53 protein-coding genes (1 of these 53 cut by a window edge) are annotated in these 57305 nt (G+C 68.2%); 29 read left to right on the top strand and 24 right to left on the bottom strand.

The genetic code is table 11. The features are described from left to right. Positions 1–236: 236 nt before the first annotated feature. Genes Q4P07_RS01205 through Q4P07_RS01220 form a run of 4 tightly spaced genes read right to left on the bottom strand, consistent with a single transcriptional unit; the run spans position 237 to position 5401 of the window. Positions 237–935, bottom strand: a complete 699-nt coding sequence (locus tag Q4P07_RS01205) for a thymidine kinase (protein ID WP_303373058.1) — start codon at positions 933–935, stop codon at positions 237–239. 40 nt (positions 936–975) lie between these two features. Next, entirely contained in the window at positions 976–2142 is a 1167-nt protein-coding gene (locus Q4P07_RS01210) for an alkaline phosphatase family protein (protein WP_303373059.1), read from the bottom strand. After that, a complete protein-coding gene (locus Q4P07_RS01215; RefSeq protein WP_303373060.1) occupies positions 2139–2717 on the bottom strand; it encodes a DUF5998 family protein in 579 nt (192 codons plus the stop codon). Before Q4P07_RS01215 ends, Q4P07_RS01210 begins: the two co-directional genes overlap by 4 nt. Before the next feature lie 23 nt (positions 2718–2740). Then, positions 2741–5401: a GNAT family N-acetyltransferase gene (locus Q4P07_RS01220; RefSeq protein WP_303373061.1), complete on the bottom strand. Its 2661-nt coding sequence runs from the start codon at positions 5399–5401 to the stop codon at positions 2741–2743. A gap of 102 nt (positions 5402–5503) precedes the next feature. Between Q4P07_RS01220 and Q4P07_RS01225 the strand changes: the two genes are divergently transcribed. Next, positions 5504–6130: a nitroreductase family protein gene (locus Q4P07_RS01225; protein ID WP_303373062.1), complete on the top strand. Its 627-nt coding sequence runs from the start codon at positions 5504–5506 to the stop codon at positions 6128–6130. Positions 6131–6141: 11 nt separating this feature from the next. Here the strand turns inward: Q4P07_RS01225 and Q4P07_RS01230 are convergent, their stop codons facing one another. Beyond that, a complete protein-coding gene (locus Q4P07_RS01230; RefSeq protein ID WP_303373119.1) occupies positions 6142–7077 on the bottom strand; it encodes a PfkB family carbohydrate kinase in 936 nt (311 codons plus the stop codon). Positions 7078–7094: 17 nt separating this feature from the next. Here Q4P07_RS01230 and Q4P07_RS01235 point away from each other — a divergent pair, with 17 nt between their 5' ends. Then, a complete protein-coding gene (locus Q4P07_RS01235) occupies positions 7095–8372 on the top strand; it encodes an amidohydrolase (protein WP_303373063.1) in 1278 nt (425 codons plus the stop codon). A 45-nt stretch (positions 8373–8417) separates the two neighbouring features. On the opposite strand, the gene Q4P07_RS01240 is transcribed toward Q4P07_RS01235, so the two are convergent. Both Q4P07_RS01240 and Q4P07_RS01245 read right to left on the bottom strand, forming a co-directional pair. Then, positions 8418–8987 carry a heme-binding protein gene (locus tag Q4P07_RS01240; protein WP_303373064.1) on the bottom strand — a complete coding sequence of 190 codons (570 nt, stop codon included), beginning with the start codon at positions 8985–8987 and terminating at the stop codon, positions 8418–8420. A gap of 65 nt (positions 8988–9052) precedes the next feature. After that, positions 9053–9790, bottom strand: coding sequence for a 3-hydroxybutyrate dehydrogenase (locus Q4P07_RS01245; protein ID WP_303373065.1), 738 nt, complete (start codon positions 9788–9790; stop codon positions 9053–9055). A gap of 166 nt (positions 9791–9956) precedes the next feature. Here Q4P07_RS01245 and Q4P07_RS01250 point away from each other — a divergent pair, with 166 nt between their 5' ends. The 5 genes from Q4P07_RS01250 to Q4P07_RS01270 all read left to right on the top strand — a co-directional run bounded on the left by Q4P07_RS01250 (position 9957) and on the right by Q4P07_RS01270 (position 14753). Further along, positions 9957–10742: an ABC transporter ATP-binding protein gene (locus Q4P07_RS01250; protein WP_303373066.1), complete on the top strand. Its 786-nt coding sequence runs from the start codon at positions 9957–9959 to the stop codon at positions 10740–10742. After that, complete coding sequence (locus Q4P07_RS01255; RefSeq protein WP_303373067.1) at positions 10735–11430, top strand: ABC transporter ATP-binding protein; 696 nt, start codon at positions 10735–10737, stop codon at positions 11428–11430. The genes Q4P07_RS01250 and Q4P07_RS01255 overlap by 8 nt, the downstream gene beginning before the upstream one ends. A gap of 92 nt (positions 11431–11522) precedes the next feature. Then, entirely contained in the window at positions 11523–12770 is a 1248-nt protein-coding gene (locus Q4P07_RS01260; protein ID WP_303373068.1) for an ABC transporter substrate-binding protein, read from the top strand. Between the two features lie 124 nt (positions 12771–12894). Further along, positions 12895–13764: a branched-chain amino acid ABC transporter permease gene (locus tag Q4P07_RS01265; RefSeq protein WP_303373069.1), complete on the top strand. Its 870-nt coding sequence runs from the start codon at positions 12895–12897 to the stop codon at positions 13762–13764. Beyond that, the gene (locus Q4P07_RS01270) at positions 13761–14753 is read left to right on the top strand and encodes a branched-chain amino acid ABC transporter permease (RefSeq protein WP_303373070.1); all 993 of its coding nucleotides are present in this window, start codon (positions 13761–13763) and stop codon (positions 14751–14753) included. Before Q4P07_RS01265 ends, Q4P07_RS01270 begins: the two co-directional genes overlap by 4 nt. 67 nt (positions 14754–14820) lie before the next feature. On the opposite strand, the gene Q4P07_RS01275 is transcribed toward Q4P07_RS01270, so the two are convergent. From Q4P07_RS01275 to Q4P07_RS01290, 4 genes are all read right to left on the bottom strand, one after another. Continuing rightward, positions 14821–16704, bottom strand: a complete 1884-nt coding sequence (locus tag Q4P07_RS01275; protein ID WP_303373071.1) for a GAF domain-containing protein — start codon at positions 16702–16704, stop codon at positions 14821–14823. Then, on the bottom strand, positions 16701–17639 hold the full coding sequence (locus tag Q4P07_RS01280) for an ornithine cyclodeaminase family protein (RefSeq protein WP_303373120.1): 939 nt from the start codon (positions 17637–17639) through the stop codon (positions 16701–16703). The genes Q4P07_RS01275 and Q4P07_RS01280 overlap by 4 nt, the downstream gene beginning before the upstream one ends. An 87-nt stretch (positions 17640–17726) precedes the next feature. Next, positions 17727–18380, bottom strand: coding sequence for a hypothetical protein (locus Q4P07_RS01285; protein ID WP_303373072.1), 654 nt, complete (start codon positions 18378–18380; stop codon positions 17727–17729). Then, the gene (locus tag Q4P07_RS01290) at positions 18377–18718 is read right to left on the bottom strand and encodes a PadR family transcriptional regulator (RefSeq protein WP_303373073.1); all 342 of its coding nucleotides are present in this window, start codon (positions 18716–18718) and stop codon (positions 18377–18379) included. The genes Q4P07_RS01285 and Q4P07_RS01290 overlap by 4 nt, the downstream gene beginning before the upstream one ends. A 214-nt stretch (positions 18719–18932) precedes the next feature. On the opposite strand from Q4P07_RS01290, the gene Q4P07_RS01295 reads away from it, so the two are divergent. Continuing rightward, the gene (locus tag Q4P07_RS01295) at positions 18933–21404 is read left to right on the top strand and encodes a DNA topoisomerase (ATP-hydrolyzing) subunit A (RefSeq protein ID WP_303373074.1); all 2472 of its coding nucleotides are present in this window, start codon (positions 18933–18935) and stop codon (positions 21402–21404) included. Positions 21405–21527: 123 nt separating this feature from the next. Here Q4P07_RS01295 and Q4P07_RS01300 read toward each other — a convergent pair whose 3' ends face one another. From Q4P07_RS01300 to Q4P07_RS01325, 6 genes are all read right to left on the bottom strand, one after another. After that, positions 21528–22565, bottom strand: a complete 1038-nt coding sequence (locus Q4P07_RS01300; RefSeq protein WP_303373075.1) for an NAD(P)/FAD-dependent oxidoreductase — start codon at positions 22563–22565, stop codon at positions 21528–21530. Next, positions 22558–23094, bottom strand: a complete 537-nt coding sequence (locus tag Q4P07_RS01305; protein ID WP_303373121.1) for an isoprenylcysteine carboxyl methyltransferase family protein — start codon at positions 23092–23094, stop codon at positions 22558–22560. The genes Q4P07_RS01300 and Q4P07_RS01305 overlap by 8 nt, the downstream gene beginning before the upstream one ends. Positions 23095–23106: 12 nt before the next feature. Continuing rightward, positions 23107–24168 carry a type III polyketide synthase gene (locus Q4P07_RS01310; RefSeq protein WP_303373076.1) on the bottom strand — a complete coding sequence of 354 codons (1062 nt, stop codon included), beginning with the start codon at positions 24166–24168 and terminating at the stop codon, positions 23107–23109. Positions 24169–24193: 25 nt separating this feature from the next. Further along, positions 24194–25000 (bottom strand): UbiA family prenyltransferase, encoded by an 807-nt coding sequence (locus tag Q4P07_RS01315; RefSeq protein ID WP_303373077.1) that lies wholly within the window; start codon positions 24998–25000, stop codon positions 24194–24196. Positions 25001–25203: 203 nt separating this feature from the next. Next, on the bottom strand, positions 25204–25644 hold the full coding sequence (locus tag Q4P07_RS01320; RefSeq protein WP_303373078.1) for an SRPBCC family protein: 441 nt from the start codon (positions 25642–25644) through the stop codon (positions 25204–25206). Positions 25645–25703: 59 nt separating this feature from the next. Then, complete coding sequence (locus Q4P07_RS01325) at positions 25704–27152, bottom strand: phytoene desaturase family protein (RefSeq protein ID WP_368660235.1); 1449 nt, start codon at positions 27150–27152, stop codon at positions 25704–25706. 96 nt (positions 27153–27248) lie between these two features. Between Q4P07_RS01325 and Q4P07_RS01330 the strand changes: the two genes are divergently transcribed. Beyond that, on the top strand, positions 27249–27659 hold the full coding sequence (locus Q4P07_RS01330; RefSeq protein WP_303373079.1) for a MauE/DoxX family redox-associated membrane protein: 411 nt from the start codon (positions 27249–27251) through the stop codon (positions 27657–27659). 5 nt (positions 27660–27664) lie between these two features. Here Q4P07_RS01330 and Q4P07_RS01335 read toward each other — a convergent pair whose 3' ends face one another. Beyond that, positions 27665–28534, bottom strand: a complete 870-nt coding sequence (locus Q4P07_RS01335; RefSeq protein ID WP_303373080.1) for an oxygenase MpaB family protein — start codon at positions 28532–28534, stop codon at positions 27665–27667. Between the two features lie 108 nt (positions 28535–28642). On the opposite strand from Q4P07_RS01335, the gene Q4P07_RS01340 reads away from it, so the two are divergent. Next, positions 28643–29821: an NAD(P)/FAD-dependent oxidoreductase gene (locus tag Q4P07_RS01340; protein ID WP_303373081.1), complete on the top strand. Its 1179-nt coding sequence runs from the start codon at positions 28643–28645 to the stop codon at positions 29819–29821. Between the two features lie 55 nt (positions 29822–29876). Next, entirely contained in the window at positions 29877–30431 is a 555-nt protein-coding gene (locus tag Q4P07_RS01345) for a DUF421 domain-containing protein (RefSeq protein WP_303373082.1), read from the top strand. A 76-nt stretch (positions 30432–30507) separates the two neighbouring features. On the opposite strand, the gene Q4P07_RS01350 is transcribed toward Q4P07_RS01345, so the two are convergent. From Q4P07_RS01350 to Q4P07_RS01360, 3 genes are all read right to left on the bottom strand, one after another. Then, the gene (locus Q4P07_RS01350; RefSeq protein WP_303373083.1) at positions 30508–31200 is read right to left on the bottom strand and encodes a hypothetical protein; all 693 of its coding nucleotides are present in this window, start codon (positions 31198–31200) and stop codon (positions 30508–30510) included. Between the two features lie 118 nt (positions 31201–31318). Next, on the bottom strand, positions 31319–33253 hold the full coding sequence (locus tag Q4P07_RS01355; protein ID WP_303373084.1) for a heavy metal translocating P-type ATPase: 1935 nt from the start codon (positions 33251–33253) through the stop codon (positions 31319–31321). A gap of 115 nt (positions 33254–33368) precedes the next feature. Then, positions 33369–34619 (bottom strand): LssY C-terminal domain-containing protein, encoded by a 1251-nt coding sequence (locus Q4P07_RS01360; protein WP_303373085.1) that lies wholly within the window; start codon positions 34617–34619, stop codon positions 33369–33371. 201 nt (positions 34620–34820) lie between these two features. On the opposite strand from Q4P07_RS01360, the gene Q4P07_RS01365 reads away from it, so the two are divergent. Further along, positions 34821–35252 carry a phosphomannose isomerase type II C-terminal cupin domain gene (locus Q4P07_RS01365; RefSeq protein ID WP_303373086.1) on the top strand — a complete coding sequence of 144 codons (432 nt, stop codon included), beginning with the start codon at positions 34821–34823 and terminating at the stop codon, positions 35250–35252. Positions 35253–35270: 18 nt separating this feature from the next. On the opposite strand, the gene Q4P07_RS01370 is transcribed toward Q4P07_RS01365, so the two are convergent. Next, positions 35271–36356 carry a LacI family DNA-binding transcriptional regulator gene (locus tag Q4P07_RS01370; RefSeq protein WP_303373087.1) on the bottom strand — a complete coding sequence of 362 codons (1086 nt, stop codon included), beginning with the start codon at positions 36354–36356 and terminating at the stop codon, positions 35271–35273. Between the two features lie 125 nt (positions 36357–36481). Here Q4P07_RS01370 and Q4P07_RS01375 point away from each other — a divergent pair, with 125 nt between their 5' ends. From Q4P07_RS01375 to Q4P07_RS01425, 11 genes are all read left to right on the top strand, one after another. Continuing rightward, entirely contained in the window at positions 36482–37477 is a 996-nt protein-coding gene (locus Q4P07_RS01375) for an SIS domain-containing protein (RefSeq protein WP_303373088.1), read from the top strand. A gap of 13 nt (positions 37478–37490) precedes the next feature. After that, the gene (locus Q4P07_RS01380) at positions 37491–38504 is read left to right on the top strand and encodes an SIS domain-containing protein (protein ID WP_303373089.1); all 1014 of its coding nucleotides are present in this window, start codon (positions 37491–37493) and stop codon (positions 38502–38504) included. After that, the gene (locus Q4P07_RS01385) at positions 38504–39349 is read left to right on the top strand and encodes a PfkB family carbohydrate kinase (RefSeq protein WP_303373090.1); all 846 of its coding nucleotides are present in this window, start codon (positions 38504–38506) and stop codon (positions 39347–39349) included. The genes Q4P07_RS01380 and Q4P07_RS01385 overlap by 1 nt, the downstream gene beginning before the upstream one ends. Continuing rightward, complete coding sequence (locus tag Q4P07_RS01390) at positions 39346–40701, top strand: ABC transporter substrate-binding protein (protein ID WP_303373091.1); 1356 nt, start codon at positions 39346–39348, stop codon at positions 40699–40701. The genes Q4P07_RS01385 and Q4P07_RS01390 overlap by 4 nt, the downstream gene beginning before the upstream one ends. A 76-nt stretch (positions 40702–40777) precedes the next feature. Beyond that, a complete protein-coding gene (locus Q4P07_RS01395) occupies positions 40778–41665 on the top strand; it encodes a carbohydrate ABC transporter permease (RefSeq protein WP_303373092.1) in 888 nt (295 codons plus the stop codon). Continuing rightward, positions 41665–42525, top strand: a complete 861-nt coding sequence (locus Q4P07_RS01400) for a carbohydrate ABC transporter permease (RefSeq protein ID WP_303373093.1) — start codon at positions 41665–41667, stop codon at positions 42523–42525. The genes Q4P07_RS01395 and Q4P07_RS01400 overlap by 1 nt, the downstream gene beginning before the upstream one ends. Before the next feature lie 511 nt (positions 42526–43036). Continuing rightward, a complete protein-coding gene (locus tag Q4P07_RS01405) occupies positions 43037–44638 on the top strand; it encodes a sugar ABC transporter ATP-binding protein (RefSeq protein ID WP_368660236.1) in 1602 nt (533 codons plus the stop codon). 98 nt (positions 44639–44736) lie between these two features. Continuing rightward, positions 44737–45693 (top strand): ABC transporter permease, encoded by a 957-nt coding sequence (locus Q4P07_RS01410; protein WP_303373124.1) that lies wholly within the window; start codon positions 44737–44739, stop codon positions 45691–45693. 114 nt (positions 45694–45807) lie between these two features. Continuing rightward, complete coding sequence (locus tag Q4P07_RS01415) at positions 45808–46896, top strand: substrate-binding domain-containing protein (protein WP_303373094.1); 1089 nt, start codon at positions 45808–45810, stop codon at positions 46894–46896. A gap of 5 nt (positions 46897–46901) precedes the next feature. Further along, positions 46902–48110 carry a Gfo/Idh/MocA family protein gene (locus Q4P07_RS01420; protein ID WP_303373095.1) on the top strand — a complete coding sequence of 403 codons (1209 nt, stop codon included), beginning with the start codon at positions 46902–46904 and terminating at the stop codon, positions 48108–48110. 6 nt (positions 48111–48116) lie between these two features. Continuing rightward, complete coding sequence (locus Q4P07_RS01425; protein ID WP_303373096.1) at positions 48117–49124, top strand: sugar phosphate isomerase/epimerase; 1008 nt, start codon at positions 48117–48119, stop codon at positions 49122–49124. A gap of 89 nt (positions 49125–49213) precedes the next feature. Here the strand turns inward: Q4P07_RS01425 and Q4P07_RS01430 are convergent, their stop codons facing one another. Continuing rightward, positions 49214–50422 (bottom strand): ROK family protein, encoded by a 1209-nt coding sequence (locus Q4P07_RS01430; protein WP_303373097.1) that lies wholly within the window; start codon positions 50420–50422, stop codon positions 49214–49216. Positions 50423–50518: 96 nt separating this feature from the next. Between Q4P07_RS01430 and xylA the strand changes: the two genes are divergently transcribed. The 6 genes from xylA (at position 50519) to Q4P07_RS01460 (ending at position 57145) form a co-directional block, all read left to right on the top strand. Next, positions 50519–51703: a xylose isomerase gene (xylA, locus tag Q4P07_RS01435; protein WP_303373098.1), complete on the top strand. Its 1185-nt coding sequence runs from the start codon at positions 50519–50521 to the stop codon at positions 51701–51703. 1 nt (position 51704) lies between these two features. Then, positions 51705–53171 carry a xylulokinase gene (gene xylB, locus Q4P07_RS01440; protein ID WP_303373099.1) on the top strand — a complete coding sequence of 489 codons (1467 nt, stop codon included), beginning with the start codon at positions 51705–51707 and terminating at the stop codon, positions 53169–53171. A gap of 10 nt (positions 53172–53181) precedes the next feature. Continuing rightward, positions 53182–53745 carry a DUF488 family protein gene (locus Q4P07_RS01445; protein WP_303373100.1) on the top strand — a complete coding sequence of 188 codons (564 nt, stop codon included), beginning with the start codon at positions 53182–53184 and terminating at the stop codon, positions 53743–53745. After that, on the top strand, positions 53742–55022 hold the full coding sequence (locus Q4P07_RS01450; RefSeq protein ID WP_303373101.1) for a CaiB/BaiF CoA-transferase family protein: 1281 nt from the start codon (positions 53742–53744) through the stop codon (positions 55020–55022). The genes Q4P07_RS01445 and Q4P07_RS01450 overlap by 4 nt, the downstream gene beginning before the upstream one ends. Positions 55023–55069: 47 nt before the next feature. Further along, positions 55070–56374 carry a VOC family protein gene (locus Q4P07_RS01455; RefSeq protein ID WP_303373102.1) on the top strand — a complete coding sequence of 435 codons (1305 nt, stop codon included), beginning with the start codon at positions 55070–55072 and terminating at the stop codon, positions 56372–56374. Between the two features lie 63 nt (positions 56375–56437). Continuing rightward, positions 56438–57145, top strand: coding sequence for a phosphatase PAP2 family protein (locus Q4P07_RS01460; protein ID WP_303373103.1), 708 nt, complete (start codon positions 56438–56440; stop codon positions 57143–57145). Here Q4P07_RS01460 and Q4P07_RS01465 read toward each other — a convergent pair. After that, positions 57142–57305 carry the end of a sulfite exporter TauE/SafE family protein gene (locus Q4P07_RS01465; RefSeq protein ID WP_303373104.1) on the bottom strand. 598 nt of this gene lie beyond the right edge of the window, so the window shows 164 of its 762 coding nt (coding positions 599–762); the start codon falls outside the window, past its right edge; its stop codon occupies positions 57142–57144. The genes Q4P07_RS01460 and Q4P07_RS01465 overlap by 4 nt on opposite strands.

Below are 57305 nucleotides of genomic sequence, written 5' to 3' on the forward strand. Positions count from 1 at the left end.
GGGACTCAGACGACGGGGACTCAGACGAACCGGCGGACGAGGCTGAGGTCACCGACACGTCTGAGGCGGAAGAGTCAGGCAAGCGCAAGGGCGGGCGCACGAGCGTGCCGAGCTGGGACGACATCATGTTTGGCGCCGGCGACCGTCGCCGGCGCTGACGGTAGGACTGAGCGAGCAAGAACGCCCGTCCGGTCCGGCAAGAACGACCGCCCGGACCGGCAACCGCGACCGCCCGGTCAGGGGGTGGGGGGACGGGGGTGGGGCAGTGCGCAGAGGTCGAGGTCGAATGGGAGGACGTCCGGCGACATCGCTTGGGCACGGGCCGCGGAGGCGTTCATCCGGCGCATGTAGTGACGGCGGCAGAGCATCTCGTACTCGACCGTCGGCACCGCTTGCTCGTCGACGCCAGTGACGTCACCGACCACCACCTGCTCGCCCTCCACGACCATCACCCCATCGACCACGCGGGCGTTGACGGTCGCTGCCTTCCCGCACCAGCACAACGCCTGCACCTGCAGCTGCTGGGTCCGGTCAGCGAGCTCGATCAACCGGCGCGACCCCGGGAAGAGCTCGGTGCGGAAGTCAGCGGTGATGCCGAAGGCGAAGACGTCGATCCCCATCTCGTCCACCAGGCGCGCGAGTTGCTCGATCTGCACCGGGGTGTAGAACTGGGCCTCGTCGCAGATGAGGTAGTCGACGATCCGGCCGTTGGTGACTTGGTCGACGACCAGGTCCCAGAAGTCGAGGTCGTCCAGGACCTCCAGCGCCGGCTTGGTCAGCCCGAGCCGCGAGGAGAGGACGGCCTGCCCCGACCGGTCGTGCTTGCTGAAGAGCAGCCCGGAGCGTCCCCGCGAGGAGTGGGTGTGATCCATCTGGAGCGCAAGGGTCGACTTGCCACAGTCCATCGTCCCGGTAAAGAAGGCAAGTTCGGCCACGCCGGCAGTCTAGGCGACGAGGGTGCCGTGTCGGTCCGCCTCAGGACTGGTGCACCAGCAACGGGACTGCCGTCTCGGCGTCGGTGATCGAGCCGTGGTGCCCCACGAGCCGGACGACCTCGGGCCGCAGCAGCGAAGAGTCCATGACGGTGGCATTGCCGAGCATCGCGACGACCAGGTCGCCGACGCGCTCGGCCACCCCTTCACGCACAGGGCCCAGCCAGCCGGACTCCAGCAGCTCTTCGCGGGTGAGCACGATGGCGTCATCGGCCAACTCCGCACGCCAGAGTGCGGCCACGTCGTCGACCGCGCCCGGCTCGCACCATACCTGCGGGGCCCGTGGCTCCCCCGCCAGCAGCCGCACCCCCTGGCCCAGGGGGTCACCGGCGGCCAGATCACGACGCTGCGCGACCGGCGCATCGACCATGCCGTGGTCGGCGGTGACCACGAAGACGGTCCCCTTCGGGGCAGCCTGCGCCAGGGTGGCGATATAGCTGTCGACCGCCTCGACGGCCTCGCCCCACTCCAGGGTGCCCGGCCCGCGGACATGGCCGACCTTGTCGACCTCGTCCCAGTAGGTATAGACGAGTGCTCGTCCCTTGCGCCCCGCCTCCGCGAGCGCGCCGAGCACGCCCCTGACGCGCTCGGCCGTGGTGTCCGCCGCGCGATAGCCACCGCCGCGCAGGGCTGCGCGGGTGAAGCCCGACCCGTCAAACATCTTTCGCGAGACCGAGGTCATGGTGATGTCGAGTCGCCCGGCCTCCTGAAACAGGGTGCGGTGTGGCTGGTAGAGCTCCGGCGTCGGACCGTCCCGCCAGGCCAGATGATTGAACAAGCGCTCGCCGCCCTGCAGCCCGGTCTGCCAGCCGACGACGCCGTGGTCACCCGCCAGGCGTCCGGTGCCCAGGCTGGTCAGGCTGGTCGCGGTCGTCGACGGGAAGCCGCAGTGGGCATCGGGCACCGGCGAGGTGAGGGTTCGCAGGAAGGGGGCATGCCCGCTTCGTCGTGCCAGCTGCCTGGCCCCGAGCCCGTCGACGAGGACGACGACGACCTGGCGGGTCGGCGGCAGCGACCAGGTCGGTGCGGGGATACCCTCCGGCAGCCGTCCGCCGAGCGCCAGGAGCGCCGCCGGCACGACCGAGGCCAAACCCTCGCCAGGCGCGGGTGGCTGATAGGCCGCCCGGGCCGTCTCGACATACGCGCTCATCGCCCGAGGCGGGCCGAGAGCTCCTGGGCGAAGGCCAGGGCACGCTCGAGCCGTTCCACGCCTTCCGCGTCCGCCGCAACCCGCAAGGAGATGTCGTCGCTGGCGACGGTGCCCTCATAGCCGTGGTCACCCTCGCACTCGGGGTCGTCGCAGATGGCCGGGATCAGGTCGACCCGCGCCACCGCACCCCAGCCGAGGGTGAGGGTGGCGGCGCGTCCTTCGAGCCCACCGTCGAAGTTCTCCGGGTCGGGAATGACGTGGGTGAGCATCACTCCGCGGACCTGTCGCAGCGGCACGGTCTCACTCGTCGCGGTCGCCAGACGCTGGTGCTCGGGGCCCTCGTGGTCGTCGGCGTGCGCGATGACGAGTCGGCGATCGGTCAGGACGAGGACGGTCAGATGGTTGCGGACGGCGAGCTCGTCGAAGGTCGTCTCGGCGTGGACCAGGTGGCTGACCACCTGGTCGCGACCGACCGCGGTGAGCACGACGTCATGGACCACTGCCGGCAGATAGCCGGCGTCCTCGATGTCAGCGACCAGGGACTCGGGCAACGGGGACCTCAGGCGACGCACCATGGACCCATGGTGCCACCTGGTGTTCAGGAGGGCATCGTCCGTCGCTCGGCGTCGGTCCGCGTCGGGACGGGTGCGACGTGGCCCTGTGCTCCGAGCACCTCAATGCCGAGCGGGTGCGCCATGACCGGGTTGAGTCGCACATAGGCCAACTCGGGATGGTCGTCCGCCAGCACCGACAGGCGGGCGATGAGATCGTAGAGCGCCTCCAGGTCCACGGGCGGCGCGCCGCGGTAGCCATTGAGCAGCGGCGCGGCCTTGATCGAGGACACCATGTCGATGATGTCCATGTCGGTCAGCGGTGGGAAGCGGTGCGTGACGTCACCGAGCAGGTCCACCGGCACGCCAGCCACGCCAAAGCTGATGACCGGCCCGAAGAGCGGGTCCTCAGAGCTGAGGATCTCCACCGCCACGCCCGGCGGCGCCATCCGCTGCAGCGCGATACCTTCGGCCCCCAGGGGCGAGATGAGCGCTTCCAGGTCACGATAGGCCGCGCCGACGGCCTTCGGGTGCCGCAGGCCGGTCCGCACCCAGCCCTGCCCGGGTTGGTGCCGCAGGAGCGGAGAGGTCGCCTTGAGCACGATGGTGCCCTCCTGCTCCTTGTAGGCGGCGACCGCCTCCACGTCCGAGGTCACGGGGATCATCGGCCAGACCGGTATGCCGTAGGCCTGCAGCAGCGCGGTGGCCTCCTCCTCGGCCAGGTCGGTGCCGGCCGGGTCACGGCGCAGGGCCGTCTCGATGACGTCGTTAGCGGTGCGGCGGTTGATGCCCTCGGGACGGACCCGTTCGCCGTGGTCAGTCCGCAGCCACGCGGCGTAGTTGGTCGCTGCGGCGAGCGCGAGGACAGCGTCCTCGGGGGTGGGGTAGGCCGGCACGCCGCTGCCGGGAGTGACCCCCCGCATGCCGAGGAAGGTGGCGACGCACGGTTTTCCGGCGGCGGCCACCGCCTCGCCCAAGGCTTGGACCACCTCGGGGTCGATGCGGGCGACCGGCGGGCTGAAGCAGGCGATGACCGAATCGACGTCCGGGTCAGCCAGCGCCGCCTCGACAGTGGCGCGGATCTGCTCGGTCACCGCCTCCGCGTGGAGGGTGACCGGGCCGTGGACGACCTCCAGGTCCCAGGACTGGGCGGCACCGGCCGCCAAGGAACCGAGGGCGTGGCTGTTGGTCACCACGGCGACGCGCCGACCGGCGGGGAGCGGCTGGTTGATGACGAGCTGGGCGACGTCGAAGAGCTGGTGGACGTTCTCCGCACGGATCACGCCCGCCTGCTTGAGCATCTGCGCGAACGCTTCAGGGCGCTCCCGCGTGGAACGCACGTGGTGACCGGCCGGCGCCTTCTGGCCACCTGCCCCCGACTTCACCACGATGACCGGCTTGATCGAGGCGAGTTTGCGGGCGATGCGGGAGAACTTTCGTGGGTTGCCCATCGACTCCAGGTAGAGGCCGACGGCACGGGTGTCCTCGTCGTCCAGCCAGTACTGCATCAGGTCGTTGCCGGAGATGTCGACCCGATTGCCGGCGGAGGCGAAGGTGGAGATGCCTAGACCTCGACGCTGGGCCGAGGAGAGGACGGTCACCCCCAGCGCGCCCGACTGCGCGAACAGTCCCAGACCACCATGGCCAGGGACATGCCCCGTGTCCGCGATGGAGGCATTGAGCCGCACGGTCGGGTCGGTGTTGATCAGCCCGAAACTATTGGGTCCGAGGACGCGCATCCCGGACCGGCGGGCCTGGCGCAGCAGGCGACGCTGCAGCGCCTCCCCCTCGGGGCCGGACTCGGCGAAGCCCTCGGAGGCGACCAGCAGCGCCTTCACGCCTGCGGTGGCGCACTCGGCGACAGCGTCGAGCACGTCCTTGGCCGGGACTGCGATCACGGCCAGGTCCACGGCGGCATCGATGTCGCCGACCGAGGCGTAGGTCGGGTGACCGTTGATCAGCGTCCCCGGCTGAGCCCGATTGTTGACGGCATACACCTGCCCGGTGTAGCCACCGTCGACGATGTCGTCGAAGAAGGCACGCCCCACCGTGCCCGTCGTGCGGCCGGTGCCGATCACCGCAACCGTGGACGGGTAAAGCACTTGACGCACCGACCGTGCCTCCGACCGGTGCTCCCGCGACATGCGGACCGCGCGGGAGGCGTCGGTCGGCTCGATGTCGAAGGAGACCGCGATGACGCCGTCGTCGAACTCGTGGGCGACCTCATACCCTGCGTCCTTGAAGACGCTGATCATCTTGCGGTTCTGGGGCAGGACGTCGGCGAGGAACTGCTTGACGCCGTCCTCGCGGGCGATGTCGGCCAGGTGCTCGAGCAGGACCGAGCCGATGCCTCGCCCGTGGTGGTGGTCAGAGACGTTGAACGCCACTTCGGCCACCGGTCCGCTGGGCTTGAGCCGGTCGTAGCGACCGATGCCCACGAGCTGGTCGTTGATCATCATGACCAAGGCCACCCGGTCGCTGTAGTCGACATGGGTGAAGCGGTGCACGTCGCGGTCCGAGAGCCGCTTGATCGGGGCGAAGAAGCGCAGGTAGATGGACTCCGCGGACTGTGCGGCGTGGAACTCGTGGATGGGCTCGATGTCGTCGGGGCGGATCGGGCGCACATGCCCGACCCTGCCGTCGGAGAGGACGACGTCGGCCTCCCACTCCTGCGGGTAGCCCGGGGGCAACTCTGCCTGCTCCGTCATGGGTCCACTATCCCACTGGGCGTGCACCGCAGGCTCGCTGCTGTCCCCCGGCTCCCGCCGCAGGCGGCGGCCTTGTCCCCGCGGCGTGCCACGATCGTCCGCATGGACTTCAAGGACGTGGTGCGACGGCGGCGGATGGTGCGGGCCTACGACCCGGACCGACCGGTGCCCCGAGAAGTCATCGACCGGGCGCTGGAGCACGCGATCAGGGCGCCGAGCGCCGGTTTCTCCCAGGGCTGGGACTTCCTCGTCCTGACCCAAGCAGCTGACCGCGAGCGCTTCTGGGCATCCACGAGCCCGAGCGAGGGTGGCGCGCCCGACTCCTGGCTGCGCGGGGTGAGGACCGCGCCCTGCCTGATCGTGTGCCTCTCGGACAAGGACACCTACCTGTCCCGCTACGCCGAGGCGGACAAAGGGTGGACGGACCGTGACGAGGCGCGCTGGCCGGTCCCCTTCTGGGACGTCGACACCGGGATGGCGGCGCTGCTGATGTTGCTCACGGCGGTCGATGAGGGCTTGGGCGGGCTCTTCTTCGGGGTGCCACCGGAGCGGCACGAGGGCGTGCGCAACGACTTTTCCATCCCGTCCGGCAGAGGCTTCGTCGGGGTGGTGGCGATGGGGTATGGCGTGCCGGACCGCCGGTCTCCGTCCTTACGTCGTGGTCGCCGACCGGTCGCGGACGTGGCTCACGAGGGACGTTTTGGACACCGATGGGCCACTTCGCCCTGACGTGCTGGCCCTCAGTGCTCCTGCTGGCGCAAGAACTCCCCCACTTCGGCCCGGGTCGGCGCTGTGTCCGGCCCCCTGCGGGTCACCTTGATCGCTCCTGCCGCGTTGGCGCGGCGTGCCGCCTGGAGCCAGTCGGTGCCCAGGACTCGCTCGCCGCAGAGCACCCCGGTGTGCGTGTCCCCGGCACCGTTGGTGTCGAGCGGTGTCTGCGGATAGCCCGGCACAGAGGTCGTCCGACCCTCGACGTGCACGAAGCACCCCGCTGGTCCGTCGCGCACGATCACCGCGGCCGCCCTCGACAGACGCGCGGCGACTGCCCCGCAGGACGCTTCGGCATCGTCGACCCCGGTCAGCTCCTGGGCCTCCTGCGCGTTAGAGGTCCACACGTCCGTCATGCCCAGCAGGCGGGCGGCGATCTCCGCAGGGATGTCGGCGAGGGCGGCCCCAGGGTCGAGGACGACGACGACGCCCTCGGGCAGGTCGGTGAGCCACTGCAGGAGCGGGTCTCGGGTCGGCGGGTAGAGGCTGTAGCCGGTGACGCACACCAGGTCGCCCGGTTGGGGCTCGCTGGTCTGCAGGGAGGTGACGGAGATCTCCCGCTCTGCTCCATACGTAGTCACGAAGGTGCGCTCCGCGCTCGGCTCGACGAGGACGACGCAGATGCCGGTGTCCAGGCCGGGAACCGGAGGGGCGCTCACCTCGACCCCCTCGTCGGTCAACGCCTGGCGCACCAGGTCACCGTTGGCACCGGTGCCGTGGGCGCCGGCGTGGGCAGCCGGTGCGCCAGTGCGCGCGGCGGCGAGCAGGGTGCTGACGGCCCCGCCGGCATAGCGCCGATAGGTGGCCGCGTTGACGTTGCCGCCGCGAACGGGCAGGCCGGGCACCTCGAGCACGACGTCGACCAACGCCTGCCCGGTATGGATCACTCTGGCACTCACGAAGGTCAGCCTGCCACGATGAGGGCATGAGCACCGCCACTTCCCGCGTCCTGTCCCGCCTCGACCAGCACCGCCCCTGGCTCGAGGACCTCTACCGCCACCTGCACGCCCACCCCGAGCTGTCCATGGCTGAGCACGCGACCTCTGCTCGGGTCATCGAGGAGATCAAGGGTATGGAGGGTGCCGAGGAGCTGGAGATCGTGACCGGCCTCGCGACCACCGGGGTGGTGGTCGTGGTCCGCAACGGCGAAGGCCCGACGGTGCTGATGCGGGCCGACATGGACGGGCTGCCCGTGGCGGAGGACAGCGGGCTCGACTATGCGTCCACGGTCCGGGTGCAGAACGAGCTGGGCGAGAGCGTGCCGGTCATGCATGCCTGCGGCCACGACACCCACGTGGCCACGCTGCTCGCGTCGTTGCGTCTGCTGCTGGAGTCACGGGATGCCTGGTCGGGGACCCTGCTCGTGGTCTTCCAGCCCGCAGAGGAAGCCGAGAACGGGGCCGACGCGATGGTGGCCGACGGCCTCGTCGACCGGTTGCCCGCACCGGACGTGGCGCTCAGCCAGCACGTGCTGCCCGGCCCGGCCGGGTCGGTCCTGGTGGCGTCCGGGCCGATCATGGCCAGCTGCGACGACTTCCGGATCACGTTGCGCGGCAAGGGCGGTCACGGATCCGCGCCGCACACCGCGCTGGACCCCGTGGTGATGGCGGCCTCGCTGGTCATGCGGCTGCAGACGATCGTGTCGCGGCAGACCTCTCCGGCTGCCACTGCGGTGGTCACCGTCGGCCGGATGGTGGCGGGCACCAAGACCAACATCATCCCCGAGCAGGCGGTGCTGGAGGGAACGGTGCGGACCTATGACGCAGACGTGGCCGCCGCGTGCCTGGCCGCGATCGAGCGGACCACCCGGGCCGAGGCTGCCGCCTGGGGCGCGCCGGAGCCAAAGTTCGAGACCTTCGACCACCTGCCGGTCACGGACAACGATCCCGAGACCACCGCCGTCGTCCGCTCCGCGCTCGCGGCTGAGCTGGGCGAGGACCAGGTCCGCGTCTTCCACCCCGAGAGTGGCTCGGAGGACTTCTCCTCGCTGCCGAACGCCTGGGGAATCCCCTACTGCTACTGGGGCTTCGGTGCCTTCGAAGCCTCGGACTGGAGGAAGCGGGAAGCGGCCGGGACGCTCGCTGAGCTGCCCGACAACCACTCGCCGCAGTTTGTCCCCGTCCTGCAGCCGATGCTCGACACCGGGGTGCGCGCGATGGTCGCCGCGACGCTGGCCTGGGTCGGCGTCGGGTCGGGCCACTAAGCCTTTGAGCCGCCCGTGACGACTACAGGGGTGAGGGCCCTTCGGCTAGGACGGCGGCCTGACCACGTCCTGGATCACCTCGTTGCGTCGCAGGAACCACGGCTTTAACGGCGGATCGAAGCGGGCCCAGCGAGGACTGCCGACGAGCTCTAGACCGGCAGCCGTGACGGCTGCCTGCAGCTCCGCAAAGTGGCGCCGATAGCTGGACTCCGACCAGCGGCCGCTGTAGTTGACAACCGCAGACAGACACTCGGGGACCGTCCTGATGTTGACTTCCGGGTTGCCCGGAGTCGGAGCGGTCTCCTCGGTCATCGACTCGGGGAGCACGAAAGCGACGACGTAGTCCCCCTCCTGGGTCTGCGTCTGCACCACCGGGGCGGTCATCGCGATCTTCTCTGAGGGGGCGGCCTGCTGGACGACCGGCGCGGTCATCGCGATCGACGTCTGCGACGTGTTGTTGCCGCTGATATAGCCGAACAGGGCTCGGAACGCCCGGTTGCCGGCGTCCTCCATCGACCCTCGGACGCAGACCTCTGCCACCACGTGCGCCGGGTAGCGACGCAACTCAAAGCCGGGGTGCTGCTCGATCAGCTCAAAGGGTTGTTGTTCGGTCACCCCTTGAGTCTACGAGCGGCGGTGGCCGCGAGCGGGCCCACGGCTGAGAGCAAGACCTGAGCCTCCTACTGCGCAGTCCACCCACCATCCATCGTGTAGGACGCACCCGTAGCCATCCCGGCGTCGTCCGACATCAGGAAGGCCGCCAACGCGGCCACCTCGGCTGGCTCGATCAGTCGCTTGACGGGCGAGCGGGTCAACATGATCTTGGCCATGACCTCGGCTTCAGGGATGCCATGGGTGCGAGCCTGATCGGCGATCTGGGCCTCGATGAGGGGGGTCCGCACGTAGCCGGGATTAAGGCAGTTGGAGGTCACCCCATGCGGTGCCCCTTCCAACGCGGCGACCTTGGACAACCCCTCCAGGCCGTGCTTGGCGGCCACATACGCGGATTTGAACTCGGACGCACGCAGTCCGTGAGCCGAGGAGATGTTGACGATGCGGCCCCAGCCCTGTGCATACATGTGCGGCAGGGCGGCACGGATCAGCAGGAAGGGCGATTCCAGCATGAGCCGCTGGATGAGACGGAAGTCCTCCGGCACGAACTCCTGGATCGGCGCGACCCGCTGGATGCCGGCGTTGTTGACCAACACGTCGCACTCCAGCTGAAGGTCATCCAGCGCCTCTGTCTCGGACAGGTCGACGACCCACGCCTCGCCACCGATGTCGGCAGCAACCCGCTCCGCGCCCTCCCCGTCACGGTCCGCGACGATCACGCGGTGACCATCCTGGGCGGCGCGTTGCGCTACCGCCTCCCCGATCCCGCTCGCGGCCCCCGTCACCAGCACTGTCCGTGTCGTCATCGACTTACGCTCCTCTTCCGTGGCTCGGCTCGGCACAATGCCGTCGCCAGCATCTTGGGCCGCGACAGCAGACCATGTCCATGTCTGCGCTACCCATTCAGGGCGGACGATTTATGTGAGGACACCACATAGGCCTGTTCCGCGGGGCAATCTACGGTGAATCCTCATGAGCCCTGCCGATCTTGTCGCCGACGACGCGCACGTCTATGCGCTGTCTGCGCACCACCTCACCAAGGACTTCCGCGGGTTCCTCGCGGTCAACGACGTCACCCTGGACGTCCGTGAAGGCCAGGTGCACGCGCTCGTCGGTCCGAACGGCGCCGGCAAAACGACGTTGTTCAACCTGTTGACCGGGTTCATCAAGCCGACCGCAGGCACCATCACCGTGCACGGCAAGGACATCACGGGTCAGGAGCCGGAGGTGATCGCCCACCAGGGCGTGGCCCGGTCCTTCCAGATCACCAGCCTCTTCGACAACCTGACGCCCCGCGAGCACCTCGAGTTGGCGCTGCAGGGCATGGCCGGTGGAGGTATGCAGTTCTGGCGCTCGGAGTCGGTGCTGCTCCGCTTCCGCGACCGGGCCGACGAGCTGATCGAGCAGGTCGGACTCTCCCACCTGGCTGACCGGCCGGCCGGCGAGCTCGCCTACGGGCAGAAGCGGGCCCTGGAGATGGCGCTCGTCCTGGCGCTCGACCCAAAGGTCATGCTCCTCGACGAGCCGACCGCTGGCATGGGCCGCGAGGACGTGGAGCGCACCATCGAGTTGGTCAAGAAGATCGCCCACGGTCGCACGGTCGTCTTCGTCGACCACAACATGCACGTGGTCGGTGAGCTCGCGCACGAGGTGACGGTCCTCATGCAGGGCCAGGTCCTGGCGCAGGGCACCTACGAGCAGGTGCGCAACGACGAGCGCGTCATTACCGCCTACCTCGGAGAGGACAGCCATGCTTGAGGTCAGCGGACTCGACGCCTACTACGGCGAGGCGCAGGCCCTGCACGGGGTCAGCATCACGGTCAAGGAAGGGGAAGTCGTCACCCTGGTGGGCCGCAACGGCGCCGGTAAGACCACGCTGCTGCGTTCGATCATGGGGCTGCACCCCGGCGTCTCGGGAGCGATCACCCTGCGCGGAGAGGACCTGACCACGCTGCCCCCTCACCAGCGCGCCCGCAGGGGGCTGGGCTGGGTCCAGGATGACCGAGGGATCTACGCCTCGCTCAACGTCGAGGAGAACCTCACCCTGGCCCCCGTGACCAACACCGACAAATCCTGGTCGATGGAGCAGGTTTACCAAGCCTTCCCCGTCCTGGCTGACCGCCGTCGCGCGCCGGGCACCACACTCTCCGGCGGCGAGCAGCAGATGCTCGCGGTCGCCCGCGTCCTGCGCACCGGGGCCGCGATGCTCCTGCTCGACGAGCCCAGCGAAGGTCTGGCCCCCGTGATCGTCCAGCGCATCCGCGACATCCTGCTGGAGGTCAAGGCGCAGGGCACGACCGTGCTGCTCGTGGAGCAGAACGTCAAGTTCGCCTCCACCGTCGCCGACCGCCACTACGTCCTGGCCGAAGGCGTCGTCATGCGCGATCTGGACAACGAGGAGTTCACCTCCCGCCAGGACGAGCTGCTGGAGTACCTCGGCATGTGACCCAGCGACTCCAGCGCCACCTATCTCCATCCACTACCCGTGCCCACCACCACCAGTGCTGCCCGCAGCATCTCAAAGGAGAGAACCACACCATGAGTAAGAAAAACATCCTGATCGCGCTGGCCAGCGCCAGCGCGCTCGTCCTGTCCGCGTGCGGCGGGGGCGGCCCCAGCGCCGACGAGGGCAAGTTCACCGACGGCAAGGTCGTCCTGGCCGTCCTCAACGACGCCAGCGGCGTCTACAAGGACCTGTCCGGCCCCAACTCGGTCAAGGCTGTCGAGATGGCCGTCGCCGACTACCAGGAGAAGTACGGCGACAAGGCCGTCGTCAAGGAGGTCGAGGTCAAGTCCGCCGACCACCAGAACAAGCCGGACATCGCCAACACCAAGGCGCAGGAGCTCTACGACCGCGACGGTGCCGACATCATCCTGGACGTGCCGACCTCCTCGGCCGCGCTCGCCGTCGCCGGCCAGGCGCTGGCCAAGAAGAAGCTGTTCGTGGACATCGGCGCGGGCACCACCGAGCTGACCAACGGCCAGTGCAACAAGTACACCTTCCACTGGGCCTACGACACCTACCAGTTGGCCAATGTGACCGGCACCGCAGTGACCGAGAACGGTGCCAAGAACTGGCAGATCATCTACCCCGACTACGCCTTCGGCCAGGACATGGACAAGTCGTTCACCGCAGCCGTGGACAAGGCTGGCGGCAGCGTCGGCGACCACATCGCCACCCCGTTCCCCAACGACAACTTCTCCACCTTCCTGACCAAGGCTGCCGGTGAGAAGCCCGATGTCATCGGCGCCATGCAGGCCGGCGGTGACCTCATCAACCTGGTCAAGCAGTACAACGAGGCTGGCCTGAAGGACGACGGCATCTCCCTGGCCGTGGGCCTGATGTTCATCACCGACATCCACTCCCTCGGGGTCGAGGCCTTCGAGGGCACGCAGTTCGCCGAGGCGTGGTACTGGAACCACGACGACGAGAACCGCGCGTGGGCCGACAAGTTCCTGGAGAAGACCCAGACCCGTCCCTCGTTCGCGCACGCCGCGAACTACTCGGCGGCAGCGGCATACCTTGAGGCGGTCCAGGAGACCGGCACCGACGACGCCGACACGATCGTCAAGAACCTCGAGGGGAAGAAGATCAACGACGTCTTCCTCAAGAACGGAGAGGTCCGCGCGCAGGACCACCGCGTCATCCACGACGTCTACCTGGCCAAGGTCAAGGCCAAGGCCGACGTCACCGAGGACTGGGACTACGAGGAGATCGTCTCCACCATCCCCGCCGCCGACGCCTTCATGCCGCTGAGCGAGTCCACCTGCAAGATGGACGGCTGACCGTCAGGTCGCTCGCGCATCGTCGGGTCGGCCTGAGCTGACCTGATCGGACCCCGGGTGCCCTGCGTGGCGATATGTCCCCACGCCACGCAGGCGCCCGGCCTCCACCTCCCCAAGGACAGTGATGAATCAGTTCCTGCAGTACACGATCCAAGGCCTGGCGGCCGGCAGCTTCTACGCCCTCGCCGCCCTCGGTCTGGCGATCATCTTCGGTGTGCTCGGTGTCGTGAACTTCGCGCACGGTGCGTGCTACATGCTCGGAGCCGTGATCGCCGCGGTGCTCCTTGACCTGACCGGGCTCAGCTTCTGGTGGGCCCTGATCGTGGTGCCGATCCTGATGTTCATCGTCGGAGTGCTGATCGAGAGGTTGTTCGTCTCTCGCCTGATCAGGCTGGATCCGCTCTACAACTTCCTGCTGACCTTCGGCCTGTCCCTGGTCCTGGTCGACCTCGTCAAGCGCCGGTATGGCGTGTCGGGCCTTCCCTACACCCGCCCTGAGATCCTCACCGGGCAGATCGACATCGGTGCGCTGCGGCTACCGACCTACCAGGTGTTCGTCCTGATTTTCTCGCTGCTGGTGTGCCTGGCCGTCTGGCTGCTGATGACCCGGACGCGGATCGGGATGATCGTGCGCGCCTCGACCGAGAAGGCCGAGCTGACCAAGGCTCTGGGCGTGGATGTCAACAGGTGGGTCACGCCGGTGTTCGGCTTCGGCATCGCGCTGGCCGGCCTGGCCGGCGTTCTCGCTGCACCGTTTCGCGCGATCACCGCCGACATGGGGTCCAACTTCATCATCATCCTGTTTGCCGTAGTCGTCATCGGCGGCCTCGGCTCGATCGTCGGCTCAGTGGTCGCCGGCTTCCTCGTCGGCCTGGTCGAAGCCTTCGGTCAGGCCTACGCCCCCGCCCTTTCCCAGATCGTGATCTTCGTCCTCATGGCCCTGGTCATCCTCTGGCGACCAGCCGGCCTGTTCGGGCGGGAGGAATCAAAGTGAAGCGCTCCCCCCTGCACCTCGTCCTGGTCGTCGTCGGTCTGTTGGCCGCCCTGACCCTGCCCTGGGTCGTCTATCCCCCGATCGCGATGGACATCGCCTGCTGGGCACTCTTCGGCGTCGCGCTCGACGTCCTCCTGGGCTACGCCGGGTTGCTGTCCTTCGGTCACGCTGCCTTCTGGGGCAGCTCGGCCTACGTCACCGGCCTGGTCGCAATCGAGCTCGGTATGCCGTTCCCGGTCGCCGCGCTCGCTGGCGCCGTCTTTGCGATGCTGCTGGCACTGCCCTTCGGGCTCCTGTCCGTCCGCAGCAGCGGCATCTACTTCGCGATGGTCACGCTGGCCTTCGCGCAGATGGTCTTCTTCGTCGTCAACCAGTGGCGTGGGCTGACCGGTGGTGAGAACGGTCTTCAGGGCGTCCCCCGCAACTTCTTCGGGGTAGCGGTGGTGGAGTCCGACGCCTTCTACTTCTACTACGCGGCACTCCCGATGATCCTGCTCGGCATCTGGATCGCCTGGCGAGTCGTCCACTCCCCCTTCGGCCGGGTCCTGGTCGCCACCCGCGACAACCCGGCCCGGGCTCGTGCCCTGGGCTACGACGTGGAGCGCTACCGGGTGATGGCCTTCGTCATCTCGGCGGGTCTGGCGGGCCTCGCTGGCGGCCTCTTCGCCCTGTCCCACGGCTTTGTGTCCCTGCAGGAAGTGGCCTGGCAGACCTCGGGCAAAGTGGTCCTGATCACCGTCCTCGGTGGCATCGCCACGCTCTGGGGCTCGATCATCGGCGCCGCGATCATCGTCCTGATGGAGGACGCGCTGGCCTCCTCCGGTTTCGACGGCATCGGCATCATCACCGGATCGGTCTTCATCATCGTCGTCCTGCTGTTCCGCCGGGGCGTCTGGGGCACGCTCGTCGACTTCGTCGCTCGTCGACGCGGCCACAAGGTCGTCGAGGAGCCGATCGGCGCCGCCGACGGCGAGGAAGTCTCCCTCTAGACCGAACGGTCGCCCCTGCCACACCGAACGGTCGCCCCTGCCACACCGAACGGCGCCTCTGGCCGGTTCAGGGCGAAGGCAGGACTCGGCGCAGGCGGAGGGCTAAGGAGACTTCGAGCAGGCGTTCGGGTGACTGCCAGCCATCGCCGAGCAGGCGACCCACCCGGTCCAGACGCTGGGTCACGGTGTTGGGGTGCAGGTGCAACTCCTCACCAGATCGGCCCAGGTGACGGTCCTGACCGAGCCAGGTCTCCAGCGTCAGGACGAGGTCGGTGCCCCGGTCCCGGTCGTAGTCGAGCACGGGTCCGAGGACGGCATCCACCTGGTCGGCGGGATCCCCCTTGCCGAGCAGCAGACCGACGAAGCCCAGCGACGCGGAGTCCGCCACGTCGCCGCGTCGCCCCAGCGCGAGCAGCGCCTCCAGGCAGCGCGTCGCCTCCTGGTATGCCGACCGCACACCTTCCACCCCCGTCACCGGCCCGGCGACCCCCACCGTGGGTAGCACCCGACCCACGGTCCGACGCGCACTGGGGCGCGTCCGACCGGCCAACTGCACGATGTGACGGCCGGTCTCCAGCGCGTCGCGGTCCGGCAGCATGAGCACCATCCGGTCCCCCACCTCGGCGCTGAGCCCGCTGTGCGTGGCAGCGAGGTCGCCCGTGGCCTGTCGCACTCGGGGGTCGGCGCCGTCGATGACCAGCAGCGAGATCTTCCTGGACAAGTCGGTGCCCAACAGGCTCGCCCGCGCAGTGAGCGAGCCCGCCCCCGCCCGCCCCACGAGCAGGTCGACCAGCAGGTCACCGCGCAGACGCGACTCGGTCTGCGCCACCGACCGCCGCACCACCATGATGAGCGCAGCGGTCATCGCCGCCCTCTCCAGAATCCGCTGGTTGACCTCGTCGACCTCGCTACGCAACAGCACCGCGGCCAGCGGCACGCCGCCAGCCCACACCGGCGCGACGGACCTGCCGTCACCGGTGACCGTGTGATTTTCTTCCAGTGCGCCGTGCAGTTGGTCCAGGTCGACGTCATCGGTGCCCAGATCGGGCGCGCTGCTGGCCAGGACCGCACCCTGCGCATCCAGGATCTGCACCGGCTCCTCGAGGACCTGATGCAGCTCGCTGGCCATGTCCTCCAGGCCGCCGCCCCTCAGCACTACCCCGGCCAGTCGGTCATGGGCCCGCGCAGAACGCTGAACACCCTCGATGTTGCGCTGCAGCAGCTCTCCGGTGGCCTTCAGGTCAGCCAACGCCGCCGCCGTCTGCTCGACGCGACGGGCATTATCGAGAGCGATCGCGGCGTGCGCCGCAAAACTGGTCATCAGGTCGATGTCTTCGCGAGCAAAGGGCCGCACCTCGTGATTTGCGGCGTAGAGGACGCCGATCACCCTCCGGCCGATCAGCAACGGCACGCCCATGATCGAGCGGATCTCCTCCCCGGCGACCGCGTGGTCGATGCCCCGCAGGTGCCGGAAGCGCTCGTCCGTGAAGTAGTCATCGGTGGCATAGGGCCGAGCGGTCTGGGCCACCAGGCCGCCCAGCCCCGCACCGAACGGCAGCCGGACGTTGCGGAACTCCTCGGTGTGGATGCCCTGCGTGATCCGCATATAGGTCTCACCGGCCTCGTCGTCATTCAGGGACAGGTAGGACACGTCGCAGGCCAGCAACGTCCGGGCCCGTCGCACGATGGCCTCCAGCACGTCATCGAGCTCTTTGAGCTCGGCGAGGTCAGCGACGGTGTCGAACAGCGCTGACAACTCCGACTCACGACGCTGCCCGATCTCGCGCAGTGCCCGCGCCCGCACGGCCAGGTCATGGAGCCGCTGCACGTCGTCGGGGTCCCCGCCCTCCTCCTGCAGACTGCTCAGCAGCGCGTTGTAGTCCTGCAACGGACGATCCTCGGCCAGGAGCGCCAGGAACCTCTCCCCCGGCAGCCGCAGGTCCTGACTCACGACGAGCGGGCCGACCAGGCGAGGCGGGCAGCGACCAGGTCCTCCAGGGAGCTCCCGACCGACTTGAAGACCGTGACCTCCTCCGCAGTGCTTCGTCCGGTATGGCGACCTGCCGCCAGGTCCGCGAGCGTCGCCTTCACGTCTTCCTCCGTGAGGGTCCCGCGCTCGAGCGGCCCAACGAGGTCGCCCGGCTCGTGCAGCGCGGCCGGGACATCGATGAACAGACTGGCGCTGGTGATGAGCTCTTCGTCGGCCTCGATCATTGAGGCCGAGAAGGCACCGATGAGGTCGACGTGGGTGCCGGGACGCACATCGGCGCCGAGCACCAACGGGCTGGTCGCGGAGGTGGCTGCGGTGATGACGTCGGCCCGCCGGACCGCCTCCCGCAGGTTGCCGGCTACCTGCGCCTGGAAACCATCGGCGCGCAGCCTCTCGACCAGCGCCATGGCCTGTTCCGGCTTGCGCGCCCAGACCCGCGTCATCGCCACCTGCCGCACTGCTGCATACATCACCGGGATCGCCGCATTGACGTTTCCCGCGCCGATGAGGAGGTGCTCGCCGATCCGTGGCGGCGCGAGATAGTCGGCCGCCAGCGCGCTGGCGGCCGCGGTACGCAGCCGGGTCAGCTCGGTGCCGTCCAGAACCGCGACGGGCACGCCGGTGGTGGCGTCAGCGAGCAGGTAGGAGCCGTTGATCGCTGGCAGCCCACGCTCGCTGTTGCGGGGATAGTGACCGACCACCTTCACGCCGATCAGGTCGCCCTTGGTCCAGGCCGGCATGACCAGCAGCGTGGCCCCCAGGTCCTCGTCGATGCGGTAGTGACCACGCTCGGGCACCGTGGTCGCGTCCGGGTGGGCGAAGGCGTCCCGCAGCGCCTCGACCAGGGCGCAGGGATCGATGAGGTCACGCACGCGCGCGGCGTCAAGCAGCTCCATACGCGTCACCCAACCACACCCCTCGGCCTCGCCCTCACCCCACCGGGCGGGCTCGCCCTCGCACCCGCCCGCGGACGGACTGCGCTCTCAGCGAGAGCGGCGGGCGGCCCGGGCGAGGCGGACCACGGTCCAGACCAGGTAGACCAGGTAGGCCACCAGCAGGAGGATGATCACGATGCCCCAGGCCGGGATCCCGCTCTCCGGGCACTGGACCTGGCCCCCTGAGGACGGCGAGCATGCCTGGGTCCACGCCGAGGCGCCAGCCAGGCCGAGCACCATGACCGTCAGCGGCATCGTCAGCCCTACCACCAGAGCCGCCCGCAGCTTCTCTCCCACGTCCCAGCGCTGCGAGCGAAACACCAGCACGAGGCCAACGGCCCACATCAGGAGCGCCAACGGCCACAGGATAAAGAACACCCCCGCGCCCAGGAGCAAGACCAGCGCTGCCAACTCGACGCCCCCGTTTCCGTCATCGGAGCCGCTCCGGCGATTCGTGTCGGGCGCGCCATCCTGGTGTGACGGTGCGCCGCCAGCGGCGTCGACGAGCTCGGCAGGCATGCCAAGGCGGTCGATGCCCTCGCGAATGCTGGGCTCGGAGGGGTCGTTGCCCAACGCAGCCGCCAGGTGCTCGCGGATGTCGCGCTGCAGCTCCGCGGCCTGGTCGGCCGGCAGCCGAGCGGACTCCGCGGCCAGACGGTGTAGATACTCCACGACCAGGGGATGGTCCAGTGCAGTCATCATCGAAGTTCCTTTCCCAGCAGGATGAGGTCGACGGAGTGTTTGAAATCCGTCCAGGACCGGTTGAAGTCCGCGAGCACCGACCGGCCCTGGTCGGTGAGCGAGTAGTAGCGACGTGGTGGGCCGCTGGTCGATTCACGCCAGGAGGTGGCGACGAGCTCTTCTTTGCGCAGCCGGCTCAGCAGCGGATAGATGGTGCCCTCGCTCGCGACGAGTCCCGCCTCTGACAACTGGGTCACGAGGTCGTAGCCATACCTTTCCTCCTCCTGCAGCAGCGCGAGGACGCAGTGCTCCAGCACCCCCTTACGGAGCTGGGTGAGCGCTGGATACTGGGCTGCCATGCATCACACGTTAGTGCATCAGTACCTTGCGGCGCAAGGCACGGCGGAGCGGCCCCACAGCCGAGCCTGCGCCGGACCGGCGCGGGCACGACATACCCTGAAGCGATGCGGGTCTGCGCCTGCAGCAGCGCACCGCGCCAGCAACGGCGTCCGCACCAGCACGACCGTCCCAGCTGAGGACGGGACCACACCCGAGAGGCACCGCACCACACCCATGGCCCCCCGTAAGCGCCCGCAGGACCCGGACCTGTTCGCCGTCGAGGAGAAGATCGTCGAGATCGACGTCCAGGACGAGATGGAGGGAGCCTTTCTGGAGTATGCCTACTCGGTCATCTACTCCCGCGCCCTCCCGGACGCGCGCGATGGGCTCAAGCCCGTGCAGCGTCGGATCCTGTTTTCGATGAGCGAGATGGGCCTGCGTCCTGACCGCGGCCACGTCAAGTGCTCCCGCGTCGTCGGTGACGTCATGGGTAAGTACCACCCGCACGGCGACACCGCGATCTACGACGCGATGGTCCGGCAGGCGCAGGACTTTACGATGCGACTGCCGCTGGTCGACGGGCACGGCAACTTCGGCTCCCTCGACGACGGACCGGCGGCCAGCCGCTACACCGAGGCCCGGATGGCACCGGCCGCCCTCCTGATGACCACCGGCCTGGACGAGAGCACGGTCGACTTCGTCCCCAACTACGACGAGCAACTCATGCAGCCGGAAGTGCTGCCGGCGGCCTTCCCCAACCTGCTGGTCAACGGCGCCTCGGGGATCGCGGTCGGCATGGCGACCAACATGGCGCCGCACAACCTGGTCGAGGTCATCGGCGCCGCGCGCCACCTCATCGCCAACCCGGATGCCGATCTGGAGGCCCTGATGCGGTTCGTGCCGGGCCCCGACCTCCCGCTCGGTGGCCGGATCGTGGGGCTGGACGGGATCCGCGAGGCTTACGAGACCGGCCGTGGGTCGTTCCGCACCCGCGCGACGGCCCGCATCGAAAACATCACCGCTCGCAAGAAGGGCATCGTCGTCACCGACCTGCCCTACCTGGTCGGCCCGGAGAAGGTTCGCGAGAAGGTCAGGGCACTCGTCCTGGGTAAGAAGCTGCAGGGCATCTCCGACATCGTTGACCTCACCGACCGCAAGTTGGGACTGCACCTGGTCATCGAGATCAAGACCGGCTTCAACCCCGACGCGGTGCTGGAGAGCCTCTACAAGCTGACGCCGCTGGAGGAGTCCTTCTCGATCAACAATGTCGCGCTCGTGGACGGACAGCCGCGCACGCTGGGGCTGCGTGAGCTGCTGCGCGTGTATGTCGATTTCCGCACCGGGGTGGTGCGCCGCCGGACCGAGCACCGCTTGGGCAAGAAGACGGACCGTCTGCACATCGTCGAGGGACTGCTCGTCGCGATCCTCGACATCGACGAGGTCATCCAGCTGATCCGCGCCTCCGACGACGTGGGCACGGCCCGGACCCGGCTGATGCAGGTGTTCGATCTGTCGCAGATCCAGGCCAACCACATCCTGGACATCCCGCTGCGTCGCTTGACCAAGTTCTCCCGTCTGGAGCTGGAGGCCGAGCGCGATGAGCTGGCGCGGGAGATCGAGGCCCTGCAGGCAATCCTGGATGACCCGCAACTGCTGCTGCGCATGGTCTCTGACGAACTCGCCGAGGTCGCCCGGGAGCACGGCACCCCACGGCGGACGGTGCTGCTGGAAAGCGATGGCGCCGCGGGCAGGCAGTCGGCCGTCGACGCGGCCTCCATCAAGGGCGGCGTGACCCCACTGGAGGTCCCCGACGAGCCGTGCCGCGTCCTGTTGTCCTCGACCGGGCTGCTGGCGCGGACCACGACCGTCGAGGAGCTCGGCTCTGGCGGGCGCCGCGCCAAGCACGACGTCATCGTCTCCACCGTGCTCGCGACCGCCCGCGGTGAGGTCGGTGTCGTGACCACGGCCGGCCGGGTGCTGAAGTTGTCCGTGGTCGAACTGCCCACCCTCCCCCCGACCGCAGGCGCGCCGACGCTTTCCGGTGGGGCGCCGCTCTCGGCATACCTGCACCTGCCGCCCGATGAGAAGGCGCTCGCGTTGTGCACTCTCTCCGGCGAGGGCGAGGGCTTGGCGCTCGGGACGGCACAGGGCGTGGTCAAGCGCGTCATCCCCGACTACCCGGCCAACCGGGACGAGTTCGAGATAATCCGCCTCAAGGAGGGCGACCTGGTCGTCGGCGCCGTCGAGCTGACGACCGGTGAGGAAGAGCTGGTCTTCACCTCAGACGACGCGCAGCTGCTGCGCTTCTCTGCCTCACTCGTGCGGCCGCAGGGCCGGACCGGCGGTGGCATTGCCGGGATCAAGCTGGCCGGTGGCGCCAGGGTGGTCGGCTTCAACGCGGTGGACGCCGGCGTGGAGAATGTCGTCGTCACCATCGCCGGCGCCGCGGGCTCGGCTCCGGGCAGCGAGCCCGGCACCGTCAAGGTCACCGACCTGTGGGCCTACCCGCCCAAGGGCCGCGCCACCGGCGGCGTCCGCTGCCACCGTCTGCTCAGGGGCGAGGGTGCGCTCATCCTGGCCTGGGTCGGTGCTGCACCCCCGCGCGCAGCTAGCGGCTCGGGAGCCCCCGTCGACCTGCCCGAGACCAACGACAAGCGCGACGGCTCCGGCGTCCCCGCACAGGCACCGATCGCCGCGGTCGGCTGAACCTGCCTGCCGGTGTGCGGTGGCTCCGGGCCGTCCCAGCGGCCCAGGCCCACCGCGTAGCCGCGATCCTCGCCGGTGCGCCAACCACTCGACACCTCAGCGCCGCGGGTGCTCTCGCTGCGCTCACTGCTGCCCAGACGTTGATGGCCGGGCGAGCTGGTTGACAGCCAGCGCGAACACTTTCGGAAGGTAGTGCGCGGACGAGACGATCCGGCGACGGACGGCCGGGACTCGAGAGGCGCTGAGCAGGCCGAGAGTCAAGAGATCGTGGCGACGGCGCAGCCTGCGCCAGTCGGCTTCATAACGTTCCGGCTCCTGGTCGACGATCGCCGAGACCGCGGCGCGAGCCTGCGCCAGGCCGAGGGCGATCCCTTCACCGGTCAACGCGTCGACGTAGCCTGCGGCATCACCCACCAGGAGGGTCCGTCCGCTCACGCGTCGCTTCGCGCGTTGCCGCAACGGACCCGCGCCTCGGACGTCCAGGAGTGGATGTCCGCCGAGGCGGGCGGCCAGGGCCGGAAAGTCGCCAAGGAGGTCCGTAAACGGGCGGCGCTGTGCGCTGAGGAGCGCGATATCCACGGATCCGTCTCCCACGGGTGTCACGTAGGCCTCGCCCGACGTGGCCCAGTGGACCTCGACGAAACGGGTCCAGGGCCGGAGCTCGGCATGAGCACGGAGTCCGTAGCGACGGTGCGAGGCAGCTGGCCTGCCAAGCCCTAGCTCGCGACGGATGCGGGAGTGCAGGCCATCAGCGGCGATCAGGTAGCGAGTTGTCTCGCCGTCCACGTCGAGGTGATCCCCGTGGTCGACGATGTGGCGCGCGGCCGCGGTGACCTGGGGGATGTCGGCGGCCTCGACGCGCTCCCGCAGGGCCGCGTGCAGGGTCGTGCGTCGCACCCCCATCCCGGTGCCGTTGCGAAAGACTGCTTCGGCTGATCGGGGCCCGTCGACATACCGGATCCCATCGATCGGGTGCCCATCGAGCCGGACCCCCAGCGCGACCAGATCGGCGACGGCACCTGGCATCAGCCCCTCTCCGCAGGCCTTGTCGATGATCCCCGGGCGCGGCTCACGCACGACCACGTCCAACCCTGCCCGCTCGGCGTAGAGGGCCGTCGCGAGGCCGACAGGTCCACCACCGGCGACGATCAGGTCACGCATCGGCCGGCCGGGGTGCCAGGGACGGGAGCTCGCGGAGCGCACGGTTCTCGACGCGCAGACGGACCGTCAGCAGCGCTGCATTCGCGACGGTGAAGGCCAGCGCCGTCATCCAGCAGGCGTGCATCAAGGGCAGCGCCACCCCTTCGAGGACGACTGCGACGTAGTTGGGGTGCGACAGAAAGCGGTAGGGCCCCGAGCGCACCGGCGGCAGGTCGGGAACGACGATTACGCGCGTGTTCCATCGCGGTCCAAGCGTCGCGATGCACCACCAGCGCAGCCCCTGAGCTGCGATCACCACCAGCACCATCGACCAGGCCAGGGTCGGTGATACGTCAGGCCGGCGGACGAATGCCTCGATCAGCATCGCGACGAGGAAGCCGGTATGCAGCACCACCATGACGGGGTAATGACCCTGGCCAGTCTCGCGCCCGCCTCGCGCAAAGCTCCACGCAGCATTGCGGCGCGAGACGATCAGCTCGGCCACGCGCTCGACCGCGACGAGAGCCACGACGATGGCGAAGGCGACCAGACTCGTCACGCGTTACTTCCGATCCTCAACGGCTCGCAGCAGCACGAGCTCGGAGCAGAAACCCGGCCCCATCGCCATCAGCAACCCGTAGGAGCCTGGACGCGGTGGTCGCTCCCGCAAGGTGTCCGCGAGGACGTGCAGAACCGAGGCCGAGGAGAGGTTTCCGATCCGAGACAGGGACTGTCGAGTCAGGGCGAGATCATGGTCGCTCAGATCAAGAGAGTCGCGAAGGGCATCGATCACCTTCGGGCCGCCGGGGTGGCATACCCACCACTCGACGTCGCTGCGGGTGAGGCCGTGCTCCTGGAGGAAACCGTCGACGTCCTCGCAGATGTAGCGCCCCACGATCGCGGGCACCTGCGCGTCCAGGACGATCCGCAGACCGCTGGCGCCGAAGTCGAAGCCCATCGTCCGCTCCGAGTCCGGGTAGAGGCGGCTCCTGGTGCCGAGCACCTCGATCAGCCCACTCGTGGCGTCTCCACCGGCCACGACCGCTGCCGCCCCGTCGGCGAAGAGTCCGCTGGCCACGATATTGGCCAGCGAGACATCGTCGCGCTGGACGGTCAGTGAGCAGAGCTCCACGGCGACGAGCACGGCTACTGAGGTCGGATGACCCACGAGGTAGTCGTGCAGGCGTGCCACGCCGGCTGCTCCGGCGACGCAGCCCAGTCCAAACAGAGGCAGCCGCTTCACGTCGGGTCGAAGTCCGATGGCGGCGGCGATCCTGGCGTCGAGGGAGGGCACGGCGAGCCCGGTCACGGTCGTGGAGATGATCAGGTCGACATCGCCCGGGGTGAGACCAGCGGCCTGGAGCGCTCCCGCCAGAGCTTGGGTGCCCAGCGCGACGGCATGCTCGAGAAACAAGTCGTTGGCCTCGTCGAAACTGTCCAAGTCGGCGTACTTCCCGATCGGCAGCACCAGGTGCCGGTAGGCGACTCCGGCGTTGCCGTGGATGGAGCGCAGCACCCGTTCGTCCAGACCACCTCGCGCGATCACACCGGCGAAAGCGTCGGTCAACTCGCCCTGCGAGTGCCGATGCGGCGCAAGTGCGCCCGTGACCGACAGAATTCTCACGTTGTGGGCTCCCCTGGGCAAAGCGTCATCGTGCCACCACCAACATCACCGCATCGGCCAGGGCGATCCCTACCGCAGCCCGGAACGGCGTCCGTCCGCCGGTGAGCAGCGCCACCACGCCGAGGACGGCGACCACGCTCAGCACGAGGACCAGCAGCGCCGTGGGCATCGAGCCGGATCCTGCGGCGATCACGCCCGAGGCCAGGCACAGCAGGGCGACAGCGAGCACGCGGGTCACCCGCTCGCCGATCCGGTGCGGCAGACCTCGTACTCCGGTCAGCTCGTCCCCGGCGAAGTCGGGCAGGGTGTTGACCAGATGCGCCCCGATCCCCAGCAGCGCGCCAGCGACCGGCATCCAGAGTGCGGGTGGTCCCGCGCCGGGCTCGGCCATCACGACGAAGACCGGGAGGCCGCCGAATGCCAGCGCGAAGGGCAGCCAGGACAGCGGCGTGGACTTCAGCCCCAGGTTGTACGCCCACCCTGCGCAGACGCAGCCAAGGTGGATGAGACCGGCCACGATCCCGCTCAGGAGGGAGAGCACCACCGTGGCCAGCACAGCCGCGACACAGGCCCGTCGCGTCAGCGTGGCCGACAGCTCGCCAGTGGCCAGCGGCTTGTCGATGCGCCCGACCTGACGGTCGCGGACGAGGTCGATCAGGTCGTTGGACCAACCAATCGACAGTTGTCCGGACGCCACTGCCCCCACGACCAGCGCCGTACGTCCGGCGGGAAGCCCTGCAGAGACAGCGAGTGCGCCCGCGAGCACGGTGACGGCGGCCGCCGGGCCCGGGTGCGCCGATCGCGCGAGAACGCCGATACTCGGCACGGTCATCGCAGCCGTTCGGGGGACATATGTCGAGGTTTCGGCTGGGTCATCTCGATCCGTGCGCCGACCACCATGTCGCTACTCTAGGCAGATCTCGATGTATCACGTAGCAAGGACATCGAGCTCTACCCCAGTGCCTCTTCCGACGCCACGCACCGGATGTGGGCAGACCGCGTCCGGAGTGGGCAAAGCCGAGGCGCGAAGCAGATCTACCGCGCCCACCCCTGCGCCAGGTAAGCAAGGCGGTGCAGTGTCTCCACGTTACGGACTTTGATCGGCAGTTCGGCCGCAGGACCGGGCAGCCAGGCCAACGGGCCGCTGGAGGGCTCCTCGGTGATCGTCACCATGGCGCCGCCCCCCTCGTGCGGCTCGACGTCGAGCCGGACCGTGGCCTCTCCGACCGGCCACAGCCTCGCCTGCATCACGGCACGGCGTGGCGGGTCCCACTCCAGCAGCGTCGTCGAGTCGTCGATGAGGGCTGGCCAGATGCCCACCGAGTGGTAGATCTTGGCTCCGCGCGCCGGCCAATGGTCATCGACCGCGCGCATGCGGGAGGCGCCGACCACCCAGACCGGATAGAGCCAACCGTTGGCGAGCACCCCGAAAATGACCTCCGGCGGCGCGGCAATGAGACGGCTGTTGACGGACATGGTGCTCCTTTGGCGTCGCGGTAGGCGGGGTGAGGTCGGCGAACGAAGGTCCTGCCCGCTCACGGGGAAAGGTCCGGGCTGGTGGTGATGCCAAACTCGTGCCGCAGCACGGACAGCGCTGCGCGCCAACCGCAGACGCCATGCACCCCAGGCCCAGGAGGGGTCGCCGAGGAGCACAAGTAGAGCCCCTCGAGCGGCGTGCGCCACGGGTCCGTCGACAGCACCGGGCGGGCGAGGATCTGTCGCGCCCCGACCTTGCCGCACGAGATGTCGCCACCGATGTAGTTCGGGTTGTAGCGCTCCAGGTCGCTCGCGGACCGGGCCGAGGAGGAGATGATCACGTCGCGGAAGTCGGGCGCGAACTCTTCGATGCGCCTGGTCAGCGCCTCAGTCGGGTCGACCGTCGAGCCCGAAGGGACGTGCGTGTAGGCCCACAGGACGTGCCGTCCCTCGGGGGCACGGGAGGGATCAAAAGTGGTGGGCTGGGAAGTGATCACGTAGGGCTTGGCCGGCAGCTCTCCACGCGCGACAGCGGCACTGGCGGCAGCCATCTGGCCACGCGGGCCACCCAGGTGGACGGTGCTGGCGAGCGCCAGGTCGGGGTTGGTCCACGGCACCGGCCCGGACAGGGCGTAGTCGACCTTCGCGGCACCATCGCCGTAGCGGTAGCGACGCAGGCGTCGGGCGTAGCGAGCGGGCACCCGGTCCCCGGCGATGGCCAGGAGGGCCCGTGGGCTGGTGTCGAGCACGACGGCCGCGGCATCGGAGAGTTCGTCCAGGCTGCGCACCTCGTGGGACGTCACGATCTGCGCACCGTGGGCGCGTGCGTCTGCGGCGAGGGCTTCGATGATGGACTGGCTGCCGCCGACCGGGATAGGCCAGCCGCCCAGGTGCGCCATCGCCGCCAGCACGAGCCCGGCAGCGGAGGTCCCCAGGCTCGGCATCGTCTGGATCGGGTGGGCCAGCACTCCGGTGAGCAGCGCCGGGGCCTCTTCGGTCTGCCATCGGCGGTTCCACAGCTCGCTGCCCTGGTCAAGGACGCGCAGGCCGACGCGCGTCAGGCCAACAGGCATCAGCGGCGGACGCAGCGGTGAGTCGGACAACAGTCCGTTCGTGAGCGCCGGGCTGTGCACGAAGGGAGCGAAGAGAGAGTGCCACGCCGCGCCGTCGGCACCGAGCCCGTCGGCGGTCCGCTGCAGGTCCCGCCAGGCCAGCACAGCTCGGTCGACGTCCAGACCGTGGGCGTAGGCCACCTCGGGGTTGACGAACGGGATCCGGTCCCGCAGCCCGAACCGGGTGAAGAACTCGGAGGCAAACGCGCTCGGGTGCACCGCGGAGCACACATCGTGCAGGTAGCCCGGGAGGGTCTCTTCGGACGTCCGCGCTCCCCCGCCGATCGTGTCGGCGCGCTCGAGAACCCGGACCGGAACGCCCGCCCGGGCCAGAGTCACCGCAGCAGCGAGTCCGTTGGGACCGGCTCCCACCACGACCACGCCTGCATTGCCCACACCGTCGAGTATGGCGATCGCAGCGCTAGTCTTCTCGCCGAAGCGCCCCGGTGGCGGCTGCGCTCGCGCCAAGCGGGCCCCGTCTAGACTCGCGGCATGTCAATCCTGCGCACTATCGCGCGCGTCGTGCTCGGGGCGGCGATGGTGGGCGCGGGCACCGCGCATCTGACTGTCCAGCGCGAAGAGTTCCAGGCGCAGGTGCCGCAGTGGTTCCCGCTGCCCGAAGACCTCACTGTGCTCGGGTCAGGAGTCCTGGAGATCACGCTCGGCGCCGCTTTCCTCGCGCTACCTGGCCACCAGAGGACCATCGGCCTCTTGCTCGCGGCGTTCTTCGTGGCGATCTTCCCCGGCAACGTGGGGCAATACGTCGAGGGCGTCGACGCGTTCGGTCTTGACACCGACGGCAAACGGCTGGCACGGCTGTTCTTTCAACCGGTCCTCGTGCTGTGGGCGCTCTACGGCGGAGGGTGGCTGCGCTCCGGCAGGCGTGGGCGCCGGGAGGCCTGAGCCGCTCAGGCGGCGTCCCGCTCCACCCCAGCCATCGCCCACCGCACGGTGCCGGTGCTGGCCCGCCCGATCGGCGCTAGCAGCCGATGGGCAAGGCGATCCGAGCGCGGCAGGTCGAGCATGTCTCGGGTCCATGGCTCCAGCAGAGCGACACCGCCGGCAGCTATCGCCCAGTAGCCGAGCCGCGCGCCGGGGGGCAGCGGCGGCTCCACGAGCAGGAAGCGGCACGCGTCGCGCGCCGGTTCGGTCGACTCGAGCTCGGACCGGTAGTCCGCCAGCGCGTCCTCCAGACCGCGCACGGTCGTGGGTGGGTCCACCACCCCGAGGTGAGCGGCGGGGACACCGGCTTGAGCGACGTACTGATCCGCCTCGTCGGGGACCAGAGGCGTAGCGGCGTAAGCCTGGTAGGCGCGCAGGAATGAGGCGGTTTGCGCGAGGTGCACCCACATCAGGAGGTGAGGGTCATCGGCGCGATACGGGCGGCTGAAGACGTCCTTGCCACGGACGCGGGCGTGAATCCCGCGAACCTGCGCGATGGTGCCGAGGGCATGATCGATGGTGCCGAAGGTGGTGGCAGCGAGGTAGGTGCTGGTGCGCTGCAACCTGCCCCACGGGTCACCGCGGTAGCCGGAGTGGCCGGCGACCCCGGCCATGGCCATCGGGTGCACCATCTGGAGGAGCAAGGCAGCGACCCCACCGGGAAACATGGCTGCGTCAGCATGGACCCTCCACACGGGATCCTGCGGGGTGAACCATCGCTGACCCGGGGTGTCCCAGATGATGCGCGCCTGGTCGGCAGCATCCTCGCCGGCGACTCGGCTGCGCAAGGAGTGACCGAGCACGCGCTGCAGCCGACGGGCAGGTGAACTAAGCATGGACAAAGTTTATACATAAGTGAGACCGGACGACGCTTCCGACAGGCGTGCGGCACCCTGACGACATACAGTCAGCCCAACGCGAAGCCCTCGAGAATGGAGAGCACTATGGCAGTTCATGACGTCGTCATCGTGGGAGGCGGCAACGCCGGGATCTCCCTGGCAGGCCGGCTGCGCCGCCTGGGCGCTCGGGACGTCGCCGTCGTCTCACCGGACCCTGTGCATCGCTACCGCCCGCTGCTCAACTACGTCGCGGGCGGGCAGGCCTCCATGTCCCGCCTGACCCGGCCGACGGCCTCCGTCGTCCCCGGTGGCTGTGAGTGGTTGCCGGACCGGGCTGTGGCCATCCACGCCCACGACTGCGAGGTGGAGCTCGACAGCGGTGAGCACATCGGTTACCGGGACCTCGTCATCGCTTCCGGCCTGGAGCCGGACCTCGATGCCACGCCCGGCCTGGCTGAAGCGATGGAGGCCGGGTGGTCGGCTAACGCGCACCTGAGCTCGCTCGCCGAGGACACCTGGGAGGCCATCCGGGGGATGACGCGCGGCCGGGCGGTCTTCACCATCCCTCCGGAGCCGTCACCCTGCGGCGGCACCGCTCTCAAGCCCCTCTTTCTCGCGTGCGACTACTGGCGCGAGCAGGGTGTGCTGGACAAGATCGAGGTCCACCTCCTCACTCCTTATCGCTCCGTCCTGGACATCCCCTTTGCCGATCGGCGTCTTGAGCCGATCCTGCGTGGGTTCGGGATCACCGTTCATCACGGCGCCACGGTGGCCTCCATGGACCATCGTGAGCGGACCGTGACGCTGCGCACCAATGACGCAGACCAGGTCCTCGCGGACGTGCAACGCGCCTTCGTCGTGCCGCGCTACCGCGCCCCGGCTTGGCTCGCTCCGCTGGCGGGTGAGGGCACCGGCGGGCTCGTCGACATCGATCCCACCACGCTCGCGCACCGGCGCCTGCCGCGGGTCTGGAGTCTGGGCGACGTCGCTGCGGTGGCGACCCGACCCTCCGGCGGTGCGCTGCGACGCCAGGTCGAGGTGTTAGCCGCCAATATCCGGGCGAGCCGCCTGTCCCAACCCCTTCGCTCCTACGACGGATACACCATCATCCCGATCACGGTCGACCGGCGACGCCTGCTACTCGCAGAGTTTGACCGAGATGGGACTCCTGCGCCCTCCGTCAGCTGGATCGACCTCACCGTTCCACGCCGCGCGCTCTGGGCGTTCGACCGCTACGTCGAGCCCGTCATCTACTACCGGGCCCTGCTCAAGGGCCGAGTCTGAGCATTCCGGAGCGAGGTGCCGACGACCGAGGTTCACTTGAGGGACGATGTGCGTTATGCAGGATCTTTGGTACTACCTCGGGATACCACCGCTGGCGGCCCTGGCCGTCGTTATCTCCACCGTTCTGCTCTATGCCTCCTTCATCTTTCTCAGCCGGCTCCTGGGCCAGCGGGTGCTCGCCAGGCTCTCCGGCTTCGATCTGCTGGTGGTTATCGTCTTCGGAGCGGTGATCGGCCGAGCCATCCTCGGGCACATCCCGACCCTGGCCGGGGGCCTCGTCGCTATGGTGACGTTGCTGGCGCTGGAGGCCAGCATCGGTCAGATCACCAAGAACAGCTTGATGGAGCGGATGGTCAACAACCGACCGGTGCTGCTTATGGCCGGCGACCAGTTCGTGGCCGAGGAGATGCACCGGTGCCACGTCACGGTGGCTCAGGTGCGCTCGCAGCTTCGCCGGTCAGGTATCCGCGCGCACGACGAGGTTGCGGCGGTGATCCTCGAGCCCACCGGGGAGCTCAGCGTGCTCAAGCGCGGTGTGCTGATCGAAAAGGAGATGTTGCGACGGGTGCGCTCGGCGGAGCGGATGCCCGCCGACCTGCTCACCGACTGAGCCACCCACCTCTCACCGACTGAGCCTCACGAGCCGGCTGGCCGCTGCTCGCTGGCCGCCGGCGGGTGCGCCCTCGTCAACTCTCGGGGTCAGTCTCTTCTGGTGGCGGAGGTAGGTCGATCCGCCGAGGGGGTGAGCCCTCTAAGTCCTCGAGCGTCAACCGGGCGGCAGCAATCTCACCCGTGTCCGCCCTGATCCGGTCGAGCTCAGCCTGCGCAACCGCACCTCGCCGGTCCCGCTCCGACCGAGCCTGGTCAAGATTGCGCACCGCAGCCTGGCCGGCGACCACCAGTCGGCGTGCCCCCTCGAGGTCGGAGCCGGCGAGCTTGACGACATCTGCCCAGGCCCGATCGGTGACGGTCAGATAGACCTCACGCTGATCGATCTTGGTGATCTGATTGTTCTTCAAGACGGACTCCACCGCACCGACGACCTCGAGGGAAAAGGTCGTGGTGGGGGACAGCGCGTGCTCCTTGCCCTGCACGCAGATGCTCAGCTGCTTGAGCGTGGCCCGCCCCACCTTCGCGATCACAGGGTCCTTGGCGACCTTGGCGACGGCCCGCTCCGCACGACGGACGAGCTGGGCGTGGTCGCGTTGGGCCGCCTTGAGCCGGCGCCGCGCGGCCTTGACCGCGTCGTCATGCCGCGCGGCGGGGGCATCAGCCCTGGACCACCGGCCGGCGAGCTTTTCCTGTGCGCGCAGGGCGCCGAGCACGATCGCCGCGACGAGCACGACCAGCAGGACAAACCCCAGGTAGCGGACCCACACCGCGCAACACCTCCACCGGGAGAGTATCCCCACGGTCCAACGGTCCTCTACCAGTCCTGCACGGCGCGACGCGTCATTCAGCCCGCCTTCAAGCGACCACTTGGGCGCGGCCACCTGCTCACCGCGCGGTGGCACCCACCTGCGGACCCGGCTCGGGCGTCGAAGCACTCACCGTGCCTGCCCGACCGGACGTGGGCAGGGCCAGCTCGGGGTTGCTGGTGCGCCCGCTCAGCGCACGGAGCGCATAGAGGATCGCGGCCAGGTCCACGAGCTCCTGCGTCAGCGCACCGGCGACAGCGGGGATGTAACCGAACGCCGCGACCATCATCAGGCCGAGGCTGAGCAGCACCCCGATCCAGATGGCGGTCAACGCCACCCGGTAAGTGTCCCGACCGATCTCCAGCGCCTGGGCGACCTTGCCGATGTCATCGGTCAAGATCACGACGTCGGCTGACTCGCTGGCCGCCGTTGACCCACGCGCACCCATCGCGATGCCGACATCGGCGGCCGCCAGCACGGGAGCGTCGTTGACACCGTCGCCGACCATGACCACGAGTGGCTCGAGCTCTCTGACCAGGCGCACCTTGTCCTGCGGGAGCAGTCCGGCGTGCACCTCCTCGATTCCAGCCGCACCAGCCAGCGAAACGGCGGTCGCCTCGTTGTCTCCAGTGAGCATCACCACGTGGTGGATCCCCCAGTCACGCAACACGCGCACCGTCGCGGCCGCGTTCTCGCGCAACGTGTCTCGCAGCACGAGCGTGCCGGCGAAGCGCCCGTCGATCGCGACCGCAACGGCCGTGTGACCGGCCTCCAACTCGTGGAACCGGGCCGACCCGTCGACCTCCTGCACAAAGCTGAGTTTGCCCACGCGCACCCGGCGACCCTCGATCTGAGCCTCGACGCCGCTGGTAGCGAACTCGCTGGCCTCGACGCCCGGAGCCAACGCCAGCCCACGCTCCGCAGCGGCCCGCATCACGCCCGCGGCCAGCACGTGCGAGGAGAACTGCTCCGCGGATGCCGCCAAGCGCAGCACCTCATCGGCGCAGAAGCCGTTTGCAGTGCGGACCTGAGTCAACTCAGGACGACCGTGGCTGAGCGTGCCCGTCTTGTCGAACGCGACTGATGTGGCACGCGCCAGTGACTCCAACGTCGCCCCGCCCTTGACGATCACGCCCGAGCGCGCCGAGCGGCTCATGCCACCCATGAACGAGACCGGCGCAGCGATCAACAGCGGGCAAGGTGTCGCCAGGACCAGAACCTCAGCGAAACGCACCGGGTCACCGGAGGCCCACCAGGCGATCCCGGCGATGAGCAGGGAGACGATGGTGAAGGGCACCGCAAACCGGTCCGCCAACCGGACCGTCGGCGCTTTGGCGTCCTCGGCGTCGGCGACGAGCGCGAGGATCTGTTGATACTGCGAGTCTGCGGCACAAGCCGTCGCACGCATCCGCACCGCGCGCTGACCGTTGACCGAGCCACTCATCAGGGGATCGCCACAGACCCGTTCCACCGGCAGGCTCTCGCCGGTCAAGGACGACTCGTCAAAGACTCCCGCGGCGTCGAGCAAGTCGCCATCGACAGGGACCACCTCGGAGGGTCGCACCAGGAGGACGTCCCCGGCCTGGACCTCGGCCACACCGATGTCCTCCATCTGGTCATCGCCGCCCTGCCCGGGACGGATCCGGCGTGCGGTCCGCGGTGCCCGGTCGAGCAGCGAGGTCAGCTCAGCACGAGCCCGGCTCGCTGCATACATCTCCAGCGCCTCGCCACCGGTGAGCATGAGCACGATGATCAGCGCCGCAACATACTCCCCGACCGCGAGCGTGGCGACCATGGCGATCACGGCCAGGATGTCCAGGCCCCAATGTCCTCGCAGGATGTCGCGGGCCATGTCGATCGCCGTCATGACGATGATGGCGCCGACGTAACCAGTCGCGATCCATTGCGCTGGGCCGCCGTGGCCCAGCCAGAGCAGGGTCAGCACCACTGCGCCGACGAACAGCGTCAAGCCGACCAGCGGATACTTTTTCAGGACCCTCACGATCTTGCCCATGCCCTAGCCATATCGCGTCGTGGCCACAATTTCCAGACAGGCGAGGCTATCCTCAACCCCCTTCCGAACGCTCACTTGGGGGCACCGTGCGAGCTCATCACCCCGCGTCCTGGGGTCACGATCCTCGAGTGGTCCAGTCAGTGGCCTTGGGCGAGGACAGCGCCACCAGCACCAAGATCGCGACCATGGCGCCCAGCGCGTGCCCCGACTGCAGGACGGTGGAGTCGTAGACGAGACCACCGAGGTGCGTCAGTCCCACGAACGCGGCCACCGCAAGCAGCACCCGCCGGGCCAGAGCACTGCGCGCATACATCGTGAACGACATCACCGCGATGACGAGGGATCCGACCAGTGTCGTGGCGGCGAGGGTGTGGTCGGCGTCGATCTGCCACCTCGTCCGAAGCGTCGACCACGCGACGAAGGGGACCACGACCAGGTTGATCAGCGCAGGCAGCCAGACCTGGAGCGGCACGCCGCTCGGCGGTCCTGGCCGAAGGTCAGGGGCGGCTGGGTCGGGCACGACCGCGGTGACGTCGAGGATCGGCAGGTCGCCGTCGGTGTGCACGCTGTCACCGCCCCCGTTGCGGGAGTGGTAACTGGTGGTGAAGTCGCGCAGCACATCGACCGTGACGGCCGGTTCGGCGCGCGTGACCGTCTCGATGATGAAGTCCCGCTCCACATCGATGTCGGCGTCGATCTTGTGGGTGATCTGGAGGGTGAACAGCGACAGCCCCACCCGACGGTCGTAGGTGCCGCCAGCAAGCCAGTCCACGTGGGCGCCGCCGGGCAGCGGCCAGCCCTCCGGCGTCCGCCAGAACCGGACATGGTGCCGTTGTGCGGGGTTGCCCTCCACCTCCTGCTGGTAGGCAGCGTCCTGGCTGCGATCAAAAAGCAGCAGTGGACTGACTGGCGCCGTGGGATAGCTACGTCGGGTCAGGGTGGATCGGACGATCGCGATCGAGCTTTGCAACGTCACCGGGTCCGCCAGGATCCAGCCGGCCTGGTGCATCACGGTCGCCAACTGCTCCCCCGTGCCTCGGACGGCCAGGTTGAGAGGGTCTCCAAGCAGTCCGTCACTGGTCCGGGTGCGGCCAATGAAGTAGTCCGGAACATAGATCGCGGCCATCATCCGGTTGAGCCGCGGCAGCGCGAGGTAGGCCAGGACCCCCCACATCAGGACCAAAGCCAGCACGCTGACCCAGCTCAGCCTCGGGGTGAGGACGGCCAGCACGATCGCCAGCCACACCGCGCCGAGCGTGCCGAGGAAGAAGAAGACCCTGTCGTAGATTCGGATTTTCGCCTGCCGGGTCACCGGGGTGTCGAAGACCTTCTCCGGCAATGCCTCTCGATCAGCAGTTCCTGACATGGCCGCAGTCTGTCAGCATCACCCGTCGGACCGGCTGTAGGTGGCTGCAGCACAGGAAGAGGCCGGCTCCGCGCGAGGACAGCCCATGACATGATGGGCAGCCAGTGGCTGGGCCTTCGCCGTGACCGTCCCCAGCCAGCTAGAGATCTGAGCCACGTGCCGAGGGTATCGGCGCGGCGGCGCACAAGGAGCGTGGTCGTCGTGAGTCCTATCCCACCGGTCAACGGGTCTTCGCCGAGGCGCCAGCCGGACGCCAGCCCAGCCACCGATCTGCAACGAGACCGCCGTGACGACGTTTTCGTCGTCGAGCGGCCCTGGGGGCAGTTTCAGCAGTTCGTCACGGACCAGCACGCGACCGTGAAAACCATGCTGGTCAAGCCAGGACACCGGCTTTCTTTGCAGTGGCATCGGGCCCGAAGCGAGATGTGGCAGGTGGTCCACGGACCCGTCCTGGTCACTGTCGGTGAGGAGACGTGGGAGGCACAGGTCGGCGAATTGATCTGGATCCCGCAGGGCACCCTCCACCGGCTTGAGGGTGTGAGCGACAAGGAGGGGCTGGTCCTGGAGGTCGCTTTTGGCCAGTTCGACGAGGAGGACATCGTCCGCATCGAGGACGACTACAGCCGTTCCTAACCCTTGCACGGCCGGGTGTTACGCGCGGGGAACGACCACAGATCCTCGCTCGATGAGCGTGGTCGGTAGGAGGATCACCTCCGGTGACCCGGCCTCGCCCTCGATCCTGTTGATGAGCGATTCTGCTGCGCGGGTGCCGATCTCATAGGCCGGCTGCTCGATGACAGTGATGGGCGGCTGAACGACGGGGGCCCACTCCGAGTCGTCGAACCCCAGGAGCGAGATATCGTCCGGCATGACGTAGCCGGCAGCGCGAATGGCGTGCAAGGCGCCCAGCGTTTGTATAGAGTCCGACGTCAGGATCGCGGTCGGATCGGCGCCGGACTCCAACAGTTTGGTGACGGCCTCGGAAGCAGCGATCCGGTGGAACTCCGCGGGCACCTGCAGGAGCTCGTCAGGCTGCACCCCGGCTTCGAGCAAAGCTCGGTAATGACCGACGACGCGCCCCTCCGCAGGCGTCTCTCCTAACTGGGGCTGGTCGGGGGCGTGCGCAAGCGCACGCCTCATGATCTCCGGCTTGACCCCGGACAGGATCGCGATGCGGGTATGCCCCGCGTCCAGTAAGAACTTCGTTGCGTCGTAACCGGCCTGTCGGTTGTCGATCCCGACGCTCTGCACCGAGAGGCCGGCGACGGTTCGGTCGAGGAGCACGAGCGAGGCCCCCGAGTCAACGGCGGCGAGCAGGTGCGCAGCGTCGTCCACGTCGGCCGGGCAGACCACCAATCCCTCGACACGGCGGCCGCGCATCACCTCGACAGCATCCCGCTCCAGGTCCACGTCCTCATCCGTGTTGGCGAGCAGGACGTCATAGCCACGCTCTCGCGCCACGTGGGAGATGCCGCGCAGCGCGCGGACGAAGAAGTCGTTCTCGATGTCGGAGAGCACGACACCGATGGTGCGGGTCCGGCCGGTGATCATGCTCCGTGCCACCCTGTTGACTCGGTAGCCCAGGGCCTCGGCAGCAGCCCGCACCGCCTCTGCCGAGGCGGCGCTCACGGAGCCATAGCCACCGAGCGCGCGCGCTGCCGTGGCTCGTGAAACCCCCGCGACCCGGGCGACGTCGGTGACCGTGGTCGACCCACCTCGCTTGGCGGTCGAGGTCATCTTTGCCCTCCTGTCGACGAACTCGGCCAAAACTTTTCTCACCGTACCCCTTGACGCAGAAGATCCACTCTGAGATCGTTCTCACCAACATCGTTGAGATCGCTCTCATACCAAGGAGAACCTACATGGCAGCGCAGCCAGTCAAGCCCATCGACCCCGAGGACCTCGAACGCGCACAGGCGACCGTCGCGCTTCGCGAAGAGCTCGATGCATACGTCAAATCACTCGTCGAGGGAGGGCTGCGCAACGTCTACTTCGTCGGGGCCGGTGGCTCCCTCATCTGCAGCTACCCGGGCCACTACGTCCTGACCCAGCGCGGCGACACCCCGGCGTTCCAGGCGCAGTCCGACGAGTTCAACACCGCCCCGCCAGCAGCGATGGGCCCCGGTTCCCTGGTGGTGCTGGCTTCCTACACCGGCACGACGAAAGAGACCGTGGCGGCGGCCAAGACCGCCAAGGACGCAGGCGCCACCGTCGTCACCGCGGCCAAGGCGGGCACCCCACTGGCCGAGGCCTCCACCCGCAACTTCGTCGCCAAGAGCGACTTCTTCGAGCTCATGCTCGCCTACGCGGTGCTCAAGGCCACCGGGAAGGTTGACAACGACGACGCGATCGCCTCCTCGCTGGCGGCCCTCCCCCAGGCGATCCGCAGCGCCGCCGAGCAGTCGGAGGACCACCTCGCCCAGATCGCCGAGAAGTTCAAGGACGACGAGATCACTTACGTGCTCGGCTCCGGCCCGAACGAGGCATGGGCTTACGGCCTGGCCATGTGCTACCTGCAAGAGATGCAGTGGAAGCACGCCGCGGGATTCAACGCTGGCGAGTTCTTTCAGGGGGCGTTCGAGGTCGTCGACGATGAGTCTGCCGTCATCCTTCTCATGGCGGAGGACAACTCACGGCCACTGGCCGAGCGCGCAAAAACGTTCCTCGACACCTATGGCAAACGGTCGGAGTGCATCGATACGGCCGGCTTGGAGCTGGACGGCGTAGACCCCGAGTTGCGCGCGGATCTGACCCCGCTCGTGATCGCTGGCCTGTGCTCACGTCTCGCGCAGCACTACGAGGCGGCGCGCGGCCACGACCTCAAGCAGCGCAAGTACATGTTCAAAGTCGAGTACTGAGAGGCCCTGGACCGTGCTCAACTTCGATCCAGATCGCTACGTCCGCATCCAGCAGGGTGCCGTCGGCACCGCTCCTGCGCTCGCAGAGATCGTCGACCGGGAGCTCGAGCGTGGCCTGGACAGCGTCCTCTTCCTCGGGGCGGGCGGGGCCGGATTCCTCATGGATCCGGCTGCCGAGCTGCTCGCAGCACGCTCGACCCTCCCGACGCGCAGGCTAGTGGGTGGTGAGCTCGTCGCTGCGGGTTCCAGCCTGCTGGGGCCAGGCACCCTGGTCGTCGTCCCGTCATTGTCCGGCACCACGCCGGACGCGTTGGAGCACATCGCCACCGCGAAGGCAGCAGGCGCGCGGGTCCTCGCGCTCGTCGGCGACGCAGACACCCCGGTGGCCCAGGCGAGCGACCACGTGGTCGCCAACAGGGCCGCGGACGACACCAGCAGCGAGTCTTTCTACCTCCAGTCACAGATCCTTGCCGTGACCCTGCTTCAACGTCGCGGCGAGTGGTCGGCGGCAACGGCATACCTAGAAGGCCTGCAGGGCGTTCCTGAGGCACTCCTGTCGATTAAGGAGCACTCCGAAACGCGAGCGGAGGAGATCGCTCGCCACCTGGCCGAACACTCCTGGCACATCTTCACCGGATCTGGTCCCAGCTGGACGGAGGCGCACTATTACGCGATGTGCATCCTGGAGGAGATGCAGTGGATACGGACCCGACCCGTCCACGCGTCCGACTTCTTCCACGGCACCCTCGAGCTCGTCGAACCGGACACCAGCATCGTGCTGCTCATCGGTGAAGGCCCGACCCGAGCGATGGATGAACGGGTGCGGGACTTCGTCAGCCAGATCACCGACCAGCTCGTCGTCCTCGACTCCACTGACCACGCGCTGCCGGGAGTGGACGACCGGCACCGGCACCTGCTCTCTCACGTCGTCCATGCCGCGATGCTGCAGCGCGTGAGTGCCCACCTGGAGGTCATCCGTGATCACCCCTTGAGCACCCGCCGTTACTACCGTCGGGTGTCCTACTGATGGGGAACGGCGCACCCCGCATCGTGGCGATCGGCGACAACGTCGTCGACTGTTACGTCGACCTCGGGTGGATGTATCCCGGGGGCAATGCCGTGAACGTCGCCGTGCACGCCGCCCGACTTGGCATGCACACCGCCTATATCGGGGCGGTCGGCACCGACGAGGCAGGAGCGTGCGTGCGCAACGCGCTGCGAGACGAAGGTGTCGACATCCTTCGGACGCGAGTCATCGAAGGGCCCAACGCCCGAGCGGTGGTCCACGTTGTCGACGGCAACCGGGTCTTCGGCGACGGCTCCGTCGGGGTCTCGCGATTCGTGCCGGCACCGGCGGACCTGGAACTGATCGCGGGCGCCGACCTCGTCCACACCGGCGACTGCTCGATGATGGAGGAGCACCTTGGAACGCTGCGCGAGCACGCGCAGTGGCTCAGCTTCGACTTCTCTGAGCAGCCCTGGGACTACATCGCCGAGCACGCGCCCCTGGTCGACATCGCTCTCTGCTCATTACCGTCCGGCGACTCGGTCGAGCACCGAGCCCGGGCCGTGGCAGGTCTCGGACCCCAGATCGTGGTCGTGACCCAGGGCCCGAGCGGAGCCAGTCTCCTGACTAAGGAGGGACTGCACCACTCCCCCGCAGGTCTAGGCCAGATCGTCGACACCCTCGGTGCGGGTGACGCCGCAGCTGCCCGCTTCCTCACTGGGCTCATCAACGGCGAGTCCGCAGCCAGCGCCCTGGATGCTGCCACGGCGTATGCGACCACCGCCTGCACCGAATACGGCGCCTTCGGGCACCGAACACCTCTCACCTCTGCCATCGAAGTCAGACCCACTAAGGAGACAGTATGAAAACCACCCGAGCCACGGCATACCTGGCCGCCCTCGCCCTCGGGCTGGGCTCGCTGGCCGCCTGTGCACCGAGCACGCCGGGCACCCCCGCCGGCGATAGTTCTTCAGCGGACGCGGCGGACCTTTCCTCACCGGCCGAAAAGAGCGGCACCATCACCATGCTCACGAAGTTTGCCGCGCCTGAATACGCCCCTTACTTCGAGGCCGTGGTCGCTGCCTACGAGAAGGAGAACCCTGACGTCACGATCGACCTCCAGCAGGTCGGGGATCAGCCCTATAAGGACAAGATCCGCGTGCTGTCGGCGTCCAAGGAGCTGCCCGACATCTACTTCTCCTGGGCCGGTGACTTCGCGAACAAGTTCGTGCGTGCCGGGCTGGCCGCGGATCTCTCCGGGGAGCTGGCACCAGACACCGAGTGGGGTGGCACCTTCGCCCCCGCAGCGCTCGAAGCCTTCGCCACCGATGGCAAGTACTACGGCGTCCCGATCAACCTTGACGCCAAGTACCTCGCCTACAGCGAGGCCGCCTTCGACAAGGCAGGCGTCGATGCAGTGCCCGCGACCTTCGCCGAGCTCCTGGATGCCTGCGGCAAGTTGACCGACGCCGGCTACACGCCGATCGCCTTCGGCAACCAGTACGGCTGGCCGGCAATCCACTACATGACCCAGCTCAACGCCTTCAACGTCGCGCCGGACACGCTGGCCAAGGACTATAACCCGGCATCGGGCGAATTCACCGACGCCGGCTACGTGACCGCGCTGGCGCAGATGAAGTCGCTGTCGGACGCGTGCTTCAACGATGGCGTCAACGGCCTGTCGCACGAGGTGGCTCAGGCCAACCTGATGTCGGGTAAGGCCGCGATGCAGTACATCGAGATCGTCGAGTTCCCCACGCTCGTGGGCGAGGATGTCGACCCTGCGTTCAAGGACAACTGGTCCTTCTTCCGCCTGCCCCCGGCTGACGACGCGGCTGGCAGCACGACCACCCTGACTGGTGCGCCAGATGGCTTCATGGTCAACCAGGGCAGTGAGAACCCAGCCCTGGCGCTCGACTTCCTCAAGTTCATGACCAACATGGACAACGCGACCAAGCTGACAACCGACATCGGCTGGCTGTCCCCGGTCGAGGGTGCGGCCGAGAAGGCAGGCTCCTTCCCCCAGCTCCAGGAGGGACTGAAGGACATCGGCACTGCTGACGACTTCGCGATCTGGCTGGACACCGTGGTGAACGCCGACGTGGCGGCCGCCTACCTCGCCGGGGTCCAAGGTCTGCTCGACGAGTCGCAGACGCCCGAAGACGTCATGAAGAGCGTCCAGAAGGCCGCTGCCGACGCCAAGAAGTCCGTGGGCTGACCTCGGACACTCGGCCGGGGCGGCTCGACGCCGCCCCGGCCGGCCACCGAGGGATCCTTCAACAGGAAGGCACGCGATGAGACGATCACTTCGGCGATCGGCCGGTTGGTGGTGGTTGCTGCCTGCGCTCGCCCTTCTCGGGACGTTCGTCTATTACCCGATCTTCTCCAACTTCCAGCTCAGCCTGTACCGCTGGAACGCCTTCTCGACCACACCCGTGTTCGTCGGCCTGGACAACTATCGGGAGGCGTTCGGTGACGCTGTCTTCTGGCGTGCCATCGTCAACAACACCTCGTATGCCGTGGTGTCCTTGGTCTTCCAAGTGGCCTTCGCGCTGGTGCTGGCGGCGATCCTGGAGGAGGCGGTGCACCAGAGGCTGAAAGGCTTCCTGCGCACCCTCTATTTCGTGCCGGCCGTCATCTCCATCACGGTGGCCGGCATCCTGTTCAGCTTTATCTACAACCCCGAGTTCGGCCTGCTCAACGCGCTGTTGCGGGCCGTCGGCCTCGGTGAATTCACACACGCCTGGCTGGGCGAGCAGTCGACGGCGATCTGGTCGATCATCGCCATGAGCCAGTGGCAGAACTTTGGCTATTGCGCGGTCCTCTTCGTGGTCGCCATCCAGCGCATCCCGCGCGAGTACTACGAGGCGGCCAAGGTCGACGGTGCGGGGCCGGTCCGCACCTTCTTCCTGGTGACGATCCCCTTGGTGCGGGAGATGACAACCCTGCTCATCATCCTGACCGTCTCGGGGTCCTTCCTCGTCTTCAACGAGGTCATGGTCATGACGGCCGGTGGCCCCGCGAACTCCACCCACGTGCTGGGCACGTGGCTCTATTTCAACGCGTTCATGGCCGATGACATGGGGTATGCGTCGGCGATCGCCACGGTCATCTTCGCCATTACCTTTGTCCTTGCTGTCGGACAACTTGCCTACGCCAAGAAGAAGCGGGTGGAAGTCTGATGTCCGTCGTTGCGACCCGCACCGCAGGATCGAGGCTCAACTTGGGCCTGGTCCTGGGAAAGATCCTCGTCTACGTGCTGCTCACGGCCCTTGCGCTCGCCGTGCTCTATCCCCTGGCCTGGATGGTGCTGAGCGGCTTCAAGAGCAACTCCGACATCTTCGCCAACCCGTGGGGTCTTCCCACGCAGTGGCACCCCGAGCACTTCGGTGAGGCGCTGCGCGCTGGCGTCGGTCGCTACTTCCTCAACTCGATCTTCGTCACTGCGCTGTCCATCGTCACCACCACCCTGATCAGCGCGTGGGCTGCGTACGGACTGACCCGCACCAACCTCCCGTTCGACCGCTTCGGGACCACCCTCATCCTGGGTGGCCTAATGGTGGCACCCACCGTGGCACTCGTCCCGCTCTTCGGTCTGCTCCAGCGCCTCAACCTCTTCGACACCCTCTGGGGCCTCGTGGTCCTCTACACGGCATACCGGATCCCGTTCACCACCTTCTTGATGCGCGCGTACTTCATCGACATCCCGCCCCAGGTGGACGAAGCGGCACGGGTAGACGGTGCCAACCACTGGCAGATCTTCTGGCGTCTCATCCTGCCGATGAGCCGGCCCATCCTTGTCTCCGCAGCGCTCCTGCAGGCCCTCTTCGCCTGGAACGAGTTCGCCTTCGCCCTGGTCTTCCTCAGCGACGGCGATCTCAAGACACTGCCCGTGGGCCTGATGGACATGCAGTCCCGCCTGCTGACCAACTGGCCGGTGCAGTTCGCTGGGCTGACCCTGGCCGCGCTGCCGATGATCGGGCTTTTCCTCTTCGGCCAGCGGCAGTTCTTCCGCGGTCTGAGCGACGGGATGGGCAAGTAGTCAGCCGGCTCGACCACTCGCTGGCCTTGGCCCGTGCGCGCGCCGGAGGACCTGACGCCCGCTGATTGTCGAAGCTGCGCGGTGGGTGTGGGCCGTCATGGCGGCCCGTACCCACCGCGGTGCCCCTCGATGCGGTCTTCTGCGGGCTGATCTCGTTCTCCGCAGGCCGCGACAATCACCCGCAGAATCTCCTCGCAGTTGAGTTGCAGATGTCCTTGACTTCCGACCGCCCCGCGCCATACTTTATTTGTATATACGAAGAACTAATTCGTAGGTCTGCTGCACCGACCGAGGTGTAGGTGCGAGGTCCTTGGTGTGACGGTGCGATGTCGGTGTGGAGGTGAGATGTCCTCGGATGGGCCCCACGAGTCCAGTCCTGCCTGCGCGGGTCTAGGTGCGCATCGCCAACGAGGCGGCCAGGCTCCAGCATCATTACTGCTCCAGCGCATCGTCTGCGTCCACTCCGGCTTGCGCGCCGCCCACCCAGCACCCCAGCCCTAGGAGTGACCTCATGGCCAGCGACATCGACGCCTCGCGTCACGACATCCCCTTCGGAGAAGGGGCGGACGCGGAAGGCCCCGACGACCCGGGCGCGGTCCGCACCGGCGATGACGTGCCCTTTCTGCAGATGCGGGGCATCGTCAAGGCCTTCCCCGGGGTGCGTGCGCTCGGCGGCGTCGACCTTGATGTGCGGGCCGGCGAGGTCCACTGCCTCCTCGGGCAGAATGGCGCCGGCAAATCCACCCTGATCAAGATCCTCAGCGGCGCACAGCCACCGGACGAGGGCCAGATCCTGCTACGAGGCGAGCCGGTCCGATTTGCTTCGCCGATCGCGGCACTGAAGGCCGGTGTCGCCACCATCTATCAGGAACTCGACCTTGTGCCTGAGCTGAGCGTGGCAGAGAACGTCTTCTTGGGTCACGAGTTCGACACCGCCGGCTTCACCCAACGCCGCGAGACGGTGCGCCGTACCACCGAACTCCTCACCAGTCTTGGCCACCCCGAGATCAGCGCGCACCGTGAGGTCGGTCGGCTCTCGGCGGCCAAGCAACAAACCGTGTCGATGTGCCGGGCCATGTCGCACGACAGCCGGGTCATCATCATGGACGAGCCCTCCGCGGTCTTGGATCAGGACGAGGTGAGCACGTTGTTCCAGATGATCCGCGACCTGACCGCTCAGGGAGTGGGGATCATCTACATCTCGCACCGGCTCGAGGAGATCCGCCTGGTCGGTGACCGCGTCACGGTGCTCAAGGACGGCGTCAGCGTCGCCTCCGGGCTCTCCGCCAAGGACACCCCGACCTCCGAGCTGATCCGCCTGATGACCGGCCGGTCCATCAGCTATGTCTTCCCGGACCGTCCGGGCGTGCCTGAGGGCGCCGAGGTCGCCCTGTCGGTCGAGAACCTCTCCGACGGTGCCCGTTTTCGCGGCGCGACCTTCGACGTGCACGCGGGCGAGGTGCTCGGCATCGCAGGACTCGTCGGCGCTGGCCGCTCGGAGATCCTGGAGACGATCTTCGGTGCGCGGCGTGCCCGCACCGGTTCGGTGAAGGTGCACGGGGAGAAGGTTCGCAGCGGCTCCGTCAAGGCGGCAGTCCGTGCCGGCATGGGGCTGTGTCCCGAGGAGCGCAAGTCTCAGGGGCTACTGCTCGACCAATCGGTCTCCGACAACATCACCATCTCCTCCCTCAAGCGGTTCTCCCGGCTCGGCTTCTTGGACGACCGACGCGAGCGCCGGGAGAGCTCAAAACTGGTCAACTCCCTCGACCTTCGGCCCCGAGACGTCAACCGGGCCGCCCGCACGCTCTCCGGTGGCAACCAGCAGAAGGCGCTCCTGGCCCGCTGGTTGATGCGCGACTGCCGCGTCCTCCTGCTGGACGAACCCACGCGCGGCGTCGACGTCGGGGCCCGCTCCGAGATCTACGCTCTCATCCGAGACCTGGCCGATCGTGGGGTCGCGATCATCGTGGTCTCCAGCGACGTCGAGGAGGTCCTCGGCTTAGCGGACCGGGTCCTCGTCGTCCGCGAAGGCAGCGTGGTCCACGAGGGCGCCGCCGAAACCATCACCGAGCACGATGTCCTGAACCTCGTCATGGAAGGAGGGGCCGCATGAGTTCTGCCCCACTGGAGACCACCGGTGCCGACCCCGCCGCCGGGACTGACCCCCAATTGCCGGGGCGCGCCACTCCTCCGGCCGCCGCCGGCTCAGGTATGGCGATGTCCGGCTTCTGGCGCAACCTCGGTCTGATCATCGCGCTGGTGGTCCTCATCTCCGTTGGCCTGTGGACGGCCGGCGACCGCTTCGGCTCGGTCAACAATGTGCTGACCATCTTGCGGCTCGCTGCGGTGATCGGCGTGGTCAGCATCGGTATGACGTTCGTGATCACCGGTGGCGGAATCGACCTGTCCGTCGGCGCGCTCGTCGCCCTGGCCTCGGTCTGGGCCACCACCTTGGCAACCCAGGCGCTCGCGGAGGACTTCCACTGGAGCGTGATCGTCTTCACTGCGGTCGCGGTGGGCGCGATGTGCGGCCTGATCAATGGAGTGGTGATCGCCTACGGCCGTGTCGTGGCGTTCATCGCCACGCTGGCCAGTCTCGCGGCGGGCCGCGGCCTGGCCGAGCTGATCTCGAACCGGCGCACCCAGATCAACAGGGTCGACGAGTTCACGGCCGCCTTCGACCGGAACATCCTCGGCATCCCGATGCTGGTGTGGATCTTCGGCGTGGTCACCGTCATCGGCTGGGTGGTCCTAAACCGCACCACGTTCGGTCGCCGCACCTTTGCCGTCGGCGGCAACCCCGAGGCCGCGCGCTTGGCGGGCATCAACGTGAAGCTGCACACCATGTGGCTCTACGTCTTGCAGGGTGTCTGCTGCGGGATCGCCGCGGTGATGATGATCGCGCGCACCACGACCGGATCCTCAACCCACGGCACGCTCTACGAGCTCGACTCCATCGCCGCGGTGGTGATCGGCGGCACGTTGCTGACCGGCGGTCGGGGCACGATCGTCGGGACCGTTTTCGGGGTGCTCATCTTCACCACGATGACCAACATCTTCACGCTCAACAACCGCGACATCTCCGAGCAGGCCATCACCAAGGGCGTGGTCATCATCCTGGCCGTGCTCCTGCAGCAGTACCTCGCCCGGAGGGAGCTGAAGAAGTGAGATGACCCACCCACCCCGGCGCCTCGCCATACCTGCCAGGTCTGCCGCGCAGCCCGACGTTTCACCCACAATCCACCGCCAGAGCACCACCACATCCCCCTCCAGGAGAACAGCATGAAAATCCGCACCTCCCTGATCGTCGGCCTCAGCGTCGCCGCGATGACGTTGACGACCGCGTGCACCGGCAACGACCCCGCCACGGACACGCCCGAACCCTCGGCAGCCCAGTCCGACACCGGCAGCTCGGACGCCTCGGGCGGCGCCACCGGGGACGCCCCAGCAGACGCCAGCGGCAATGACGCGTCCGGCGACACGGTCGTCATCGGCTTCTCGGCCCCGGCCGCCGACCACGGCTGGATGAGCGCAATCACCAAGAACGCGCAGGACACCGCCGCGAAGTACCCCGACATCGACCTCAAGGTCGCGGAGGGCACCAACGACGTCAACCTGCAGATCAGCCAGGTCGAGACCTTCATCAACGACAAGGTCGATGCGATCGTCATTCTGCCCTTCGACGGCGCCGCGCTGACCGCCGTCGCGACCAAGGCGATGGAGGCGGGGATCACGGTCATCAACGTCGACCGCGAGTTCGACTCGACATTCGCCGCGCGGGCCACCGTCCTTGGCGACAACTACGGCATGGGCGTCTCCGCCGGGACCTACATCTGCGACCAGCTCGGCGACAACAAGGACGCCATCGTCGCGGAGATTGCCGGCATCGACTCGCTGCCGCTGACCCAGGACCGGTCCAAGGGCTTTGCCGAGGCCCTCGACAAGTGTGGCCTGAAGGTCGCCAACCGCGTCGCCGCCGACTTCACCGTGGAAGGGGGCGAGCGCGCAGCATCCAACCTGCTGCAGGCGCTGCCCAAGATCGACGCCATCTGGAACCACGACGACGACCAGGGCGTCGGCGTCCTGGCCGCGATCAAGAACGCCAACCGTGACGAGTTCTTCATGGTCGGTGGCGCTGGGTCAGCCAACGCGATGCGTGAGATCCAGGCAGGCGACGGGGTCCTCAAGGCGACCGTCATCTACCCCTCCACGCAGGCCGCCGACGGCATCATGCTCGCCCGCCTCATCACACAGGGCAAGCACCTGAGCGACCTGGTCGAGGTCGAGGTCCCCCGCACCATCCAGCTCAACGCCCCGGTCGTCACCAAGGACAACGTCGAAGAGTTCCTGCCGACCGCCTTCGAGAGCTGATCGCGATGACTGCACCAGGAGTGACCAACGGCACGATCGGTGTCGGGATGATCGGCTATGCCTTCATGGGCGCCGCCCATTCCCAGGCCTGGCGCAGCGCTCCCCGCTTCTTCGACCTGCCCGTCCGTCCGCAGATGCGCGTCATCTGCGGGCGCGACGGGGGCAAGGCCGAAGCGGCCAGGGCACAGCTGGGTTGGGATGAGGTCGAGTCCGACTACCGGGTCGTGCTGGCCCGGGACGACATCGGACTCGTGGACATCTGCACGCCTGGCAACACCCATGCCGAGATCGCGATCGCGGCACTGGCAGCGGGCAAACACGTCCTCTGCGAGAAGCCGATGGCCAACACCGTCGAAGAAGCCGAGGCGATGGCGCAGGCGGCGGCCGAGGCCGCCGTCCACGGAATCATCGCGATGGTCGGGTTCACCTATCGTCGCGTCCCCGCCATCGCGCTGGCCCGCGACCTGGTCGCCCAGGGACGGCTCGGCACCCTGCGCCACGTCCGCGCGCAGTATCTGCAGGACTGGATCGTTGACCCGCAGGCACCGCTGTCGTGGCGCCTTCAGAAGGAGTCGGCCGGCTCCGGTGCCCTGGGTGACATCGGCGCGCACATCATCGACCTCACCGAGTTCATCACCGGCGAGCGCCTGGAAAGCGTCTCTGGGCTCCTTGAGACCTTCATCAACCAGCGGCCGATCCCCACCCAGGCCTCCGGTCTGAGCGGGACCGGCGGCGACACGATGGGTGCGGTCACCGTCGACGACGCGGCGCTCTTTTTGGGCCGCTTCAGCGGTGGCGCGGTGGCCACCTATGAGGCGACTCGCTTTGCCACCGGCCGCAAGAACGCCATCCGGATCGAGGTCAACGGTTCCGACGGAAGCCTCGCCTTCGACTTCGAGTCGATGAACGAGCTGCACTTCTTCGACAACACCACGGACGTGCAGACCCAGGGTTTCACCCGGATCCTGGTCACGGAGCCCACCCACCCGTATGTGAGCGCGTGGTGGCCACCCGGTCATCTGCTCGGCTACGAGCACGCGTTCAGCCACCAGGTCGTCGACCTGATGGCCAGCCTGGGTGGGCAAGCCGGTCCACCTACCCCCAACTTCGCCGACGGTCTGCACGTTCAGCGCGTGCTGGCCGCGGTGGAAGCAAGCGCCGCGAGCGGCACCTGGACCCAGGTCGAGCCCGACGGCATACCCGGAAGGAAGTGACGAGACATGCCTCGTCCGATCACGCTGTTCACCGGCCAGTGGGCCGACCTCCCGTTCGAGGAGGTATGTCGTCTGGCCTCAGGTTGGGGATTCGACGGCTTGGAGATCGCCTGCTGGGGCGACCACCTGGACCCCTGGTCCGTCGACGAGCCCGGCTACGTCGAGGGCAAGCTGGAGATGCTCGACCAGCACGGGCTGAAGGTCTTCACCATCTCCAACCACCTCAAGGGCCAGTGCGTCTGCGACGACCCGATCGACCAACGCCATCGCGACATGGTCTCTGCACGCATCTGGGGTGACGGAGAGCCCGAGGGCGTGCGGCAGCGGGCTGGCGAGGAAATGAAGTTGACCGCCAGGTTGGCCGCCAAGCTCGGCGCCACCACGGTGACCGGCTTCACCGGCTCCTCGATCTGGAAGACAGTGGCGATGTTCCCGCCCGCTTCAGAGGAGATGATCCAGGCCGGCTATGACGACTTCGCCACTCGGTGGAACCCCATTCTGGACGTCTTCGACGAGGAGGGCGTGCGTTTCGCCCACGAGGTCCACCCCTCCGAGATCGCCTATGACTACTGGACGACGGTGCGCACCCTGGAGGCGATCGGTCACCGCGAGGCCTTCGGTCTGAATTGGGACCCCAGCCACATGATCTGGCAGCAGCTGGACCCACCGACCTTCCTGCTGGATTTCGCTGACCGGATCTATCACGTGCACTGCAAGGACTCCAAGGTCGCCCTCGCCAACGGGCGCAACGGCCGGTTGGCCTCGCACCTGCCCTGGTCCGACCCCCGCCGCGGCTGGGACTTCATCTCGGTGGGCCGTGGGGATGTGCCGTGGGACAGGTGCTTCCGCACCCTGAACCACATCGGCTATGACGGTCCCCTGTCGGTCGAGTGGGAGGACGCTGGGATGGACCGGTTGGTCGGCGCACCCGAGGCCCTCGCCTTCGTCCGCGCGACTGCGGTCGACCCGTCTGACGCGGCGTTCGACGCGGCGTACAACACCGGAGCGGAGTAATCCGCGGGCGGTGCGGTGGCTCTGGGTCGCGGGGGCGGTCCAGAGCCACCGCAAAGGGTTGACCCGTGCGCTCGAAGGGGACGACCTTCTCAGGAGTCCAGGTAAGCGGCTGGATCGTCGATGACCGCACCGAGCTGCAGCAGCGCCGCGCCGGTGGCACCAGCCACGTCGTCATGGTCGCGGGAAAGGGTCACCTCGACCCAGTCAGCTGCCATCACCCGCTCACGCAGCAGCGCTTCGATCCTGGGGGCCAACCGGTGGAGGAGGTCACCGATCTCACCACCGAGCACGATCGTCGACACGTCGAGGAGATTGACCACGCCAGCGAGCACCACCCCGAGCGCATCGGCAGCCAGCGCGACGGCCTCCCGACTCCCGAGGTGCCCGGCCTCTGCCCGGCGACCCAGCTCGGCCAGCGTCGTCTCTGGCGGCAGACCGGCGCGAGTGGTCATCGCGAGCCGCCCGGCGTAGCGCTCCAGACAACCCGTGGACCCGCAAGGACAGGCGTCGCCGTCCGGCAAGTACGTCATGTGCCCGATCTCGCCGGCGAATCCCCGTGCCCCTGCTTGCACGCGTCCGTCGGTCACGATCGCACCGCCGATGCCGATCTCGCCGGAAAGATACACGAAATCACGGTGTGGGCCACGCCGACCGGGTCGGGGCTGGGCGACCGCGTGCGCCGCAAGGGTCGCTTCATTGCCGAGGCGGAGGGGGATGTGTCGCAGCACGTCATACAACTCGGTGGCCGGTTCCACCTCGCGCCAGCCCAGGTTCGGAGCCTTCAGCAGCCGGTGACCGCTCGCGTCAACGAGCCCGGGCAGCGCGAGTCCTGCGCCCAGCACCCGAAGCCCAGCAGGGGCGGTGGCCAACACCTCCCTCACGTGTGCCGTCAGCTGCCCCAGACCTACGTCGGGGTCGGACCCGACCAGGTTGGGCTCAGATCTCGACTCGACCAGCACGTCCCCGCGCAGGTCAATCAGCAGAGCCACCACATGGGCGGCGTTGACCTGAAGGCCGAGCGCTGCGACGGTCCCCCTCGCCGGGCTCAGCGGCGTCGGCGGCCGCCCCGGACCGGAGAGCGTTGCCTTGCCCTCCTCCACCAGTGCACCCGCCACCAGGTCGTCGACCAACCGGGACACCGTGGATCGCGTCATCCCCGTCGCCGCCGCGACACCGGCTCGAGAGATCGGCTCGACGGCCTCGCAGATGCACCGCATCACCACGCTCAGGTTGGTCTCCCGCAGCGTCGACTGTCGGGCCGAGCTCGGCAGCTCCACGGGCGAGGGGACAGGGGGCATGGGATTCAGAGTACGCAACGGCGACCGCTCTTTCACCCCCGGACACCCGCTCATACCGCGTATAGTTTTGCCACACAACCAACCAGGAGGCACTCCATGACCAACTCCCCTGCTCAGGACAAGTTCACCTTCGGGTTGTGGACCGTGGGCTGGCAAGGGGTCGATCCCTTCGGGTCCGCCGTGCGGCCGGTCCTGGACCCGGTGGAGTCCGTGCACCGGCTCGCTGAGCTCGGCGCGTATGGCGTGACCCTCCACGATGACGACCTCGTGCCCTTCGGCACCTCCGCCGGGGAGCGCGACAAGATCATCGCCCGGTTCCGCGCGGCGCTCGCCGAGACTGGTCTGGCCGTGCCAATGGTCACGACCAACACCTTCAGCCACCCCGTCTTCAAGGACGGCGCCTTCACCTCCAACGACCGAGACGTGCGCCGGCTGGCCCTGCGCAAGGTGCTGCGCCAGGTCGAGTTCGGCGCCGAGGTCGGGGCGCAGACCTTCGTCATGTGGGGTGGTCGCGAGGGCGGGGAATATGAGGGCTCCAAGGACTACGGTGCTGCTCACGAACGCTACCGGGAGGGCATCGACACCGTCGCGGCGTTCATCAAGGACCACGACTATGGGATGCGGATCGCTCTGGAGCCCAAGCCGAACGAGCCCCGTGGCGACATCCTGCTGCCCACGATCGGTCACGCGCTCGGCTTCATCGCCACCCTTGAGCACGGCGACATCGTCGGCGTCAACCCAGAGGTGGGGCACGAGCAAATGGCCGGCCTCAACTTCACCGCCGGCATCGGTCAGGCGCTGTGGGCGGGCAAGCTTTTTCACATTGACCTCAACGGCCAGCACGGCACCCGCTTCGACCAAGACCTCGTCTTCGGACATGGCGACGTGCTCTCGGCATTCTTTACGGTGGACCTGCTGGAGAACGGCTTCGCTGGCGGTGGCCCCACCTATGACGGCCCGCGCCACTTCGACTACAAGCCCTCCCGCACCGAGGGGATGGATGGCGTCTGGGCCTCGGCAGCAGCCAACATGGAGACCTACCGCCTGCTGCGTGAGCGTGCGATCGCCTTCCGCGCGGACCCCGAGGTGCAACAGGCCATGGCCTACTCCGGCCTGACCGAGCTGGCGCAGCCCACTCTCTCCGACGGCGAGACCACCGCAGACCTGCTCGACTGGGACGTGGAGACGATGCAGGCTCAGGCCGACCGCCTCGCCGAGCGCGACTATGGCTTCGTGCGCCTCAACCAGCTCGCCCTCACCCATCTCCTCGGAGCTCGCTGACATGAGCTTGGTCGCCGGGATCGACTCCTCGACCCAGGCCTGCAAGGTCGAGATCCGAGACGCGGCCTCCGGCACTCTCCTCCGCTCGGGTCGGGCCGGGCACCCCGACGGCACGGAAGTCGATCCCGAGGCATGGTGGGTCGCACTGGGAGAGGCGGTCGCCCAGGCTGGTGGCCTGCGCGACGTCTCCGCAGTCAGCGTCGCCGGGCAGCAGCACGGCATGGTCCTCCTCGACGAGGACGGCGCGGTGCTGCGCGAGGCGATCCTGTGGAACGACACCCGTTCTGCCCCGGACGCCGAGCAGCTCCGGACCCAGCTGGGCGAAGAGGCATGGGTGGAGCGGACCGGCTCGGTGCCGCTCGCGTCATACACCGTCACCAAGCTTGCCTGGCTGTCCCGCCATGAGCCGGCCATCGCCGCCCGGGTGCGCGCCGTCGCGCTCCCCCACGACTGGCTGACCTGGCGGCTACGTGGCTGCACCGACCTCTTGGACCTGGTGACGGACCGCTCGGACGCCTCCGGCACGGGGTACTGGTCGCCGAAGGCGGGGACCTATGACCGCGGCCTGCTCGAACTGGCCCTGGGGCACGATGCCGCGCTCCCCCGCGTCGCAGCACCGAGCGAAGCACTGCCCGTGCGCAAAGGCAGCCTATTCAGCCCCGGCACGGTCATCGGTGCCGGAGCCGGTGACAACGCCGCCGCCGCGCTGGGACTTGGCATTGGCCCCGGGCAGGTCGTCATGTCCGTCGGGACCTCCGGGGTGGTCAGCGCGTGCTCACCCGTCCCGGCGAGCGACGCCAGCGGCTTGGTGAGCGGCTTCGCCGACGCAACCGGACGCTATCTCCCACTCGCCTGCACGCTCAACGGCGCAAGGGTGATGGACGGAGTCGCCAGGCTCCTAGGCGTAGACCACCAACAGCTGTCCGAGCTCGCCCTGTCTGTGCCCGCCGGCGCCGACGGATTGGTGCTGGTGCCCTACCTCGAAGGCGAACGCACCCCCAACCTGCCCACGGCGACCGGCGCGCTGCACGGGATCACGCTCGCCACCCTCTCGCCTGCCCACCTCGCGCGAGCCGCCGCGGACGGAATTTCCGGCAGCCTCGCGGTCGCGCTCGGAGCCCTGCAGTCACAAGGCGTGCAGGCCCGACGCATTTTCCTCATCGGGGGCGCGGCGGCCTCCGCTGCACTCCGTGACTCGCTGGCGACGATGCTAGGTCTACCCCTGGAGATCCCACCCGCCGCTGAGTATGTGGCTCGCGGCGCCGCCCGCCAGGCGGCCTGGGCATTGGCCAGCAGCCCTGAGCCCCCGCCCTGGGAATGGGACGGACCCGCTGAGTTCACCGAGGCTGGAACGGGTGGAGAAGCGGTGCTCGAGCGCTATCGCGCCGCCGCGGATCTGCACCTGGATCGCATCGGCCGGGCACCGGACCGGCCACATCGACAGGGAGCGCCCCTCGCGCCCGAGTAGGGTCGCAACCGTGCTAGCTGAACCGGAGGGACCCGCCCTGCTGACCTTCGGGCACGGCACGCTTGACCACGACGGTCTGTGCCAGTTGCTCAGCGAGGCTGGTGTGCGCAGGCTCGTCGATGTCCGCCGCTATCCAGGCAGTCGAACCAACCCCGCCGCCAAGCAACCCGCCCTCGAGGCCCTGACCGCCGAGTTGGACGTCAGCTATCGATGGGACGACCGTCTCGGCGGCCGTCGCCACCTCCCCGCGGCAGAGTTCGCGCAGAGCCCGGACACGTGGTGGCGCGTCAAGCAGTTCCAGTCCTATGCCACCTGGACCCGCTCCCCAGATTTTGGTGCTGGCCTTGCGGACCTGCTCGGCGACATACCGCAGCAGCGCACCGCGATCATGTGCTCCGAGGCGGTCTGGTGGCGATGCCACCGGCGGATCATCGCCGATGTCGTCCTGGGGGCGCACGGCATACCGGTCCTGCACCTGATGCACGACGGACGCCTCATGACCCACGAGCTGAGCGAAGGTGCGCGAATCCTTCCGGAGGGCGGCCTGGTCTGGGACGGCAGCGAGGCGCCGTGACCGATCACCCGACCCCGACCGGCCCGCTGCGCGGCCTGCGCGTCCTCGAGCTCGGCAACTACATCGCCGCGCCGACGACCGGACGGATGCTCGCAGACTTTGGCGCTGAGGTCATCAAAGTCGAGCGACCTGGCCGCGGAGACGAGCTGCGCAACTGGCGACTCTACGAGGGCACCACCTCGATGCTCTTCCGCACCCTCAACCGCAACAAGAGGTCGATAGTCGTCGATCTGCGGTCTGAGGCTGGCCGGGCGCTCATCCTCGATCTCCTACCTCATTGCGACGTCCTCCTGGAGAACTTCCGCCCCGGCACCCTGGAGAAGTGGGGCCTGGGGTCGGCAGCCCTGGACGCCGCCAACCCCGATCTCGTCCTGGCTCGAATCTCGGCGTTCGGGCAGACCGGTCCGATGTCGGCGATGCCAGGGTTCGCCGCGGTCGCGGAGGCCTACGGCGGCTTCCGCGAGCTGGTCGGTGAGCCGGACGGGCCGCCCGTGCGGGTGGGGGTCTCAATCGGCGACACGATCGCCGGCATGCAGGCGGCGTACGGGGTGATGATGTTGCTCTATCGACGCGCCGCGGAGGCAGCTGGCAACCCTGGCGACCACTCCTCCGGCCCGCCGCCCGCTCGTCCGCTGTCCGAGCGGACCGTGGACGTCGCGCTCAACGAGGCCATGCTGTCAGTCACCGAGTCGTTGGTCCCTGACTACGGCGCGTATGGCGTGCTCCGCACCCGGACGGGCGGACGGATGGAAGGCATCGCACCGTCCAACGCTTACGCCTGTGCCGATGGACGGTCGGTGGTCATCGCTGGCAACGGCGACGGGATCTATCAGCGGCTGATGGAGGCGATCGGGCGACGCGACCTGGGTGCCGACACGCACCTGCAGACCAATGCGGGTCGTTGGGCGCGCCGGGAGGAGTTGGATAAAGCCATCGGCACCTGGTGCGGGGGGCGGGAGAGCACCGCAGTCCTCGATGCCCTGTCTGCCGTCGGCGTGCCGGCCGGCCCGATCTATCGCGCCGACGACCTGGTCGCCGACCCTCAGCTTGCGGCTCGGGACATGATCCAACGACTGGACGTCTCCACCGGCGAAAGAATGCTGGAGGGCGTGCCTTTCCCGGGGATCGTGCCGGTGCTCCGCGGTCGGTCCGAGCCGATCCAGAGCCTGGGCCACGACCTGGGTGCGGACACGGGTGCAGTGCTCCAGGAGGTGCTGGGCTGGGGCGACGAGCAGGTCGCAGCCTATGAGGCGCTGCTCATCGAGGACGGAAACTGACCGGATCGTCCTGACGGCGACCTCCCCGCAGTGGCAGGCTGCTGGTGATGGACGCAACGTTGACGGCACGAGAGTTCCAGCTCGCCGGGGGCACCCAGGACTGGAGGGTGCTGGGTCGCGGTGCTTGCGCATGGTTCGAGGCGCCCTCTCACGCGACCGGCGACATGTTGGCGCGCCGGGTTATGGAACTGTGCGAGGGGCAGGGCTGGACGGTCCCCGACCTCGACATCCGGCCGTGCGGCATCCGGGTCTACGTCGACTACCCACCAGCCGGTTTCACCGACGCCGAGGTCGCCCTCGCCGGCGCGATCTCCACCGCGGCAGCAGAGCTCGGCCTGCGCGCCGACCCCGCCGCTGTCCAGGACGTGCAGCTGACCTTCGACACGCTCGACCAGTCGTCGGTCATGGACTTCTGGGGAGGTGTGCTCGGCCACGAGCGGAGGGGTGAGGATGACCTTATCGACCCGGCGCGGCGCCTCCCACCTCTGTGGTTCCAGGACCAAGACGCGCCGCGACCCTTGCGCAACCGTCTTCACCTCGATGTGGTCACCGCCTCGGAGGTCGCCGTCGCGACGCTGGCGTCCGCGAGGGCGGCCGGAGCAGCGGTCCGCGAGCACGGCTACTACGCGACGGTTGCCGACCCGGAGGGCAACGAGGTCGACATACTCCCCCTGCCCGAAGGGTCCGACCGGTGGACGGGCCAGGACACCGAGGATTGGCGCCTCGTCTTCTCCGCGGTCGCCTGCTATGCCACGCCCTCCATGGCAGCATCGATGCAGCTTGCCGAAGCAGTCGCCCGCCTCGCTGATGCCGCGGATCTATCCCTCGGCATCGACGTGCGGCCCGACCTGGTGACGCTCGACAGCGGCAAAGACGCGTGGGAGCTGGACGACGGTTACGAACAGCTGGCCGCACGGATCCAAGAAGCCGCCCGCGCGATGGGCTTGACCGCCGACACCGCGCGACCGCGCTTCGTCCAGGTCGGCATCGACGCCGTGGATATTCCTGCGGTCCGCGGCTTCTGGCGGGCAGTCCTGGGGTATGAGGAGGACGGTCGGGACCACGTCACGGACATCGTCGACCCGCAGCAGCTCAACATGCCGCTGTTTTTCCAGGACCTGGAGCCCGGTGAGGACGCGCGCCGCGCCCAGCGCAACCGCATCCACCTCGACGTCTACCTGCCAGACGACCTCGTGCGTGCGCGGGTCGACGCGGGCCTGGCCGCCGGCGGAAAGGTCCTGTATGAAGCGAAGGCGCCGCTGTGGTGGACGCTCTCCGACCCGGAGGGCAACGAGGTCGACCTCTGCGTGTCGGTCGGTCGCGAGGAGATGTGGGCGCCCGCTCCCTCCTGACCTTCCACGGACAACGGTCCACGAGCGTCTCTTTCTCACGGCTGGGCGTGCCAGAATGCGTCGGTGTCCGCGCTGCAATCCTCAAACGTGACCCGCCGTTGGACGCGCGCCAGCATCCTCTTCGCGATCACCGTCATCGTCCTGCTAGGGATGGTGTTTGGGCTGAGCTACCTGGGGCACGAGGTCTATGAGGCAGTCACGGAGGGCAATGGCGTCGCGGCCATCGATCATCCGGTGCTGGACCGTGCCATCGCCCTGCGCTCCCCTGCGTTGACGGACGCAGCAGTCGGACTGACGCTGCTCGCCGGACGTGTCGGCTCCCCCGTGCTCACGCTGCTTGCGTTGGGGCTGCTGACGTGGCGTCGCAGGGACTGGACCCCGGTGGCCCTGATCGGCGCCACCATGACCGGAGCGCTCCTGCTCACGATCGCAGGGAAGTCTTTTGTGGGCCGCGTCCGCCCGCCCCTCTCCCTCGCCCTTCCGCCTTACGAAGATTCTCCGTCCTTCCCCAGCGGACACACCCTCAACGCCACCGCTCTCGCCGTCATCGTGGGCTACCTCGTCCTCCTGACCGTGGCGAGCCGACTCGGTCGTGCGCTCGCGATCATCCTTGCGCTCGGTCTCGCACTGGGCGTCGGGTTAAGCCGGGTCTACCTCGGCCAACACTGGCTCACCGATGTGTTCGGCGGCTGGTTGATCGGCACCGCATGGGCGCTGTCAGTCATCATCGCGCACCGACTGTGGCTCTACGTGCGCTCCTCAGACCGTTAGAGCAGGGTCGCTAGTCCCCGGATCATCGCGCTGAGTCCTCCGAGGCCAGCGATCACCAGCGCTGCAGTCGCGGCGTGGCTGGCACTGATCCTTTTGGTCGCGTATCCGCCGAGCGCGATACCCACCAGCACCGCGAGGAGTGCCGCTGGCAGCACCCAGA

It is taken from the genome of Ornithinimicrobium sp., from assembly GCF_030537745.1.
GTDB lineage: Bacteria > Actinomycetota > Actinomycetes > Actinomycetales > Dermatophilaceae > Ornithinicoccus.

Coding starts and splice junctions, on each gene's coding strand:
- Q4P07_RS01210 (WP_303373059.1), bottom strand. CDS start 2,142: ATGAGCGCGTATGTCGAGACGGCCCGGGCGGCCTATCAGCCACCCGCG.
- Q4P07_RS01215 (WP_303373060.1), bottom strand. CDS start 2,717: ATGGTGCGTCGCCTGAGGTCCCCGTTGCCCGAGTCCCTGGTCGCTGAC.
- Q4P07_RS01220 (WP_303373061.1), bottom strand. CDS start 5,401: ATGACGGAGCAGGCAGAGTTGCCCCCGGGCTACCCGCAGGAGTGGGAG.
- Q4P07_RS01225 (WP_303373062.1), top strand. CDS start 5,504: ATGGACTTCAAGGACGTGGTGCGACGGCGGCGGATGGTGCGGGCCTAC.
- Q4P07_RS01235 (WP_303373063.1), top strand. CDS start 7,095: ATGAGCACCGCCACTTCCCGCGTCCTGTCCCGCCTCGACCAGCACCGC.
- Q4P07_RS01245 (WP_303373065.1), bottom strand. CDS start 9,790: ATGACGACACGGACAGTGCTGGTGACGGGGGCCGCGAGCGGGATCGGG.
- Q4P07_RS01250 (WP_303373066.1), top strand. CDS start 9,957: ATGAGCCCTGCCGATCTTGTCGCCGACGACGCGCACGTCTATGCGCTG.
- Q4P07_RS01255 (WP_303373067.1), top strand. CDS start 10,735: ATGCTTGAGGTCAGCGGACTCGACGCCTACTACGGCGAGGCGCAGGCC.
- Q4P07_RS01260 (WP_303373068.1), top strand. CDS start 11,523: ATGAGTAAGAAAAACATCCTGATCGCGCTGGCCAGCGCCAGCGCGCTC.
- Q4P07_RS01265 (WP_303373069.1), top strand. CDS start 12,895: ATGAATCAGTTCCTGCAGTACACGATCCAAGGCCTGGCGGCCGGCAGC.
- Q4P07_RS01280 (WP_303373120.1), bottom strand. CDS start 17,639: ATGGAGCTGCTTGACGCCGCGCGCGTGCGTGACCTCATCGATCCCTGC.
- Q4P07_RS01285 (WP_303373072.1), bottom strand. CDS start 18,380: ATGATGACTGCACTGGACCATCCCCTGGTCGTGGAGTATCTACACCGT.
- Q4P07_RS01290 (WP_303373073.1), bottom strand. CDS start 18,718: ATGGCAGCCCAGTATCCAGCGCTCACCCAGCTCCGTAAGGGGGTGCTG.
- Q4P07_RS01295 (WP_303373074.1), top strand. CDS start 18,933: ATGGCCCCCCGTAAGCGCCCGCAGGACCCGGACCTGTTCGCCGTCGAG.
- Q4P07_RS01300 (WP_303373075.1), bottom strand. CDS start 22,565: ATGCGTGACCTGATCGTCGCCGGTGGTGGACCTGTCGGCCTCGCGACG.
- Q4P07_RS01315 (WP_303373077.1), bottom strand. CDS start 25,000: ATGACCGTGCCGAGTATCGGCGTTCTCGCGCGATCGGCGCACCCGGGC.
- Q4P07_RS01320 (WP_303373078.1), bottom strand. CDS start 25,644: ATGTCCGTCAACAGCCGTCTCATTGCCGCGCCGCCGGAGGTCATTTTC.
- Q4P07_RS01330 (WP_303373079.1), top strand. CDS start 27,249: ATGTCAATCCTGCGCACTATCGCGCGCGTCGTGCTCGGGGCGGCGATG.
- Q4P07_RS01335 (WP_303373080.1), bottom strand. CDS start 28,534: ATGCTTAGTTCACCTGCCCGTCGGCTGCAGCGCGTGCTCGGTCACTCC.
- Q4P07_RS01340 (WP_303373081.1), top strand. CDS start 28,643: ATGGCAGTTCATGACGTCGTCATCGTGGGAGGCGGCAACGCCGGGATC.
- Q4P07_RS01345 (WP_303373082.1), top strand. CDS start 29,877: ATGCAGGATCTTTGGTACTACCTCGGGATACCACCGCTGGCGGCCCTG.
- Q4P07_RS01355 (WP_303373084.1), bottom strand. CDS start 33,253: ATGGGCAAGATCGTGAGGGTCCTGAAAAAGTATCCGCTGGTCGGCTTG.
- Q4P07_RS01360 (WP_303373085.1), bottom strand. CDS start 34,619: ATGTCAGGAACTGCTGATCGAGAGGCATTGCCGGAGAAGGTCTTCGAC.
- Q4P07_RS01370 (WP_303373087.1), bottom strand. CDS start 36,356: ATGACCTCGACCGCCAAGCGAGGTGGGTCGACCACGGTCACCGACGTC.
- Q4P07_RS01375 (WP_303373088.1), top strand. CDS start 36,482: ATGGCAGCGCAGCCAGTCAAGCCCATCGACCCCGAGGACCTCGAACGC.
- Q4P07_RS01385 (WP_303373090.1), top strand. CDS start 38,504: ATGGGGAACGGCGCACCCCGCATCGTGGCGATCGGCGACAACGTCGTC.
- Q4P07_RS01390 (WP_303373091.1), top strand. CDS start 39,346: ATGAAAACCACCCGAGCCACGGCATACCTGGCCGCCCTCGCCCTCGGG.
- Q4P07_RS01395 (WP_303373092.1), top strand. CDS start 40,778: ATGAGACGATCACTTCGGCGATCGGCCGGTTGGTGGTGGTTGCTGCCT.
- Q4P07_RS01400 (WP_303373093.1), top strand. CDS start 41,665: ATGTCCGTCGTTGCGACCCGCACCGCAGGATCGAGGCTCAACTTGGGC.
- Q4P07_RS01405 (WP_368660236.1), top strand. CDS start 43,037: ATGGCCAGCGACATCGACGCCTCGCGTCACGACATCCCCTTCGGAGAA.
- Q4P07_RS01410 (WP_303373124.1), top strand. CDS start 44,737: ATGGCGATGTCCGGCTTCTGGCGCAACCTCGGTCTGATCATCGCGCTG.
- Q4P07_RS01415 (WP_303373094.1), top strand. CDS start 45,808: ATGAAAATCCGCACCTCCCTGATCGTCGGCCTCAGCGTCGCCGCGATG.
- Q4P07_RS01420 (WP_303373095.1), top strand. CDS start 46,902: ATGACTGCACCAGGAGTGACCAACGGCACGATCGGTGTCGGGATGATC.
- Q4P07_RS01425 (WP_303373096.1), top strand. CDS start 48,117: ATGCCTCGTCCGATCACGCTGTTCACCGGCCAGTGGGCCGACCTCCCG.
- Q4P07_RS01430 (WP_303373097.1), bottom strand. CDS start 50,422: ATGCCCCCTGTCCCCTCGCCCGTGGAGCTGCCGAGCTCGGCCCGACAG.
- xylA (WP_303373098.1), top strand. CDS start 50,519: ATGACCAACTCCCCTGCTCAGGACAAGTTCACCTTCGGGTTGTGGACC.
- xylB (WP_303373099.1), top strand. CDS start 51,705: ATGAGCTTGGTCGCCGGGATCGACTCCTCGACCCAGGCCTGCAAGGTC.
- Q4P07_RS01455 (WP_303373102.1), top strand. CDS start 55,070: ATGGACGCAACGTTGACGGCACGAGAGTTCCAGCTCGCCGGGGGCACC.